At 60.5% G+C, this 54,473-nt stretch carries 48 protein-coding genes, 1 tRNA gene, 2 pseudogenes and 1 riboswitch (1 of these 52 cut by a window edge); of the genes and pseudogenes, 23 read left to right on the top strand and 28 right to left on the bottom strand.

What is annotated here, in order from left to right; all coding sequences use genetic code 11:
* Nucleotides 1-107: 107 nt before the first annotated feature.
* Nucleotides 108-1,124: a DUF4917 family protein gene (locus tag HX875_RS20675; RefSeq protein ID WP_177045145.1), complete on the bottom strand. Its 1,017-nt coding sequence runs from the start codon at nucleotides 1,122-1,124 to the stop codon at nucleotides 108-110.
* Between the two features lie 127 nt (nucleotides 1,125-1,251).
* Here HX875_RS20675 and yiaY point away from each other — a divergent pair, with 127 nt between their 5' ends.
* A complete protein-coding gene (gene yiaY / locus HX875_RS20670) occupies nucleotides 1,252-2,400 on the top strand; it encodes an L-threonine dehydrogenase (RefSeq protein ID WP_177045143.1) in 1,149 nt (382 codons plus the stop codon).
* Here yiaY and HX875_RS20665 read toward each other — a convergent pair.
* On the bottom strand, nucleotides 2,367-3,554 hold the full coding sequence (locus tag HX875_RS20665; protein ID WP_177045141.1) for an MFS transporter: 1,188 nt from the start codon (nucleotides 3,552-3,554) through the stop codon (nucleotides 2,367-2,369). The genes yiaY and HX875_RS20665 overlap by 34 nt on opposite strands.
* Before the next feature lie 115 nt (nucleotides 3,555-3,669).
* Between HX875_RS20665 and HX875_RS20660 the strand changes: the two genes are divergently transcribed.
* The 5 genes from HX875_RS20660 to HX875_RS20640 all read left to right on the top strand — a co-directional run bounded on the left by HX875_RS20660 (nucleotide 3,670) and on the right by HX875_RS20640 (nucleotide 9,011).
* Nucleotides 3,670-4,344: an NAD(P)H-binding protein gene (locus tag HX875_RS20660; RefSeq protein WP_177045139.1), complete on the top strand. Its 675-nt coding sequence runs from the start codon at nucleotides 3,670-3,672 to the stop codon at nucleotides 4,342-4,344.
* Nucleotides 4,345-5,256 carry a LysR substrate-binding domain-containing protein gene (locus HX875_RS20655; RefSeq protein ID WP_177045137.1) on the top strand — a complete coding sequence of 304 codons (912 nt, stop codon included), beginning with the start codon at nucleotides 4,345-4,347 and terminating at the stop codon, nucleotides 5,254-5,256.
* 235 nt (nucleotides 5,257-5,491) lie between these two features.
* Nucleotides 5,492-6,685 carry a CaiB/BaiF CoA transferase family protein gene (locus tag HX875_RS20650; protein WP_177045135.1) on the top strand — a complete coding sequence of 398 codons (1,194 nt, stop codon included), beginning with the start codon at nucleotides 5,492-5,494 and terminating at the stop codon, nucleotides 6,683-6,685.
* Nucleotides 6,682-7,620 (top strand): hydroxymethylglutaryl-CoA lyase, encoded by a 939-nt coding sequence (locus tag HX875_RS20645; RefSeq protein ID WP_177045133.1) that lies wholly within the window; start codon nucleotides 6,682-6,684, stop codon nucleotides 7,618-7,620. Before HX875_RS20650 ends, HX875_RS20645 begins: the two co-directional genes overlap by 4 nt.
* Nucleotides 7,621-7,679: 59 nt before the next feature.
* Nucleotides 7,680-9,011: an MFS transporter gene (locus tag HX875_RS20640; protein WP_177045131.1), complete on the top strand. Its 1,332-nt coding sequence runs from the start codon at nucleotides 7,680-7,682 to the stop codon at nucleotides 9,009-9,011.
* Here the strand turns inward: HX875_RS20640 and HX875_RS20635 are convergent, their stop codons facing one another.
* Entirely contained in the window at nucleotides 9,012-9,500 is a 489-nt protein-coding gene (locus HX875_RS20635) for a DMT family transporter (RefSeq protein WP_177045129.1), read from the bottom strand.
* 77 nt (nucleotides 9,501-9,577) lie between these two features.
* Between HX875_RS20635 and HX875_RS20630 the strand changes: the two genes are divergently transcribed.
* Both HX875_RS20630 and HX875_RS20625 read left to right on the top strand, forming a co-directional pair.
* Nucleotides 9,578-10,504 carry a LysR family transcriptional regulator gene (locus HX875_RS20630; RefSeq protein WP_442757357.1) on the top strand — a complete coding sequence of 309 codons (927 nt, stop codon included), beginning with the start codon at nucleotides 9,578-9,580 and terminating at the stop codon, nucleotides 10,502-10,504.
* Between the two features lie 111 nt (nucleotides 10,505-10,615).
* Nucleotides 10,616-11,143, top strand: coding sequence for a DUF4142 domain-containing protein (locus HX875_RS20625; RefSeq protein ID WP_003212082.1), 528 nt, complete (start codon nucleotides 10,616-10,618; stop codon nucleotides 11,141-11,143).
* 55 nt (nucleotides 11,144-11,198) lie between these two features.
* On the opposite strand, the gene HX875_RS20620 is transcribed toward HX875_RS20625, so the two are convergent.
* Complete coding sequence (locus HX875_RS20620; RefSeq protein ID WP_177045125.1) at nucleotides 11,199-11,612, bottom strand: low affinity iron permease family protein; 414 nt, start codon at nucleotides 11,610-11,612, stop codon at nucleotides 11,199-11,201.
* Between the two features lie 176 nt (nucleotides 11,613-11,788).
* Here HX875_RS20620 and HX875_RS20615 point away from each other — a divergent pair, with 176 nt between their 5' ends.
* Nucleotides 11,789-12,571, top strand: a complete 783-nt coding sequence (locus HX875_RS20615) for a GNAT family N-acetyltransferase (RefSeq protein ID WP_177045123.1) — start codon at nucleotides 11,789-11,791, stop codon at nucleotides 12,569-12,571.
* Here the strand turns inward: HX875_RS20615 and HX875_RS20610 are convergent, their stop codons facing one another.
* From HX875_RS20610 to HX875_RS20600, 3 genes are all read right to left on the bottom strand, one after another.
* Nucleotides 12,572-13,072 (bottom strand): methylated-DNA--[protein]-cysteine S-methyltransferase, encoded by a 501-nt coding sequence (locus HX875_RS20610; protein ID WP_177045121.1) that lies wholly within the window; start codon nucleotides 13,070-13,072, stop codon nucleotides 12,572-12,574.
* A 91-nt stretch (nucleotides 13,073-13,163) separates the two neighbouring features.
* Nucleotides 13,164-13,574 carry a type II toxin-antitoxin system HicB family antitoxin gene (locus HX875_RS20605; RefSeq protein ID WP_177045120.1) on the bottom strand — a complete coding sequence of 137 codons (411 nt, stop codon included), beginning with the start codon at nucleotides 13,572-13,574 and terminating at the stop codon, nucleotides 13,164-13,166.
* 130 nt (nucleotides 13,575-13,704) lie between these two features.
* A complete protein-coding gene (locus tag HX875_RS20600) occupies nucleotides 13,705-14,613 on the bottom strand; it encodes a LysR family transcriptional regulator (protein ID WP_177045118.1) in 909 nt (302 codons plus the stop codon).
* 95 nt (nucleotides 14,614-14,708) lie between these two features.
* Here HX875_RS20600 and HX875_RS20595 point away from each other — a divergent pair, with 95 nt between their 5' ends.
* Both HX875_RS20595 and HX875_RS20590 read left to right on the top strand, forming a co-directional pair.
* The gene (locus HX875_RS20595; protein WP_177045116.1) at nucleotides 14,709-15,872 is read left to right on the top strand and encodes an MFS transporter; all 1,164 of its coding nucleotides are present in this window, start codon (nucleotides 14,709-14,711) and stop codon (nucleotides 15,870-15,872) included.
* Complete coding sequence (locus tag HX875_RS20590) at nucleotides 15,869-17,062, top strand: MFS transporter (protein ID WP_177045114.1); 1,194 nt, start codon at nucleotides 15,869-15,871, stop codon at nucleotides 17,060-17,062. The genes HX875_RS20595 and HX875_RS20590 overlap by 4 nt, the downstream gene beginning before the upstream one ends.
* Before the next feature lie 246 nt (nucleotides 17,063-17,308).
* Here the strand turns inward: HX875_RS20590 and HX875_RS20585 are convergent, their stop codons facing one another.
* The gene (locus HX875_RS20585; RefSeq protein WP_177045112.1) at nucleotides 17,309-18,121 is read right to left on the bottom strand and encodes a helix-turn-helix transcriptional regulator; all 813 of its coding nucleotides are present in this window, start codon (nucleotides 18,119-18,121) and stop codon (nucleotides 17,309-17,311) included.
* A gap of 95 nt (nucleotides 18,122-18,216) precedes the next feature.
* Here HX875_RS20585 and HX875_RS20580 point away from each other — a divergent pair, with 95 nt between their 5' ends.
* Entirely contained in the window at nucleotides 18,217-19,113 is an 897-nt protein-coding gene (locus HX875_RS20580) for an SDR family oxidoreductase (protein ID WP_177045110.1), read from the top strand.
* Between the two features lie 66 nt (nucleotides 19,114-19,179).
* Here HX875_RS20580 and HX875_RS20575 read toward each other — a convergent pair.
* Nucleotides 19,180-19,371, bottom strand: a pseudogene (locus HX875_RS20575) (BrnA antitoxin family protein); the annotation flags it as partial.
* Nucleotides 19,372-19,397: 26 nt separating this feature from the next.
* Nucleotides 19,398-19,550, bottom strand: a pseudogene (locus tag HX875_RS20570) (addiction module antidote protein); the annotation flags it as partial.
* 439 nt (nucleotides 19,551-19,989) lie between these two features.
* Between HX875_RS20570 and HX875_RS20565 the strand changes: the two are divergent.
* Entirely contained in the window at nucleotides 19,990-20,229 is a 240-nt protein-coding gene (locus HX875_RS20565; protein WP_169387304.1) for a DUF6124 family protein, read from the top strand.
* 64 nt (nucleotides 20,230-20,293) lie between these two features.
* Here HX875_RS20565 and HX875_RS20560 read toward each other — a convergent pair whose 3' ends face one another.
* A complete protein-coding gene (locus tag HX875_RS20560; protein ID WP_177045104.1) occupies nucleotides 20,294-21,220 on the bottom strand; it encodes a LysR family transcriptional regulator in 927 nt (308 codons plus the stop codon).
* A gap of 127 nt (nucleotides 21,221-21,347) precedes the next feature.
* Here HX875_RS20560 and lysA point away from each other — a divergent pair, with 127 nt between their 5' ends.
* Both lysA and HX875_RS20550 read left to right on the top strand, forming a co-directional pair.
* Complete coding sequence (gene lysA, locus HX875_RS20555; RefSeq protein ID WP_177045102.1) at nucleotides 21,348-22,586, top strand: diaminopimelate decarboxylase; 1,239 nt, start codon at nucleotides 21,348-21,350, stop codon at nucleotides 22,584-22,586.
* A 19-nt stretch (nucleotides 22,587-22,605) separates the two neighbouring features.
* Nucleotides 22,606-23,412, top strand: a complete 807-nt coding sequence (locus HX875_RS20550; protein WP_177045100.1) for a polysaccharide lyase family 7 protein — start codon at nucleotides 22,606-22,608, stop codon at nucleotides 23,410-23,412.
* Between the two features lie 105 nt (nucleotides 23,413-23,517).
* Here HX875_RS20550 and HX875_RS20545 read toward each other — a convergent pair.
* From HX875_RS20545 to HX875_RS20500, 10 genes are all read right to left on the bottom strand, one after another.
* Nucleotides 23,518-23,591 (bottom strand) — tRNA-Gly (locus HX875_RS20545).
* Between the two features lie 137 nt (nucleotides 23,592-23,728).
* On the bottom strand, nucleotides 23,729-24,613 hold the full coding sequence (locus HX875_RS20540) for an alpha/beta fold hydrolase (protein WP_177045098.1): 885 nt from the start codon (nucleotides 24,611-24,613) through the stop codon (nucleotides 23,729-23,731).
* A gap of 305 nt (nucleotides 24,614-24,918) precedes the next feature.
* Nucleotides 24,919-25,611 (bottom strand): pseudouridine synthase, encoded by a 693-nt coding sequence (locus HX875_RS20535; RefSeq protein ID WP_177045097.1) that lies wholly within the window; start codon nucleotides 25,609-25,611, stop codon nucleotides 24,919-24,921.
* Entirely contained in the window at nucleotides 25,611-25,823 is a 213-nt protein-coding gene (locus tag HX875_RS20530) for a cysteine-rich CWC family protein (RefSeq protein ID WP_063032670.1), read from the bottom strand. The genes HX875_RS20535 and HX875_RS20530 overlap by 1 nt, the downstream gene beginning before the upstream one ends.
* A gap of 73 nt (nucleotides 25,824-25,896) precedes the next feature.
* Entirely contained in the window at nucleotides 25,897-29,517 is a 3,621-nt protein-coding gene (uca, locus tag HX875_RS20525; protein ID WP_177045095.1) for an urea carboxylase, read from the bottom strand.
* A gap of 291 nt (nucleotides 29,518-29,808) precedes the next feature.
* Nucleotides 29,809-30,441, bottom strand: coding sequence for an urea amidolyase associated protein UAAP2 (locus tag HX875_RS20520; protein WP_177045093.1), 633 nt, complete (start codon nucleotides 30,439-30,441; stop codon nucleotides 29,809-29,811).
* 9 nt (nucleotides 30,442-30,450) lie between these two features.
* A complete protein-coding gene (locus HX875_RS20515; RefSeq protein ID WP_177045091.1) occupies nucleotides 30,451-31,176 on the bottom strand; it encodes an urea amidolyase associated protein UAAP1 in 726 nt (241 codons plus the stop codon).
* Nucleotides 31,173-31,937, bottom strand: coding sequence for an ABC transporter ATP-binding protein (locus HX875_RS20510; RefSeq protein ID WP_177045089.1), 765 nt, complete (start codon nucleotides 31,935-31,937; stop codon nucleotides 31,173-31,175). Before HX875_RS20510 ends, HX875_RS20515 begins: the two co-directional genes overlap by 4 nt.
* Entirely contained in the window at nucleotides 31,934-32,749 is an 816-nt protein-coding gene (locus HX875_RS20505) for an ABC transporter permease (RefSeq protein ID WP_177045087.1), read from the bottom strand. Before HX875_RS20505 ends, HX875_RS20510 begins: the two co-directional genes overlap by 4 nt.
* Before the next feature lie 12 nt (nucleotides 32,750-32,761).
* Entirely contained in the window at nucleotides 32,762-33,829 is a 1,068-nt protein-coding gene (locus HX875_RS20500) for a putative urea ABC transporter substrate-binding protein (protein WP_177045085.1), read from the bottom strand.
* A gap of 61 nt (nucleotides 33,830-33,890) precedes the next feature.
* Nucleotides 33,891-33,991: riboswitch (guanidine-I (ykkC/yxkD leader) on the bottom strand.
* Between the two features lie 302 nt (nucleotides 33,992-34,293).
* On the opposite strand from HX875_RS20500, the gene HX875_RS20495 reads away from it, so the two are divergent.
* Together HX875_RS20495 and HX875_RS20490 are read left to right on the top strand one after the other, a co-directional pair.
* Nucleotides 34,294-34,647: a hypothetical protein gene (locus tag HX875_RS20495; protein WP_010176601.1), complete on the top strand. Its 354-nt coding sequence runs from the start codon at nucleotides 34,294-34,296 to the stop codon at nucleotides 34,645-34,647.
* Nucleotides 34,648-34,806: 159 nt separating this feature from the next.
* Nucleotides 34,807-35,241, top strand: coding sequence for a DUF3757 domain-containing protein (locus HX875_RS20490; RefSeq protein WP_177045082.1), 435 nt, complete (start codon nucleotides 34,807-34,809; stop codon nucleotides 35,239-35,241).
* A gap of 11 nt (nucleotides 35,242-35,252) precedes the next feature.
* Here the strand turns inward: HX875_RS20490 and HX875_RS20485 are convergent, their stop codons facing one another.
* Nucleotides 35,253-36,365 (bottom strand): enoyl-CoA hydratase/isomerase family protein, encoded by a 1,113-nt coding sequence (locus tag HX875_RS20485; RefSeq protein WP_177045164.1) that lies wholly within the window; start codon nucleotides 36,363-36,365, stop codon nucleotides 35,253-35,255.
* A gap of 132 nt (nucleotides 36,366-36,497) precedes the next feature.
* On the opposite strand from HX875_RS20485, the gene ung reads away from it, so the two are divergent.
* From ung to HX875_RS20465, 4 genes are all read left to right on the top strand, one after another.
* Nucleotides 36,498-37,190 carry a uracil-DNA glycosylase gene (gene ung, locus HX875_RS20480; protein ID WP_177045080.1) on the top strand — a complete coding sequence of 231 codons (693 nt, stop codon included), beginning with the start codon at nucleotides 36,498-36,500 and terminating at the stop codon, nucleotides 37,188-37,190.
* Nucleotides 37,191-37,435: 245 nt separating this feature from the next.
* Complete coding sequence (locus tag HX875_RS20475) at nucleotides 37,436-39,412, top strand: hypothetical protein (protein WP_177045078.1); 1,977 nt, start codon at nucleotides 37,436-37,438, stop codon at nucleotides 39,410-39,412.
* A 283-nt stretch (nucleotides 39,413-39,695) separates the two neighbouring features.
* Nucleotides 39,696-41,684, top strand: coding sequence for a hypothetical protein (locus HX875_RS20470; protein ID WP_177045076.1), 1,989 nt, complete (start codon nucleotides 39,696-39,698; stop codon nucleotides 41,682-41,684).
* A 353-nt stretch (nucleotides 41,685-42,037) separates the two neighbouring features.
* Nucleotides 42,038-44,221: an autotransporter outer membrane beta-barrel domain-containing protein gene (locus HX875_RS20465; protein WP_177045074.1), complete on the top strand. Its 2,184-nt coding sequence runs from the start codon at nucleotides 42,038-42,040 to the stop codon at nucleotides 44,219-44,221.
* Nucleotides 44,222-44,335: 114 nt separating this feature from the next.
* Here HX875_RS20465 and HX875_RS20460 read toward each other — a convergent pair whose 3' ends face one another.
* The 6 genes from HX875_RS20460 to HX875_RS20435 all read right to left on the bottom strand — a co-directional run bounded on the left by HX875_RS20460 (nucleotide 44,336) and on the right by HX875_RS20435 (nucleotide 53,414).
* Complete coding sequence (locus HX875_RS20460; protein WP_177045072.1) at nucleotides 44,336-47,902, bottom strand: YncE family protein; 3,567 nt, start codon at nucleotides 47,900-47,902, stop codon at nucleotides 44,336-44,338.
* A 160-nt stretch (nucleotides 47,903-48,062) separates the two neighbouring features.
* Entirely contained in the window at nucleotides 48,063-49,091 is a 1,029-nt protein-coding gene (locus HX875_RS20455; RefSeq protein WP_177045070.1) for an AbrB family transcriptional regulator, read from the bottom strand.
* Nucleotides 49,084-50,598 (bottom strand): tripartite tricarboxylate transporter permease, encoded by a 1,515-nt coding sequence (locus HX875_RS20450; RefSeq protein ID WP_063032650.1) that lies wholly within the window; start codon nucleotides 50,596-50,598, stop codon nucleotides 49,084-49,086. Before HX875_RS20450 ends, HX875_RS20455 begins: the two co-directional genes overlap by 8 nt.
* A 1-nt stretch (nucleotide 50,599) precedes the next feature.
* Complete coding sequence (locus HX875_RS20445) at nucleotides 50,600-51,058, bottom strand: tripartite tricarboxylate transporter TctB family protein (protein ID WP_177045068.1); 459 nt, start codon at nucleotides 51,056-51,058, stop codon at nucleotides 50,600-50,602.
* 60 nt (nucleotides 51,059-51,118) lie between these two features.
* On the bottom strand, nucleotides 51,119-52,105 hold the full coding sequence (locus HX875_RS20440; protein ID WP_177045067.1) for a Bug family tripartite tricarboxylate transporter substrate binding protein: 987 nt from the start codon (nucleotides 52,103-52,105) through the stop codon (nucleotides 51,119-51,121).
* A gap of 28 nt (nucleotides 52,106-52,133) precedes the next feature.
* The gene (locus HX875_RS20435) at nucleotides 52,134-53,414 is read right to left on the bottom strand and encodes an OprD family porin (protein ID WP_177045066.1); all 1,281 of its coding nucleotides are present in this window, start codon (nucleotides 53,412-53,414) and stop codon (nucleotides 52,134-52,136) included.
* 236 nt (nucleotides 53,415-53,650) lie between these two features.
* Here HX875_RS20435 and HX875_RS20430 point away from each other — a divergent pair, with 236 nt between their 5' ends.
* A complete protein-coding gene (locus HX875_RS20430) occupies nucleotides 53,651-54,322 on the top strand; it encodes a response regulator (RefSeq protein ID WP_003212008.1) in 672 nt (223 codons plus the stop codon).
* Nucleotides 54,315-54,473: the 5' end (the start) of a sensor histidine kinase gene (locus tag HX875_RS20425; RefSeq protein ID WP_177045064.1), read on the top strand. The gene runs 1,227 nt beyond the window's last position; the window shows 159 of its 1,386 coding nt (coding positions 1-159); its start codon is at nucleotides 54,315-54,317; the stop codon falls past the right edge of the window. Before HX875_RS20430 ends, HX875_RS20425 begins: the two co-directional genes overlap by 8 nt.

Genomic DNA, 54,473 nt, shown 5'->3' with positions numbered 1-54,473 from the left:
GCCGACAGGCGGGGCAGAGCGTTTTGGTTACTTTGCCGCTTTTGCAAAGTGACTCGCTGTAAGAGCGAAACCATAGGCGGCCGTTACCTAAATAACGGATATGCCCATCACCGCTCCACCGGCACCGAAAGCCCCGAATTCCCAAGCGCATGACTACGCGCATCAAAAAACCGCAACTCCACATCCATCCCCTCAAACAGCTCGGCAAAACGCCGCTTCTGCTGCTGGATAAACCCCGCACTACGACCAAACACCGAAATCGCCAAAGTGCTGACTTTCGCCTGCCGAATCGCCTGCACAAGATGCACATCCTGCACGCCGAGGTGATGCCCGAAAATGCAAAGCCCACCCTCATGGCTCAACAGCTGCTCATAACAGAACGACAAATAGTCAGAACTGCGAATGGTCTTGAGCTTCTCCTCAACCTTCCCTTCGCTGACAAACAACGGCACATCATCCAGCGTCTTGATCGTATTGTTGATCGCAAAACTGCTGAGCAACGTGCTGTCTGTGGTCGGCAATTTACGCGCCGTACCATCAAGGTTACGCACCAGATGCAGGCCACCATGCAGGTACAGGATGCGCGTGGTATCGGTCGCTGTATTGCGCAGGTCAAAGCTCGCATCGGCACTGCGAAACAGATCGTCGATCCCAGGCGCATGCAGGATCGCCCAGTAGTTCAGCAGGTCATAATTGCTGGTGAACACCGTGGGGTAACTCGCCAGCTCTTGATGAAGGGTCGCCAACGTCGAAGGCTTCACCAGGCGCCACGGAATGTGCACGCTGTGGATCGTGTTGATCAGCGCTTCCTTGATCGCGTAGTAGCGATTACGCGGCGCCGCCGAGCTCACGGCCAGGGCCTTGTTCACCCGGCTGGTGGTTTTCAGCGCGCCCAGCACCTGCTCGAAACTGCGGGTCTGCATCGCGTCAAACACGCTGAGTTCGGACTGGCTCAGGGGTTTTTCTTCCACGGTGCGGGCGTTTTCAAACAGTGAGTCGTAGGCAAAGTCTTCCCACACTGCGCGGCTGGCGCCGTTGCCGATCAGGATCCCGCTGAAGGCGGTACTGCTGCGCAAGGCGTTCCAGTCTTCAAGGTGGGCATCAAAATCCTGGGAATCCTTCATTGCGGCGGGTCTACTCAAAATCGGCTGGGCGGTGACTTTATCACGAGCGGGCGTTGATCCTGGTCAAGATGCCGCAGGCAATCGAGGTCGATGCTGTAGGCATAACGACTTTCGAGGATTCGCCACCATGAGCAGCACCTTCTTCATTCCCGCCGTCAACATCATGGGCATCGACTGCCTCGACGAAGCCATGATCGCGATTCGCAACTACGGTTTTCGCAAGGCACTGATCGTGACCGACGCCGGGATGGCCAAGGCCGGTGTCGCCAGCATGATCGCCGAGAAACTCGCGATGCAAGACATCGACTCGGTGATCTACGACGGCGCCAAGCCCAACCCGAATGTCGAAAACGTTGAAAAAGGCCTGGCATTGCTGAAACAGAGCGCCTGCGATTTTGTGGTGTCCCTGGGCGGTGGCTCACCCCATGACTGCGCCAAGGGCATTGCCCTGTGTGCGACCAACGGCGGGCACATCGGTGACTACGAAGGCGTCGACCAGTCGGCCAAGCCGCAACTGCCGCTGGTGGCCATCAACACCACCGCCGGCACCGCCAGCGAGATGACGCGCTTCTGCATCATCACCGACGAAACCCGCCACGTGAAAATGGCCATCGTCGACCGCAACGTCACGCCGCTGCTGTCGGTCAACGACCCGGCGTTGATGGTCGGCATGCCCAAGGGCCTGACCGCCGCCACCGGCATGGACGCGCTCACCCACGCCATCGAAGCCTACGTGTCCACTGCGGCCAACCCGATCACCGACGCCTGCGCGATCAAGGCCATCGAACTGATCAGCGCCAATCTGCGGATCGCGGTGCGCGACGGTAAAGACATGGCCGCCCGGGAGAACATGGCGTATGCACAGTTCCTTGCCGGCATGGCCTTCAACAATGCGTCCCTGGGGTTCGTGCACGCCATGGCCCACCAGTTGGGCGGCCTGTACGACTTGCCCCACGGCGTGTGCAATGCGGTGCTGTTGCCCCATGTGCAAAGTTTCAACGCCAGCGTCAGCGCCGAGCGCCTGAGCCATGTGGCCCGGGCGCTAGGTGCAGACATCAAAGGCACGTCGCCGGAAGAGGGCGCCCAGGCCGCCATCGCGGCGATTCGCAGCCTGTCCCAGGATGTGGAAATTCCCGCCGGCCTGCGTGAACTGGGTGCCAAGTTGCAGGACATCCCGCTGCTGGCGAGCAACGCACTGAAGGATGCCTGCGGCCTGACCAACCCACGGCGGGCGGATCAGCGTCAGATTGAGGAGATCTTTCGCAGCGCGTTTTGATCGGCTCTGATCAGGGCGACGCTCAGCAGTGCGCCTCCCGCCAGCACCACGCACAACACCGCCAACGGCCAGGCCTGCTGACTCGCCAGCAGGCTGGCCACACCGCCGATCACCGCCGCCATCAACTGATGCATAAAGCCGCTCAAGGCCATGGCGTAGGAGCCGCTCACCGGCGACTCATCATTGGCCAGTGACAGGCTGATGGGATAACTCATCGACTGCCCGAACACCGCCAGGCAGTAAGGCAACCACAATAGAATCGCCAAGCCGTTGGCAAACAGGCTGCCCAGCAACATCGTTGCGCTGCCGCACATCACCAACGCCACGCCCCAACTCATCATCGACAGGCGCCCAGTGCGGGCGACCAGGCGATTGACCATCAACGCCCCCGCCAGATACGCCCCGCTGATCGGCCAGCCGAGCCAGCCATATTGCGCCGCGCTCCACTGGAAATGGCCCTGCAAGATCAAGGGTGCGCAGGTGTTGAAGGCGATGATCACCCCGTAACCCAAACCGCCCGCCAACGCAGGGCGCAGGAACGCCGGATGGCGCAGGATCGTGCCGTAGATGCGCCAGGCCGAGACGTGCCCGGCGGCTTTTTCCAGTGTCGGAAACACCACCCGTTGCAGCGCAATCATCAAGCCGGCAGCCGCTATCGCCAGCCCATAAAAGATCGCTTCCCAGCCAAACGCCACCTGCAACAGCGAGCCCACAAACTGCCCGATGCCCAACGCGATCACGAACGTCATGCCCAGCCACGACAGCCCCTTGGCCAACAGCGCACCGCTGAAACTGTCGCGAACCAGCACCCGCGCCATCACCGACACACCGCCCGCGCCGAGCCCTTGCACCAGCCGCAGGCCAAGAAAGGATTCGAGGTTGTAGGCGGACGGAATCGCCGCACTCGCCAGTGCATACAGCGCCAACGCCGCCAACAGCACCGGCTTTCTGCCAACCCGCTCACCGAGGCTGCCCCATAGCAGCATCGGCAACGCCATGCCGATCAAATACACCGCCAGGGCCAGCGCCACCTGGTCCTCGGCGGCAGGCAATGCTCGAGCAATCGCCGGTACGGCGGGTAGGTAACTGCTGATGCCAACCTGGGACAGAAAGGCCGCGCTGCAGGCGATGGCGAGGGTGGTGGTGCTTTTCAAGGGGCAAAAGATCCTGTTGAGCAGTAAGCTGCAAGCCGCAAGCTACAAGTTGCTAGTGTGTTTGTCTCTAACTAGCCGCCTGAAGCTAACCGCTTGTCGCTTAGGAACCAACCTTATGAGAGTTCTATTATTCGGCGCCACCGGCATGGTCGGCCAAGGCGTGCTACGCGAGTGCCTGCTGGCCAGTGATGTGCAGGAAGTCGTCGCCGTCGGCCGTACCGCGCTGACCCAGGAACACGGCAAGCTGCACCAGGTGCTGCATGCCGATATGTTGGATTTCCAGCCCCTGGAGCATCTGCTGCAAGGCTTCGATGCCTGCTTCTTTTGCCTGGGCGTGTCCTCGGTGGGCATGGACGAAGTCAAGTACACCCACCTGAGCTACGACCTGACCCTGGTGGCCGCCAGCACCCTGGCCCGGCTTAACCCGCAGATGACCTTTATCTACGTGTCCGGCGCCGGTACCGACAGCAGCGAAACCGGCAAAACCATGTGGGCGCGGATCAAGGGCAAGACCGAGAACGCCTTGCTGCGCCTGCCGTTCAAGGCGGTGTATCTGTTCCGCCCCGGGGTGATCCAGCCGCTGCACGGCGTGCGTTCGAAGACCCCGCTCTACCAATCCCTCTACACCGTGACCGGCCCGTTGTTGTCGTTGCTGCGCCATGTTCGCCCGGCCTGGGTAGTGAGCACGGAAACCGTCGGCCGTGCGATGCTCTCGGCCGTCCGGCATGGTGCACCGCAACCGGTGGTGGAGCAGGCCGACATCAACCGCCTGGCCAACGAGCGCGCCTAGATGCTGCACAAAAGCCTGGTTCGCCGCCTTGACTTGATCACCCTGCAGCTGTTCGTCGCGGTGCATGAAGAAGGCACCCTGACCCGCGCCGCCGCCCGTGAGGCCATCGCGGTCTCGGCAGCGAGCAAGCGTTTGATGGAGCTGGAACAGGTGTTGGGCGTGAGCCTGTTTGTGCGCCAGGCCAAGGGCATGCACCTCACGGCCGCCGGCGAGACCTTGCTGCACCATGCCCGGCAGATGCTGTTCAACGTCGAGAAGATGGGCCTGGAGCTGGGCGAACACAGCCATGGCGTGCGCGGTTATGTGCGGATGCTGGCGAATCTCTCGGCGATCATTCAATTCCTGCCTGAGGATTTGCGTGACTTTTCCGCGCTGCACCCACAGGTGAAAGCCGACCTGGAAGAGCGGCCCAGCAATGGCGTGGTCCAGGGTGTGATCGATGGGGTTGCGGACCTGGGCATCTGCTCCAGTGACACCGATACCAAAGGCCTGCCCGGCGTGACCTATCGCCGGGACAAACTGGTGGTGTTGATGCCGGCGGATCACCCGTTGGCGGCGCGCAAGGCAGTGGCTTTTGTCGAGACGCTGGACAGCGACTACGTGGGGCTGCATTCCGCCAGTTCGATCAACATGCGCACCCACGCTGCGGCACGGGAGGCGGGCAAGGTGCTGCGCCTGCGGATCCATGTGCCGGGTTTTGATGCGATGTGCCGGATGGTCCAGGCCAACATGGGCATCGGCATCCTCCCGCAAAAGGCCTATGAACTGTTTGGCCGGGCGCTGGGGTTGCATGCGGTGCCGCTGACGGATGCCTGGTCGGACCGCAGCCTGATTCTGGTGGTGCGTGATGAGGCGCAGCTGTCGCCGGTGAGTCGGTTGTTGTTCGATTATTTGCGTCGGGAGCCGAGTTAAGCGAAACGCTGCTGGCCTCATCGCGGGCAAGCCCGGCTCCCACAGTTGACCGAGTTGTTTGGGGGAAAATCGATCCCCTGTGGGAGCCGGGCTTGCCCGCGATGGCGATTTAAAGAGCGCCCAAAATCCCCAAGCCTTCGCATTTCGCGAACGCTCGTTGCCAACTGACGGTTGGATTTCTGCTGCCCCTGTCCTCTAGCCTTGGCCCACATTCCAAGAACAAGAGGTACACCCCATGACGGCTCCCCTGAGCGGTATCAAGGTGATCGAGATCGGCACCCTGATTGCCGCGCCGTTCGCCGCCCGGCTGATGGCCGAGTTTGGCGCCGAGGTGATCAAGATCGAAGCCATGGGCCAGGGCGATCCGCTTCGCAAATGGCGAAAGCTGCATGAAGGCACGTCGCTGTGGTGGTACCTGCAATCGCGCAACAAGAAGTCCCTGGCCCTGGACCTCAAGTCCGCCGAAGGCCTGGACCTGGTCAAGCAACTGCTGGGCGACGCCGACGTGCTGATCGAAAACCTGCGCCCCGGCGGCCTGGAAAAACTTGGCCTGGGCTGGGACGTGCTGCACGCCCTCAACCCCAAGCTGACCCTGGTGCGCATCTCCGGCTACGGCCAGACCGGCCCCTACCGCGACCGCCCCGGCTTTGGTGCCATCGGCGAGGCCATGGGCGGGATTCGCTACACCACTGGCAACCCGGATTCGCCACCGGCGCGGGTCGGTGTGAGCCTGGGTGATTCCCTGGCCTCGTTGCACGGCGTGATCGGCGCGCTGATGTCGCTGCTGCGGGTCAAGACCGGCCAGGGCGACGGCCAGATCGTCGACGTGTCCCTGGCCGAAAGTGTGTTCAACCTGATGGAAAGCCTGGTGCCCGAATACGACATGCTCGGCCATGTGCGTGAGCGCAGCGGCGGCGCCTTGCCAGGCATCGCTCCGTCCAACACCTACCTGACCGCCGATGGCGCCTACGTGGTGATCGCCGGCAACAGCGACCCGATCTACAAGCGCCTGATGACCACCATCGGCCGCGCCGACCTGGCCGAAGCCCCCGAGTTCGCCCACAACGACGGCCGCGCCGCCAAGAGCGGCCTGCTCGACGCCGCCATCACTCACTGGACCAGCAGCCAGCCCATCGACCAGGTGCTCAGCGCCCTGGAAGCCGCCGAAGTACCGGCGGGGCGCATCTATTCAGTGGCCGATATCGTCGCCGACCCGCACTACCAGGCCCGGGACATGCTGCTCAGTGCCGACCTGCCCGGCGGCCTCACGGTGAAGATGCCCGGCATCGTGCCCAAACTGTCGGAAACCCCCGGCGCCGTTAATTGGCAGGGCCCGAGCCTGGGCCAGCACACCGACTCGATCCTCGGCGACCTGGGCTTGAGCGGTGCCGATATTCAACGCCTGAAAACTTCAGGAGTGGTGCAATGAAAAACTATTCCGATGCCCTGGTCGTGCAGGAAGTCTCACCCCGGGACGGCCTGCAAATCGAGCCGACCTGGGTCGAGACCGCCGACAAGATCGCCCTGATCGATCAGTTGTCCCTGGCCGGTTTTTCCCGGATCGAAGCGGGTTCGTTCGTGTCGCCCAAGGCCATTCCCGCCTTGCGCGATGGTGAGCAGGTGTTCCAGGGCATCACTCGCCGCCCCGGGATTGTCTACGTGGCCTTGATCCCCAACCTCAAGGGCGCCCAGCGTGCCATTGAATCCCGGGCCGATGAGTTGAACCTGGTGATGTCCGCCAGCCAGACCCACAACCTGGCCAATATGCGCATGCGTTGCGAGGCCTCGTTGGCCGCATTCAGCGATATCGTGAGCTTTGCTGCTGACTTTCCGGTGCGCCTCAACGGCAGCATCGCCACCACCTTCGGTTGCCCGTTCGAAGGCAAGATCGACGAAGACCGCGTGCTGCAATTAGTCGATGCCTACCGCGAGCTGGGCATCCAGGGCATCAGCCTGGCGGACACCACCGGCATGGCCAATCCACGTCAGGTGGAGCGCCTGGTCAAGCGCGTGTTGGAGCACGTTCCGGCCAGCGATTTGACCCTGCATTTCCACAACACCCGCGGCCTGGGTTTGTGCAATGTGCTGGCTGCCTACGAGGCCGGTGCCCGCCGGTTTGATGCGGCATTGGGCGGCCTCGGTGGCTGCCCGTTTGCTCCCGGCGCGTCGGGCAATATCTGCACCGAAGACCTGGTCAACCTGTGCGAGGAGGTCGGGATTCACACCGGTATCGACCTGCCGCACTTGCTGCAGATGTCGCGGCAATTGCCGGCCCTGCTGGGCCATGAACTGCCGGGCCAGGTGGCCAAGGCCGGGCGCAACTGCGACCTGCATCCGCCACCGGCCTACATCGCCACTTTGTAAGCCGTAACCAGACAACAAAAACAATCGGACGCCTGCGAGCAGTCCGCTGGAGAGAAACAATGAGCCTTAATACGTTGGAGGCCGGCGTGCGCCCGGCCGCTGAACACGATGCCGAAAAAGCCCTGGTCAGCAAGGTCGCCTGGCGCCTGATGCCGCTGATCATGGTCTGCTATCTGTTCGCGTTTTTTGACCGCATCAACATCAGCTTCGCCAAGTTCCAGTTGCAGACCGACCTGAGCCTGAGCGACACCGCCTACGGCCTCGGCGCCGGGCTGTTCGTGGTCGGCTATGTGATCTTCGAAGTGCCGAGCAACATGATGCTGTACAAGGTCGGCGCCCGCCGCTGGATCGCGCGCATCATGATGTCGTGGGGGCTGGCGACGGCGGCCATGGTCTTTGTCACGGCCGAATGGCAGTTCTACGCGCTGCGTTTCATCATCGGTGCGATGGAGGCAGGCTTTGCCCCGGGCGTGTTGTATTACCTGACCCTATGGTTCCCGCAGCACTACCGTGGGCGCATCACGTCGATGCTGTTTCTGGCGTCGGCGTTTGCCGGGTTGGTGGGCGCGCCGTTCTCCGGGCTGGTGCTGGAACACCTCGATGGCGTGCTGCAAATGCGCGGCTGGCACTGGTTGTTCTTGCTCGGTGGCTTGCCCTGTGTGGGCCTGGGATTCATGGTGCTCAAGCTGCTCAAGGACCGTATCGAGGACGCCCACTGGCTGACCTCGGCGGAGAAGACCTTGCTGGCCAGCCGCATCGCCGTGCATGAACCCCACAAGAGCGGCGGCTCATTGCTGGCAGCGCTGCGTATTCCCGGGTTCCTGATGCTTGGCTTTATCTACTTCCTGATCCAGGTGGCGTCCTACGGCCTCAACTTCTGGGCGCCGCAACTGATCCGCAGCGCCGGTACCCAGAGCCCGGTGATGATCGGTCTGCTGACGGCGATTCCCTACGTCTGCGGCGCCATCAGCATGGTGGTGATCGGGCGTTTGTCCGACGCTACCGGCGAGCGCCGCAAGTTCGTCAGCGGCTTGGTCGCACTGGGCGCGGTAGGGTTCTTCTGTGCCGGTATTTTTGCTGATCACACCACGTTCCTGATCGTCGCCCTGAGCCTGCTGGGCGCCGGGATCATCGCCTCGATTCCGACCTTCTGGACCTTGCCGCCGAAGTTGTTGGCCGGTGCCGGTGCAGGCGCGGCGGGCGGGATCGCGGTGATCAATACCCTCGGCCAGTTCGGCGGCATTGTCAGCCCGGTGATGGTCGGCCGGATCAAGGACCTGACCGGCAGCACCACGCCGGCGCTGTATGTCATCGGCGTGTGTGCGCTGATTGCGGCGGCGCTGTTGCTGTGGGGCTTGCCGCAAAAATTGCGCACCCTCGACAAGCGCTGATCAGCCCGCAGTCACCAGTGACCGGGTGGGCGTGGCGCTGAGTTGAATCAGTGCCACCCCGCCGATCAACATCAACGCCCCGATCAACCGGGACGCGGTCAATTGCCGTTCCACCAGCCCGAACAGGCCGAAGTGGTCCAGCATCAACGACGCGATGATCTGCCCGGCCATCGCCAGGGCGATAAACCCCGAAGCGCCAAGCTTGGGCATCAGGATCAACGCCAGCGAAATAAAGCACACGCCGAACGCACCGCCGCTCCACATCCACAGCGGCGCCTTGGTGATAAAGCCCAGGTTGGGCAGCGGCAGGCGCAGGGCCAGGATCACCGGCAGTAGCACGATGATGCTCACCAGCAGCGAGGCGAGGGTGGCCCACAGCGGATGGCCGAGGCCGCGCCCCAGGTTGGCGTTGATCGCACTTTGAAACGGCACCACCGCCCCGGCGAACGCCGCCAGCAGCAATAAACCCACCCAATGCAAGGTTGTCATGATTCATCTCCCAGAGGTTTTGCTGGACTCTAGGCTATTCGTCGCGCAAATTTAAATTCCAAGTTCTTATGCAGAACATGCAGCTAATGAATGATCTTCGACGCATCGACCTTAATCTGCTGGTGATCCTCGACGCCTTGCTGACCGAGCAACACGTGACCCGCGCCGCCGAGCGCCTGCACCTGAGCCAGCCGGCGGTGAGCCACGCCCTGGCGCGGCTGCGGGATTTGCTCGGGGACCCGTTGCTGGTGCGCCAGGGCAGTTCGCTGGTGCCCACCACCCGCGCGCTGGAACTGACGATGCCGCTGGCGCAAGCATTGGCCCAGGTACAGGCGCTGCTGGCGCCGAATCGCTTCGATCCGGCCTCGGCCAAACGCACCTTTCGGGTGGCCATGTCGGACTACAGCGCGGCGATTTTCCTGCCGGGGCTGGTGCGCACCTTGCGCCGGGAAGCGCCGGGGATTGATTTGCAGATTATCCAGGCCAGTCGCGAAGGCATGCTGGATGGCGTGCTCAACGGCGACATTGACCTGGCAGCCGGGGTGTTTCCCGACATGCCCGCCGAACTGCGCAGCACGCCGTTATTTGAAGAGCATTACGTGTGCCTGGTGGATCGTGACAGCCTGCCGAAAAGCGGCGTGCTCGACCTGCCGACCTACCTGGCACGGCCCCACGTGTTGCTGGAAATGCGCGGCAGCGGCACCCCGGAAATCGAACGGGCGCTGACGGCGATTCGTGAGCGCCGGCACGTGGCTATCAGCTTGCCCCACTGGGGTGTAGCGCCGCAGTTGATCCAGGGCACGGACCTGATCCTTACCGTGTCGTCGCGCGGGCTGCTCAACATGGATCACGAGCAACTGCTGACGGTGCCGCCGCCGTTTCATATTCCGTCGTTTGCGTTTGTGTTGGCGTGGCATTCGCGTCGGGATGGGGACCCGGCGTTGCAATGGCTGAATGGGCAGGTGCAGGGAGTATTGTCTTACCCGTTTGGAAGCAAGACCTGACTACCGTTCGTCGCACTAACAAGTTTTTTCTAAACCTTTACCGCCTTCAAAATTCAGATTCAGAGCGGGGCTCGTTTCCCTGCACCTGTTTATTACCTGGAGGAACCCATCATGAGCCGCATGGCTATCCGGTTACGCACCGCCAGTTTCGCGATGCTGCTGGGCCTCGGCGCCAGCAATGCTTTCGCCCAGTCGCCTGCCGATTTCATCGAACAGGCTTCGGCCAAGGGCATGGCCGATATCGAGACCAGCCGCATGGCACACGCCAAGACTTCGTCCCAGGAGATCAAGGACTACACCATCGAAGTCATCAATGAACGCACCCTGGCCAATCAGCATCTGGCCGCCATTGCCAAGAAGCTCGATTTGCCGGTGGCCCCTCGGGACAAGATCGTCGACAAGGCCGAGTCGCTGATGCCGGAGCTCAAGGACGGCGACTCCTTTGACGCTGCCTACACCGCCCAGCAGATCAAGGCCAATGAAGACGCGATCGCCTTGTTCAAGCAGGAAGGCGCCGAGTCTGATATCCCGGAAATAAAGGCCCTGGTGGACGAGACCCTGCCGAAGTTGGAAGAACGCCTGGAGAAAGCCCGCGCGCTGGCGTCGACTTACGGAAAAGGTCACCAAGGCGACGGTTGATTGCCTTGAGTACGCTATAAAAAACGGCGACTGGATCACTCCAGTCGCCGTTTTTTTATGCCTGGTTCAGGTCGGTTTTGGGCTGTTCACCTTCAGTCGTCAGCGTGGTGACGGTGATGGTTTCGTTGTCGCCCATGGTCTTGTATTCCTTGCGCAATTTCTCAAGCTGCTTGCGATCCAGGCCGTCCAGGCTCAACACGGCGTTTTGCGCGTCCTTGGTGGCGCGCAGCAGTTCGTCGATCTTGATATGCAAAATGTCGTTGTCGCGGTTTTGGGTGTTCTGGATCAAAAACACCATCAGGAACGTGATGATGGTCGTGGAGGTGTTGATGATCAGCTGCCAGGTGTCGTTGTAGTGGAAATACGGCCCGCTCAAGCTCCATAGGAGGATCAATCCCACGGCCGCGTAGAACGTGCGGGCACTGCCTGCCCAGCGGGACAGGGACTGTGAGATGGCGGAGAATTTCATGACCGTTTTCCTTTTAAGGTGGGTGATGAAAATACTGACCGCAGAGGTGCTCTGAAATTTCTTTTTACAATTGGTTGTTTGAACAAAATTGTACATTTTCTGCAGGGGCTTTCGGAGTGATCCTACGGTGGCCTGACGCGGCGCGGGGAAGACTTGGTTTTTTTCCGGACTTCCCTATGCACCTCACCGCAGCCTGCGACTTGGCCACGCTCTATCACCAGACCGACGAGCATTTTTTTGCGGCGGTCTGTCCGTTGCACCGCCGCTACAGCGCCGGTGTAAATGCCTATTTTATCGATGTGGATCCTGTCCCGTGGAACCTGTTGATTATCCGGGTGGGCAGTGCCGTGTTGGACGAAGCAATGGTGGAACCGCTGGCCTTGATCCGCCGGACCTCGTTGGGTATACGTGTGGTGATTCATGACGATCAGGTCGAAGGCCTCCAGGAGGCGCTGACGGGGCTGAGCTTTGTTGCGCTCGACAGGACCACGGCGATGGTCCTTGATCTGTCGACGTTTACCCCTTCGGTGTCAGGCAGCCACTTGCAGATCAACCTGACACGGCATTTGAGCGACTGGGCCGGCCCGGTAGGCAACGCATTCAGGCTGACAGAGGATGCTATCGCAAACTACCAGGCCCGGCATCAGCGAGCCCTGGACAGCGATGAAAGCCTTTACCACTTCACACTGTCAGTCAACGCCATTGTGGTGTGTTCGTTGACGTTGTCGATGTGCGACGGGTTGGCCAGGCTCAACGATATCGGCACCGATATCGCCGACCGCGGTAAAGGTTATGCCACGCAATTGATTCACACCGCACTGGCTCACGCCCAGGCCCTGGGCGCCCGACGCTGCTTTCTTGAGGCAGCGCCGGAAGGTGTGTCGCTTTATCGCAAGCTGGGGTTCAAAGGGTTGTTCGGGAACCAGGCGTTCGTGCGTGGTCCTGTGGTCCAGGCGTGATCAGAGAGTGACGTTTGCCGCGTCGCCGTTCTCCAGCTCCAACAAATACTGCTTGGCCTCAAGGCCGCCAGCGAACCCGGTCAACCCGCCCGAGGCGCCGATCACCCGATGGCACGGCGCGACAATCGAAATCGGGTTGCGCCCGTTGGCGGCGCCTACCGCACGCACTGCTTTGGGGTTGCCGATCTGTGCAGCGATCTGGCTGTAGCTACGGGTTTCTCCGAACGGAATGGTCAACAACGCCTGCCAGACCTTCTTCTGGAAGTCGGTGCCGGCAAAGTCCAGTTCCAGCTCGAAACGGTTGCGGGTACCGGCGAAGTACTCCTTCAACTGGCGCTCGGTTTCCTGCAATACCGGGCTGTCGTTGGCTTCTTGCAGGGCGCCCAGCCGGACACGGTTGGGACGCTCTTTTTCCCACAGGATGGCAGTGAGTTTTCCGCCACGGGCCACGAGGGTCAACTGGCCGACGGGGGAGGGCATGAGCGTGTATTCACAGGACATGGTCGGGCTCCTTGAGGGGGTATGGCGTTACTGTAAATCCGCCGGTCCATGGTGGAACTACGTTTCTTGCGGTTGAATTCAGGTGCTGAGGTTAGCGGTCCTGTTGCAACACCTTGAGCGCCGCAGAAGCAAGAAACCCCGACCGGCTTTTTTCTTCCGGGTGATGCAGGACGTATTCGTCAATGCGGTTCAGCAGGTAGCCGGGCAACGTGATGTTGAGTTTCTGTGCCTTGCCCAGGTACTTGGTGACGTCAATATCCACCACCGTCCAGGTGCAGCCGGCGTATTGCGGATTGGCTGCGTGGAGGGTGACTTTCTGCGCAGCAGGAATGGGCGCACCGTCTTCTGCGAGGATCTTGAAGTGGCCCTCGATCGCTTCACGGGCCATGGCCATGGCATCGTCGAGGTCGTCTCCGGCCGAGAAGCAACCGGGAATGTCCGGGACTTCTACACCCCAGGCGTGGTCTTCGTCACCGGTTGAAATTGCGATTGGGTACAGCATTTTGGGGCCCTCAAAAGGGTATTCACTATAACTACCAATATTGAGTTATCAACACCGTACCTACCATTTGAGAGAGCCGACTTTTCGCGCTGATGTGTAGGAATTGTACGAGTCACTTCGTGACGGGTTTTTAGGCGTCTTTGCGAGCCTGCAACAACTCATCAATCACTGTCAGGAATGCCGTGACCATCAAGCTGCGCCCATCAGTACGCGTAAGCATAAGCAACTGTGCATACGCATCCGGATCTACCAACGGCCGATACGTCACGCCCTTGTTCATCAAACTCTGGGTGCATGCCGGCACCAGCGCCACACCTTGCCCTGCCGCCACCAACGCAATGATCGAAGTGATCTGCCGTCCCGTTGGCCCGGCACGCAATGGCAACCCATTACGCCGGTAAAGCTGCTCAATGGATTGGTTAAGCCCCGAGCCGTAATCGGCGGGAAACAGAATCAGCGGATACCCACTCAGTTGCGCCAGGCTGACCTCGGCCTGGCTGGCTAACGGGCTGTCGCTGGACACCGCCGCCATCAGCCGCTCCTCGCCCAACGACAACGCCTGCACGTGCGTCTGGCCCTCCTGGGGCAGCAAGCGGCTCAGGCCGATATCCAGGCGGCCATCAGCCACCTGCGCGCCCAGGCTGCCGGAGGCGCACTCCACCAGCGTCAATTGCACATCGGGAAAGCGTTGGGCAAAGGCTTGAATCGCCTGGCTGAACAAGTCCGACAGGGCAATCGAACTGACGTAACCCAGCGCCAGTTGCCCGGCGGCACCTGCTGCGAGTTTGCCGGCGATGACTTCGGCGAGGTCGACCTGCTCCAGCACCGCCCGGGCGTAGGGCAGGAACGAACGACCCTGGGCAGTGAGCGAAACCGTACGGCTGGTGCGGTCGAACAGGCGAAACCCCAGTTCAGCCTCCAGCGCGGAAATCTGCCGGGTCAACGGTGGCTGGGCCAGGTGCAGGCGCAGGGCGGCGCGGCCGAAGTGCAATTCTTCGGCGACGGTCAGAAAGTAACGCAGCTTGCGTAGGTCGAGCATCCTGGCCCCAGGGTATTGATCGGTCCGAAATCGGTATTGGTCTCGGGTGCGCGGGTCATTCTATAAAGGCCTCTGATAATAAAACGAGAGGTTTCATGAAACCGCGTCTGCATTGTGCCCGTCTTGCCCTGTTCCTGTGTGGCTGCGCGGCGTTTCTCAACCTCTACGCCACCCAGAGTATTTTGCAGACCTTCGCTACCAGCTTTCAGGTGAGCGCCAGGGCGGCCGGTTGGAGCATTACCGTCACCACCTTGGCGGTGGCGCTGACCGCGCCCTTTGTCAGCCGCCTGACCGGGCATTTTGAGCAGCGCACGGTGATCTCCGTTGCTGCGCTGTTGCTGGCCGTGCCGGCGCTGATGACTGCCTATGCCAACAGCTTGGCCGAGTTGTTGGTGTGGCGCTTTATCGAAGGGATGCTGATCCCGGTGGTGTTCGCCACCAGCGTGGCCTACATCGGGGATCGCTGGCGCGGCGGCACCGTGACCGAAGTCACCAGCCTCTACGTGGCCGGCACTGTGCTGGGCGGGTTTGCCGGACGCTTCGTCACCGGCGTGATGACCGAGTATGTCGGCTGGCGTGAAGCCTTTGAACTGTTGGCGGTGTTGAGCCTGATGGTGGGCGGGTTTATCCAGTTTCTGCTGCCGGACAATCCACCCCGCGTTGCACGACCTTCAACCACCTGGAGCGATGTGCTCGGCACTCCGCTGTTGGCTGCGTACGCAGTAGGATTTTGCGTGCTGTTCTCCCAAGTGGCGACGTTTACCTACGCCGGCCTATATCTCAGCCAAGCCCCATTCGACTTGGGCCCGGCGGCGCTGGGCACGATCTACATGGTGTTCCTGCTGGCACTGGTGGTGATCCCCGTCGCCGGTCGCCTGAGCAAATCGCGCCCGCAATCCGAATTGCTGACCGCTGCTGCGGCGCTTGGCGTCTGCGGCTCGGCCCTGACCTTATTGCCGTCCCTGTGGTGCATCGTGCTGGGGCTGGCCCTCAGCTCCACCGGCGTATTCCTCGCCCAGGCCGCTGCCAGTGCTTTCACCACCGCCACCGCCCGCCACAACAAAGCCGGAGCCGTGGGCCTGTACCTCACCTGCTATTACCTGGGCGGCAGCTTCGGCGCCATCGTCCCGGCGCTGATCTGGGAGCGTTGGGGTTGGATGGGCTGTGTGGCGCTGATCATTGGTTTCCAGCTACTGTCGCTGCTGATCGCCCTGGCGGGCTGGAAGCCCCTCCAACCTGAACTGAGCAAGACCTCATGACCGACGCCGTTGCCGTGCCCGTACCCGAGACTTCCGCCCGTCGCCGCTCGTTGATCGCCGGCTGCAGCGCCCACGCGATTCATGATGGCCTGACCGATGTGATCTACGTGCTGCTGCCGATCTGGCAAGCGCAATTCGGCATGACCTACGCCCAGATCGGCCTGCTGCGTGGCGCCTACTCCGGGATGATGGCGGTGTTCCAACTGATGGCCAGCCGTGCTGCCAAACGTTGGGGGCGCACGCCGATGCTGGTGGGCGGGACGGCGCTTGCCGGTGTTGCCTATCTGTTGGTGGGGCAGGCGACCGGGTTGGGCATGTTATTGCTGGCGCTGTTGTTGGGCGGGCTGGGCGCGAGCACCCAGCATCCGCTGGCGTCCTCGATGATCACCGACACCTATGAGGGCGGCGGCGGGGTCAAGGAAGCGCTGTCGCAATACAACTTCTCCGGAGACATCGGCAAAACCCTGGTTCCCGGGCTGGTGGGACTGTTGCTGACAGTTATCAGTTGGCGCGCGAGCGTTACGCTGTTGGGCCTGCTGGGATTGGCGGCGGCGGGGTTGCTCTGGTGGCTGATCCCCACGCAGGCCGCGGCATCCACTTCAGGGAAAACCGCCAAGACACTGGTAGGAAGCGGCTCCGTCAGCGGCCTGCGCGCGCTGATCGTCACGGGCACTCTGGACAGTGCTGTACGGATGGGCTTTCTCACGTTTCTGCCGTTTCTGCTGCAAGCCAAAGGCGCCGGCACTGTGGGTATCGGGCTGGCGCTGACCATGCTGTTTATCGGCGGCGCCTTCGGGAAATTGCTCTGCGGCTACCTCGGCGCACGCATCGGCATGATGAAAACCGTATGGCTGACGGAGACCAGCACGGCGGTGTTGATCGTTGCTGCGGTGTACCTGCCGTTGACCGGTTTGATGGTGATGTTGCCGGTGTTGGGGCTGGCGTTGAATGGCACGTCGTCGGTGCTGTACGGCGCGGTGCCGGACCTGGCGGGCGCGGGCAAACGTGAGCAGGCGTTTGCCGTGTTCTACACCGGCACCATCGGCGGTGGCGCGCTGGCGCCGGTGCTGTTTGGCGGGCTGGGGGACTCGATGGGCGTGCCGGTGGCGGTGATGGTGTTGGCGGGGATGTTGCTGCTGACATTGCCGTTGGCGTGGGTGGTGCAGCGGGGAGTGGTGCTCGAGAGATAGCCGTCTTTTCGGATGGTGAACTCAGTTCCCTGTGGGAGCTGTCGAGCCTTGGCGAGGCTGCGATGGGATCGCTACGGTATACCTGGCAGACCGCGCCGCCTGCATCGCGGGCAAGCCCGGCTCCCACAGGACGTGCGTTCCAAATTTTGGAGCGATACTGCTCTAATGTGGGAGCTGTCGAGCTTTAGCGAGGCTGCGATGGGGCCCGCACTGCAAACATTGATGCCAGTTGACCCAACCGAAAACCTATCTCATCAGAGATGCGATCCGCTGCGCATCCTCAGGCGTCGCCGGGTTATACACCACCATATTCAGATCCTTGCGCCCATCGACCGCAAACACCGAATACTCAAATTCAATCGGCCCCAGCACCGAATGGCGTATTCGCTTGATGCCATCACCATGGGCACCCTGTACGTCGTTCTCACTCCACATCGCCTTAAACTCAGGACTGCGCCGACACAGCTCATCTACCATCGGCTGCACCTGCTCTGCCGCACCTGAGCGCGCCGTATCAATCCGGAAGGCGCCCAACACAAACCGCGCCACGCTTTCCCAATCGTATTGAGCCGCGCGGGAATTGGGATCCAGGAACATGAACCGCAGGATATTTCGCTGTTCCGGCGGCAGCGATCCGTAGTCCATCAACATCACCGTCGCCGCCTCGTTCCAGGCCACCACATCCCAGGTCGCCGTGCGCAGGATCGCGGCGCTGGGGTTCAAGGCATCCAGCACCCGTTGCAGGCGTGGCGTTACAGTTTCGTTTTGCTGGTAGCGCACCTCTGGCGGGCGTCCGAAGGCCAGCAGAAACAGATGCTCACGCTCGATATCCGTCAGCATCAACGCCTGGGCAATGCGTTCCAGCACTTCCACCGACGGCGCGCCGCCACGGCCCTGTTCCAGCCAGGTGTACCAGGTGGGGCTGATATTCGCGCGTTGGGCCACCTCTTCACGGCGTAACCCGGGCGTACGGCGGCGTGCCGATGAGAAGCCGAACGCCGCCGGGTCAAGCCGGGTACGTCGGTCTTTCAGATAGTTGCCCAGCAGATTCCCGCTCATAGCCTGTTAGCCTCTATACCCTGATAACTTCACTACTTTACCCGTATAGGGCAAGCGCACAGATTAGTCTCTGAATACACACGGAGATACGGTTCATGCGCATATTTATCACGGGTGCCAGCGGGTTTATCGGGTCGGCGGTCGTCAAGGAGCTGATCTCGGCGGGCCATGAAGTGCTGGGTTTGTGCCGGTCGGACGACAAGGTGGCAGCGCTGGAGGCGGCCGGTGCCCAAGTGCACCGTGGGTCGCTTGAGGACCTGGCAAGCCTCAAGGCCGGGGCCGCCCAAGCGGATGGCGTGATTCACCTGGCGTTCAATCATGACTTCTCGACATTCGTCGCGAACTGCGAGGATGACCGCCGGGTTATCCAGGCGCTGGGAGAGGCGCTTGTCGGGTCGGATCGACCGCTGATCATCACCTCCGGCGTCGGAATCGCGAGCACCGTGCCGGGGCAGTTGGCAACGGAGGATGGTGCGGTGGTGACCTCAGCGCAGATTCCCCGTGCAGCGTCGGAAGAAGCGGCCAACGCTGTAGCCGAGACGGGTGTGAATGTATCGGTAATGCGTTTGCCTCAAGTACACGACACCTTCAGGCAGGGGCTGGTCAGCCCGGTGATCGAGTTGTATCGCGAGAAGGGCGTTTGCGCCTACATCGCAGACGGGAAAAACCGTTGGCCGGCGGCACATATTCTGGATGTGGCGCGGCTCTACAGGCTGGCGATTGAAACGGCTGAGCCGGGCGCGAGGTATCACGCGGTGGCGGAGGAGGGTGTGTCGCAGCGGGAGATAGCCGAGGTGTTGGGGACGCGGCTAGGGTTGCCGGTTAAATCCATTTCGGCGGAAGAGGCTCAAGGTTTTTTTGGGTGGTTGTCGATGTTTACCGCTCACGATATGCCAGCGTCCAGTGTGGTTACTCGCAGGACGTTGGGATGGGAGCCGGTGGGGCCGGGGTTGCTTGCGAATCTTGCGCAGTTGGAGGGAATTGAAGGATGAGTTGCAGTGGATTTAGGACAGGCCATCAGCATGATGGCCCTGCCTGATTATCACGAGAAATCACTGCCCATCCGGAGGAATAAGCGCTTGCCGCAGAAGGGCGTTGATCACCGTTTGATCTCCGGTTCCAGAGCTTTCAGCGCGTTTGCGGATAGCTTCAATCACTGCCTCGTCCAGCATGATTGTTATCTGTTTCTTGCCCGCGTTGCTGGCGATAGCACCACGTTTGCCAGTGCTGAAATCGTATTCGTCTTTCATGGTTCAAACCTGGAAATATGGAAGGCTTCTGTTTTTTTGTAGCCCTCGGTCACATAGCTGACCGCTCTGAGAAATTCCCCTTTGTCACCGTCAGCCAAAACCTGAGAAGCGTACTCGTTGATGGCTTCGTCAGTGCCCAGCAGTGCCGTCATATCAAATGCCGTAAGTGTTTGGTTCATGATCAATCCTTCGGTGCCTGTTTCTTAGCCGGTCGATGCGGTGAGATTCAGGAGAATGATCTGAGTGGGGTGGCGAGTTCAAACGCTCGCGGCTGCTTTCTTGTTGCCAGAGATTGCGGGCTGATTTGGGCGAGCAAGCATTGATGAATCTTGCTGCTTTGCCTACACAACCATCAGAATCGTCCCGGTTGTACGCCTTGGGCGACCTCTTTAAGGTTCGTCAGCCGCTGCCCATCAGCGGTCGGGTTTAGTAGCCCTGTGAAGTTTTGGCGTACGGCTGTTCTGTCGGTCAGGCATCTTATTGCCTGTGCCTAATGGTAGCTGTGCGCAGGGCGTCTTCGGGCGCGCCGGTTCTGAAACTTCCCGGTCTACTAACCTGCGTACAGCTGCCACCCTATTTCTGTAGTACTGGGTGGTGGTCCTTCTTGAGGATCAACAGATGTGTACTGACTCGTATAATTCACCCGTAAGAATATTCAGCGTACGTCCCGAAATCGGCACCGATGCATTACTCGCCAACGCCTACGAAACCATTGCCGGCGCTGGCGCCATGACCAACGAATTTGCAGATAACCTGCCAGACGAGCATCGCTGTCTGGCCTTGGCGATTCAGCAAACCATCGAGTTGGGCCTGATGCTGGTGGAGGCGGCACAAGACCGCGTGGACTCAGTCGCCTAGGCATCCTGTAACAGGCTTGCCTTCCCAGGCCGCCCATACCAAGGGGAAGGAAGCCAAATTTCTGTTAGCTCGAACGTTCCCGCCTCAAATCCAAACGGTCTGCGAGACTCGCTGCCTCTTCAATCAGCGCGTCACAGAACGCGTCGACGAAGAGAGAGGACGGTCGATAATCGGGCCTGATCAGCATGACCCGATACGGAATCGATACGCTGATCGGCCGAATGGCCAGCCCGTCACCGGCCTCCGCCACCGCCGTCAACGGGTTGATAATTGCCACTCCCAGTTGTTGCCTGACCATGGCACACACCGACGCAGCGTTGGTTGTTTCGACGACAATATGCCGGTCGACACCGGCCCGGCGGAAATGCTCATCAAGGGTTTGACGATAGATATCCAGGCCCGACAGGTTGATGAAATTCACCCCCTGAAAGTCTTCCAGTGTCAGCAACGGTTTAGCCAACAAAGGATCACCGTCCGGCAGTACGCACACCATGTCGGAACAAAAGAGTAATTTCCCTTGAGTGCCCTGAGGCGCATGTTCACCTTCGGTCAATCCGAGGTCGTAACGCTGGGCGCTGAGTGATTCTTCCAGCAGGGGCGTTTCCTGTGCCGCAATGCTCAAGCCGATACCGCCATGCTGTTGCTGAAAGCGCTTGTAGACCTTGGGCAAAAGCGTCTGGGAAAACAGCGGAAGACATGTGACGCTCAGTTGGCCATGTTCGAAGCGACGAATTGACTGTGCAACGCTGTTGATTCGTTCCAGGCCGATGTAGGAACGCTCAACCTCCTCGAACAGCATGATCGCCTGGGCTGTCGGTGCCAGCCTCCCACCCGCGCGATCAAAGAGTCGCAGGCCAGAGAGTTTTTCCAGTCGCGCCAGCTCACGGCTGACCGTCGGTTGGGAAGTAAATAGCAACTGCGCCGCTCCCGTGACGCTGCCGGCCTGCATGATGGCCCGGAACACCTCGATATGCCGTATGGAGACTTCCATCCCTGACCTCTACCCAATTAGCCAAAACCATATCAAAACTGAATCGAGCGGCAAAGAATAGGTATTTTATTGAATGACGGGCGCCGGGCATGCTGGTTTCTCTACTTATTTAAGAAAGAAAAACGCCATGCCCAACACCTCCGTTTTCCAGTCATTGACCGAGTCTGCAAGACAGCACGGTACCCCGCTCTGGTGTTATGAGGCCGAGACCATCAGGGCCCGCATCAATCAACTGCAGGGTTTCGACGTCATTCGATACGCTCAGAAAGCCTGTTCCAACCTGCATATTCTTCGGTTGATTCGCGAACAAGGCGTGCGGATCGATGCGGTATCGCTGGGGGAAATCGAGCGGGCCCTGCTGGCTGGATTCAGCCCTGACGGTGACCCGGCGGGCATTGTTTTTACCTGTGATTTATTCGATGAAGCGACGTTGCGCCGTGTGGTGGAACTGCAGCTGGAAGTGAACACCGGCTCGATTGATATGCTGCGACAACTGGGTCAGCGGTCGCCCGGTCACCGGGTTTGGCTGCGGATCAATCCGGGGTTTGGTCACGGTCACAGCCGCAAGACCAACACCGGTGGTGAAAACAGCAAGCACGGAATCTGGCACGAGCAGGTCCAGGACGCGCTCAACGTGATCCGGCAATTTGGCCTGAAGCTGGTGGGCGTGCACATGCATATCGGCTCCGGCGTGGATTACGCGCACCTTGAGCAAGTGGGCTGTGCGATGGTCTCGGTGGTGAAAGCACTGGACCACGATATCGAGGCATTTTCCATCGGCGGGGGGCTTGCCACGCCTTATCGTGCGCAAGATGAACCGGTGGATATCCAGAGTTACGCGAGCACATGGCGTCAGGCCAAACAGGAGATTGAGGCCTGGCTCGGTCATCCGGTACGCATGGAAATCGAGCCGGGCCGCTTCCTGGTCGCGGAGTCGGGCTATCTGGTCACCGAAGTTCGCGCGGTAAAAAAAGTCGGCAGCAGGAACTTCATCCTGGTGGACGCCGGCTTCAACGACCTGATGCGGCCCGCCCTCTATGGTGCCTATCACCACATGACATTGCTGGACGCCCAAGGTGTGCCGGTCAGCCGGCCGGAGCACCTGTGCGTAGTGGGCGGCCCGTTATGCGAGGCCGGCGATATTTTCACGCAGGATGAACAGGGCATCACGCCCCGCATGTTGCCGCAAGCGCGGGTGGGCGATTTGTTGGTGATACACGATACCGGCGCGTATGGCGCCGCCATGTCGTCCAATTACAATAGCCGCCCGCTGCTGCCGGAAGTGTTGATCGAGCACGGGCAGGGGAAATTGATTCGACGCCCGCAACCGCTGTCGGATTTGCTGGCGCTGGAGTTGGGGCTTTGACGAATAATCGGTGACGGTGATGCACGAATTTAAAGTGTTTGGCGCTAGATTCATCGCGGTGTCGGTATTGGCCATTGGAGCGATTTTTGACGGTGCAAATGCCTTTGCCCTGGATGCCACAAAATCCCCAGGCAGCAACCTGCCAAACCTGAGCCGTGCGTACGTGCTTCAGGACTTCAATGCACAAGGTACGCCTGAAGAAATAGCGATCGGCGAAAATCTTCAGAACGCCTATTTCTACACAAACTGTTATCGCTCATTGGGATGCCATCAAGGCGTGCCGGAAGGAGCGGTGGTATTCAACACACCCTCGGGCCTTAACGCGACGCCCAACAGTCACTATCCCCGGGTTGAGCTGCGGGCAAAAAGAGAGTTCACCGCAGGCGAGGTGTTTGATAACGCCCAGTCCGGCGAGCTTTATGTGGTGCAAAACCCAAGCACCCAATCCATCATTTTTGCCCAGATACATGGCGACAAGGCGGGAGGATCGGAACTGCTGAAGCTTCGCTGGGAGGATGGCTCAATCGTCGCCGGGACCAAGACACGCTATGGGCATAAGGAGCAAAGGACGGTCTTGCTGACGGGGCTGAAGCTTAACGACAAGCTCAATTACAAGATTGAAGTAAAGGGCTCCGAGGTCGGCATGGTCCTGGTGGTTTCGGCTGCGGCGAATGGCAGGCAATCCAGCCGGGAGTTTGATATTCCGCCATCGGGTTGGCAGGGCATTAATCTGTATTTCAAGGCCGGGAATTACAACCAGACCGCTGACCCTGACGGAGGGGCCGCGATTATTGCGTACAGCGTCCTTAACGTCAGCTATCAGTAGGTAGCAGCGGACTTAAACGTCACCCATAAAAAAACCGGCCACCAAGAGCCGGTTTTTTTACACATCTCCCGTCAAAACCATCCTGACGTGAGACCAAAATCTGAGTGGAGCGGGTAGAGGGAATCGAACCCTCATCTAAAGCTTGGGAAGCTTTCGTTCTACCACTAAACTATACCCGCTCAGAACGGCTGACTTTGTACCAGATGTGCTCGCGGATTTGAAGTTTTTCTTCGAAAAATCTGTGTTTTACGTGCCAACGGTCGGTCGTGGGCAGGCGAATCCCCAGGGGAATCCAGCCCACCCACAACCCCGTCGCTCATACGGCAAAGGCATGCTGTGGCTGCGACGCGTGGTATCGCAACCGGCTTGGTTGCTGCTCCGGCCTCAAAAAGCCCATCAATGCCTCCCGGCTATCCCGGCATGCAGCCTTGTGCTCCATGTCCAAAAAGTGCCCGGTCGCCTGGATCGTCCCGAAGCTGCTTTTCGCAATATGTTGCCCAAACAGCTTCGCATCCTGGGCGCTGGTGTACTCGTCCCATTCGCCGTTCAAGAACAGCACCGGTATATCAATCTGCTTCGCCGCCTTGAGGTAGCACAGCCGGTCGCTGTTCAGCACGTGGCTGATGTGAAAGTGCATCTGCCCATACTCATGCTCGGCCAGGCCGCTCACGTGTTTGTAGTTGTAGCGCTTGAACAGCGACGGCAGGTGTTTGCCGATGGTGCTGTTGACCAGGTGGCCCACGCGGTCGCGGTCGAGGTTGCCGAGGTAGTCGACGCCGCGCTCCAGGTAGTCGCGCATGGGGGCGTTGATCACCGGGGAGAACGAGCTGATCACGGCCTTTTCCACACGGCGCGGCCGGTGGGCGAGGGCGACGAGGGTCGCAGCGCCGCCCCAGGAAAAGGACAGCACGTGTTCGGCGGCGAAGTGGTCGATGAGTTCCAGAAGAATCTGGCCTTCGACTTCTTTCGTCAGCATATGCTCGTGGCGGTTGTGGATTTTTGAGCGACCGGCGTAGGGCTGGTCGTACAAAACCACGTTGAACGTTGGGTGCAGGCTTTTCACGGTCTGAGCGAAAGACGCGGTGGTGGCCATTGAGCCGTTGACCAGGATGATGGTCTTGGCGGCTGCGTCCGCGCGATAGAACTCCGTGTAAACCCGATACTGACCCTGTATATCCAGCACAGCGATTTCTGGCCTCATGTCATAAGACTCCTGGCAAGCGGGTAATGCGCGCAGATCACTCTGCACGAGCTTTGTGACAGGTAGGCATACGCCTGGAAGTGAGGGCCCATGTCGATCCGAAACTGGCTGGCCGACGGGTGTTGTTATGGCGGGCAATTTGCCGTTAGAGGCCCGCAGATCAAGCGTGCGGACGGGCAAAGTGTTTCTTGTAGGTAGGGGTGACTCGCCAGTCAGATTGCGGCTGGCTGGGTTGATTCAAGCATCAGGGATGCCAGTTCGCCAGTCACAGGCGTGGTTTTTTGCCATCATCGGCTGAACGGTCATCAGACCTGTTGGGTTTCAGCGGCCGTCAGCGCCCGGTACTGCCCTGGGGCGAGGGCCGGGTCCAATTCCAGCGGCCCCATGCGCTCGCGGTGCAGGCGCGTCACTTTGTTGTCGAAGTGCCCGAACATGCGCTTCACCTGGTGATAACGCCCTTCAATGATGCTCAGGCGCGCCGTTCTGGGGCCCAATAGCTCCAACTCCGCCGGCTGGGTGGTGAGGTCTTCGAAGGCGAAGTACAGGCCGGCGGCGAAGGTGGCCGCGTATTGCGGCCCAATCTCCTGCTCGGTCTCGACGTAGTAAACCTTGGGCAATTTGGTTTGCGGCTGGGTCAGGCGGCGCGACCATTGGCCGTCGTTGGTGATCAGCAGCAGACCGGTGGTGTTGAAATCCAGACGACCGGCGATGTGCAGTTCGTGCTTGTCCGGTTCATCCAACAGGTCGAGCACGGTGGGGTGCTGTGGGTCTGATGTGGCGCTCACGCAGCCCTGGGGTTTGTGCAGCATGAAGTAGCGCGCGGGTTTGCCGGCTTGCAGCACCTCGTCATCCAGCAACACACGGCTGAACTCGCTCACCGGGTGATGAGGATCGCTGACGGCCCGGCCGTCGACGGTGATCCGTCGTTCCACCAGCAACAGGCGAACCTGCTTGCGGTTGAAACGGGGCAGGTTGCTGAGGAAGCGGTCTACGCGCATTAAGACCGCTCGTTCCCGCGCAGTTGCTCGTCCACCTGGGCACAGCGCGGGCACAGGCAGGCTTTGTTGCGCAGCTCCGGCGGCAAGGCTTCAAGCACCGCGGGGTCGATGCTGACGGAGTAGCACCAGCAGGCCTGGTCGGCCGTGCGCGGGTCGGCCAGGGCGCAGTCGTTGCGGGCGCCGCAGGCGGGGCAGAGGGTTGGCGTGGTCATCGGTCGGTTCAGGCTGTATCGGACAAGGTCCCGGTGAAACCCGGTGTGCCTTGCACGATACAGCCCCGCCGCGTTATTGCAAATCACGCTCCAGTACGACCACCCGTTGCCCGGCGCCAATGCCGCTGCCAGGCTGCACGGGAATTTCGCGCACGGTGCCGGCGAACGGCGCGAGCACCGGGATTTCCATTTTCATCGACTCCAGGATCACCAGCACATCGCCTGCCGCGACGGGTTCGCCGACGGCCACCTGAACCTGCCAGAGATTACCGGCGATGTGGCTGTCGATGCTGTATTCGTTGGCCTGCAACGGCGTGTCTTCGCCCAATGCCGGGGCGAGTTCCTCACTGTCGAAATGCGCCTGGCCGCTGGCGATCCAGCGTTCGCGTTCGGCGTTGAACGCGCGCTGTTGTTGCCCGCGAAATGCGCCGATGCTCTCGGCTTCCCGGGTGAGAAAGGCCTGGTAATCCGTCAGGTTCAGTTGGCTGTGTTCGATGCTCAACTCAAAGCGCCCGAGGGGGAAATCCCGGCGAATCTGCACTAGCTCGTCCGCGCTTACCGGGTAAAAGCGGATCTGGTCGAAGAAGCGCAGCAACCACGGTTTGCCATCGAACGCGGCCACTTCCCGATAGCGGTTCCACATCTGCAAGGTACGCCCGACGAACTGATAGCCGCCGGGGCCTTCCATGCCGTACACGCACAGGTAAGCGCCGCCGATGCCCACGGAGTTTTCAGCGGTCCAGGTGCGTGCCGGGTTGTACTTGGTGGTGACCAGGCGGTGGCGCGGGTCCAGCGGCGTGGCCACCGGTGCGCCGAGGTAGACGTCGCCCAGGCCCATCACCAGGTAGCTGGCATCGAACACGGTGTGGCGCACTTCGTCGAGGTTGGCCAGGTCGTTGATGCGGCGGATGAACTCCAGGTTGCTCGGGCACCAGGGGGCGTCCTTGCGCACGGTGGTCATGTATTTTTCGATGGCCAGTTGGCAGGCCGGGTCGTCCCAGGAGAGTGGCAGGTGGACGATGCGCGAGGGCACCTGCAGGTTTTGGCTGGCGCAGACGGTGTGCCATTCGGTAGTGATCAACGCCAGGAGATCGGCGAGTGGCAGTTGTTCGGGCTGGTAGTGGATTTGCAGGGAACGGATGCCGGGAGTCAGGTCGATGACGCCATGCAGGGCCTGTGCTTCGAGGGCTTGCATCAGGGCGTGGGCACGGAAGCGCAGCACCAGGTCGAGTTCCGGAGCGCCGATTTCCAGGAGCAGGTGGGTGTCGCCGGCGAGGCGGGCGACCAGGCGGGTGTCCTGTGTGCCGATATCCAGAACCACAGGTGAATTGTAGGAGCCCGGCTTGCCGGCGATGGTATCAATGCGGTGTTCCGGATGTACCGAGGTGCCTGCATCGCGAGCAAGCTTGCTCCTACAGTGATCCCATTTCAGGGCGAGGTCGCGGGCGGTCTTAATGTCGACCGGGGTGAAGCAGATTTTGTCACCGGCCTTGAGCTGGCCCAACTGCCACAAGTCCGCCTCGATCACCGTCACCGGGCACACAAACCCACCCAGGCTCGGGCCGTCGGGGCCGAGGATCACCGGCATGTCTCCGGTAAAATCCACCGCACCAATGGCATAGGGATTGTCATGGATATTCGACGGATGCAGCCCCGCCTCGCCACCATCGGTACGCGCCCACAATGGCTTCGGCCCGATCAGCCGCACACCCGTGCGGCTGGAGTTGAAATGCACTTCCCACTGGGTCGCGAAGAAGGTGTCGATGTACTCGGGCTTGAAGTATTCCGGTGCGCCGTGGGGGCCGTAGATCACCCGCAGTGTTCGCACCTCGGCAAGGGGCTCGGGTACCAGTTGTTGGCCCGCGCTAACGTCCGAAAGCGGCAGCAGATGCAACACATCCCCCGCTCGCAAAGCCCGCCCGCCATGCCCACCAAACTGGCCCAGGGTGAAGGTACTTTTGCTGCCCAGATAATCCGGAACCTGCAACCCGCCGCGCACGCACAGGTAGCTGCGCGCACCGGCCCCGGCGATGGTGCCCAGGCTCAAGGTCGCGCCCGCCGGGATCAGCAGTGCGGTGTTCATCGGCACCGTTTCATCATTCAACCGCAGCGCAATGTCCGCGCCGGTCACCGCTACCACCGCCGCACAATTGAAGCGCAACAACGGCCCGCTCATGGTGATCTCAAGCGCCGCAGCACCCTCGGCATTGCCCAGCAGGCGATTGCCCAACCGCAGCGCGCGGCTGTCCATCGGCCCCGACGGCGGTACGCCCACGGCCCAGTAACCGAGGCGCCCCGGGTAATCCTGAACACTGGTTTGCGTGCCGGCGCTCAGCACTTCAAACGTATCGGCGCGGTACACCAGATCTTCCAGGCAGCGGGTCCATGGCTGGCCGCTGGCGAACGGTGCGGCCAGCAGAATCTGGCGCAGGTAATCCCGGTTGGTTTCCACGCCATACAACTGACTGTTGCTCAATGCTTGATGCAGGTCCAGGCGTGCCTGTTCGCGAGTCGGTGCCCAGGTGATGAGCTTGGCGATCATCGGGTCGAAGTACGGCGGGATCTCGCAACCGGCCTCCACCCACGTGTCGATGCGCAGGCCTTCAGCGGCGGGGAAATCCACACAGGTCAACAACCCCGGGCTCGGCTGAAAATCCCGGCCCGGGTCTTCGGCATACAGGCGTGCTTGAATCGCGTGGCCGTGGGGCTTCAACTCCAGCTCCCGCAGCGGCGGCAATTCCCCGGCGGCCAACTGCACCATCCAGCGCACCAGGTCCACGTTCCATACCTGCTCGGTGACGCCATGCTCCACCTGCAACCGGGTGTTCACTTCCAGAAAATAGAAGCGGCCATCGGCGCTATCAAAGATAAATTCCACGGTGCCGGCACTGCGGTAGTTCACCGCTTTGGCCAAGGTGATTGCTGCTCGGCAAAGCTCATCGGCCATCCCTTCGGGCAGGTTCGGTGCCGGGGTTTCTTCCAGCACTTTCTGGTTGCGCCGCTGTACCGAACAGTCACGCACGCCGAGGGCGATCACCTCGCCGCGCCCATCGCCAAACACCTGCACTTCCAGATGCCGGGCGTGCTGGATGTACTTCTCGATAAACACACCTGCGTCGCTGAAATTGTTCTGGCCCAGGCGTTTGACCGCCTCGAAACAGTCGCGCAATTCATCGGCGCTGTTGCACACGCGCATGCCGATACCGCCACCGCCTGCGGTGCTTTTGAGCATGATGGGATAGCCCACGGTTTCCCCGGCCAGCAGGGCTGCGTCGAGGCTGTTGAGCAACTCGGTGCCTTCCAGCAAGGGGATGTTGTGCTGCTTGGCCAGCGCGCGGGCGGTGTGCTTGAGACCGAACACTCGCAGCTGTTCCGGTGTAGGGCCGACGAAGGCGATGCCGGCTGTTTCGCAGGCTTCGGCAAAGGCGGCGTTTTCCGAGAGAAAGCCGTAGCCGGGATGAATCGCCGTGGCGCCACAGGCCTTGGCCGTGGCGAGGATTTTCTCTACCGACAGATACGTGCCGGCCGCCGCGCCTTCGCCCAGGCTGTAGGCCTCATCCGCCTGCTGGATATGCAGGCTGGCGGCATCGGCCTCGGAATACACCGCAACGCCCCTGACCGAAAGCTCGCGCAAGGTGCGCAGGATGCGGCAGGCGATGGCGCCACGGTTGGCGATCAACAGTTTTTCGAACATGGCAAAACCCCGCAGGCCGATGTGTGTTCGGCCTTGTCCTGGGATGCGGGCCGTCCCGCAAATGTGGATGGCGCTGCGGTCGTCCGAAGCGCAAATTTCAACACCAATGCAGATCAACTGTGGGAGCCGGGCTTGCCCGCGATGGCGGTGGGTCAGTCACCCCATGTGTTGGCTGATCCACCGCTATCGCAGGCAAGCCAGCTCCTACAATTGATCTTCAGTGTTTTTGGAGGCACTGCCCGGCCCGGGATTGGCAGAGGGCGAACAACCACTGACGTAACCGCTTGATTTTCAGTTCCATACCAGTAACTCCGCAGGGGTCGGGTTGTAGCCGTTGCACGGGTTGTTCAGTTGCGGGCAGTTGGAGATCAATACGATCACGTCCATCTCGGCCCGCAGGTCGACGTACTTGCCCGGGGCGGAAATGCCGTCTTCAAACGTCAGCCCGCCATCGGCCGTCACCGGCACATTCATGAAGAAATTGATGTTCGGCCCGATGTCGCCTTTACCCAGCCGGCCATCGTGGGCGCAGGCCCGCAGGTAATTGTCGCGGCAGCTGTGCATGTAGCGTTTTTCCAGGGCGTAGCGCACGGTGTTGCTCTCCTGGGCGCAGGCGCCGCCAAGGGTGTCGTGGCGCCCGCAGGTGTCGTCGACGATGGTCAGCATCGGCTGCCCGAGGTTGGAATACAGCACACTGCCGGTGCCCAGGTACACGCTGTTTTGCCGGCGCAAGGTGCGCTGCACGTCGTAGCGTTCCCTGGGGTTTTTCAGGCTGTAGAACAGCGTGTCGACGGCCTGGTTGCCCTCAAGGTCGAGGATGCGCAGCGTCTGGCCGGCCTTGACTTCCATCAGCCAGGGTTCGCCGGCGGGAATGGTCGCGCGGTACACGGCCGCGTCCGGTTGTTTGGCGAGTGCGATAGACATGGCAGGTCCTCAGGCGAACAGACGGTCGGTGTTGATAAAGCCGCGCTCGTTCTCCGGGCGCGAGGTGCGGCAGTGTTCGGCGACGCTTTTGTCGGCGTTCATCCAGCTGAGTTTCAGCGGTTGCGGCGCGTATTCGGGGTTGGGGTCCATGGGATGTTGCAAGGCGGTGAGCACCACCAGCGTGTCCATCGGTGCATAGAGTTCGATGTAGTCGCCGGCCTTGGAATGACCGGCCGCAAAGTGCAGGCCGCCGGCGTCATCCACCGTGACTTTGCTGAACAGGTTGAGGGTCATCAGCAGATCGGAAAGCCCCAGGCCCCACTTGCCCAGTTCCACCAGCAGGTTGTCGGTGCCGTTGCGGTAGAAGCCGTTGCGCAGCTCTTGATAGCGGCCCTTGCCATATTTTTCGGCGACCTCGGAGGCGCATAACACACCGCCGATGCTGTCGCTCCAGCCGCAGGTGTCGGCGGTGATCGCGGCCAGCACGCGGCCCATGTCCGAGTACAGGCAATGGCCACTGGTGAGCTTGGCGGTGTGTTGGCACTTGAGGCTGTCGGGCAGGTTCAGGCGCTCGGTTTTTTCATTGGCATTGAGCAGGGTCAGGCTGACGTTGGCGCCGCCGCGAATGTCGGTGAGGCGCAGCAGTTGGCCGCGCTTGAGCACGAAGGAACGGTGGCCGCCGCCGGGGAGCATTTCCTCGGCGAAGGGTGGGAACAATTGGGTTGAGTCGGTCATTTGGAAGTGGCTCCAAGTTCGGCGGCGATCGCCTTGCGGCGCTCGCTGTTCAAAGGGATGTCGTAGGTGATGCGGGCGCCATACGCGCCCGGGGCGTGCGGGTCGAGGCGCACCTTGTCGAACACCAGCAAGCGGGTGCCAAGGCTGAAGCCTTCGCTCAGGTCGTGGGTGACCATGAACACCGTCAGCCTGGTTTCGCGCCACAGCTCCAGCAACAGCAGGTGCATGTCTTTGCGAATGCCCGGGTCGAGGGCGCCGAAGGGTTCGTCCAGCAGCAATATGCGCGGCTTCATGATCAGCGCCTGGGCGATGGCCAGGCGCTGTTGCATGCCGCCGGAGAGCTGCGCCGGGTACTTGTCCAGGGCGTGGCCCAAACCGACTTTATGCAGCAGCGCCGCTGCCTGTTCCCGCGCCTGTTTTTTCGCGTTGCCGAACAGCCGGCCGAGCAAGGGTGAGCGCGGCAATTCAAGGCCCAGCGCAACGTTGTCCAGCACCGTCAGGTGCGGGAACACCGAGTAGCGCTGGAACACCACGCCACGGCTGGCGTCGGGCTCGGCGGCCAATGGTTTACCGTCCAGCAGGATCTCGCCGTGGCTGGCGGTTTCCTGGCCCAGCAGCAGGCGCAGGAAGGTCGATTTACCGCAGCCGGAAGTCCCGACCAGGGTGCAGAACTCGCCTTCGGCCACGTGCAGGTTCAGGCGCTCCAGCACCACCTGGTCGCCATAGCGCTGCCACACATTGTTGACGCTGATAAAACTCATGCCCGCGCTCCTTCGTACCAGGGGAACGCACGCCGGGTCAGGGCCTTGAGGCCCCAGTCCATCAGCCAGGCCAGCAGGGTGATCCACACCACGTAGGGCAGGATCACGTCCATCGCCAGGTAGCGGCGCACCAGGAATATCCGGTAACCCAAACCGTCAGTGGAGGCGATGGCTTCTGCCGCAATCAGGAACAGCCACGCCGAGCCCAGCATCAAGCGCAGGGAGATCAGCAGGCGCGGCAGCAATTGCGGCAACACCACCCGCAGCATCAGGGTCCAGGTGGAGGCGCCGAGGGTCTGCGCCTTCACCAGCAACTCCACGGGAATTTCCCGCGCTCGCTGTTCCAGGTCCCGCGCCAGGGCCGGGGTGATGCCGATCACGATCAACATCACTTTCGACAATTCCCCAAGCCCGAACACGATGAACAGGATCGGCAGGATCGCCAGCGGCGGCACCATCGACAGCACCGTCAGCAATGGCGACAACGGTGCGCCGAACAGCGGCAAGGTACCGGCGGCGATGCCCAGGCACAGGCCGGCGAGGGCGCTGATGCCCAGGCCAATCGCCAGGCGGCGCAAGCTCGATGCGCTGTCTTGCCACAGTACGTATTCGCCGGTGCGAGCGTCTGCGCTGAAGGCCAGGCGTTTCACCGCGTCGCCCATTTGCACGGCGCTGGGCAGCAGCTTGTCGTTGGGGTTGTCTGCCAGGCGTTCGGCCGAGCCCACGAAGTAGGCGAACAGCAGCAACGCGAAGGGCAGCAGCACCAACAACAGGCGGCTGGAGCGTTCCGGGTGACGGTTGATCAGGCGCATGGCCGGGTCCTCTTACAGCGTGCCGTCGGCGGCCATCTGTACGTAGCTGGGGTCGAAATGCAGCTTGAGGTTGGCGGTGTCGCCGCGGGTCACGCCATTGGCGAAGCTCATGCCCACGGCGTTGGTGTCCTTGGCACCTTCACCCAGCAGGCCGTGTTTAAACGAGAACTCGGCGACTTTGCCCATGGTGGCCGGCAACTGCGCGCTGGTGGCGAAGGCCAGGGCTTCCTTGGGCGTGGCGAACAGCCTGGTGGTGTCCAGTTGCGACTGGAAGCCCTTGAGGTCGGTGCCGGAAGCCTTGGCCATGTGTTCCAGGGCGTCGGTGCTGGCGGCGTTTTTCGCGTTCATCAGCGCGACCACTTCAAACCAGGCGCCGGTCAGGGCCTTGCCCAGCTTGGGGTTGTCTTTGAGGGTCTGGGTGTTGACCACCATCATGTCCATGATTTCGCCGGGCACTTTGCTGGAGTCGAACACTTCGGTGACGCCGGGCTTGGCCTTGATCTCCGACAGCATCGGGTTCCAGGTGGTGACGGCCTTGACCTGATCGGTGTTGAAGGCGGCGGCGATGTCGGCGTCGGAGGTGTTGACCACTTTCAGGTCTTTTTCGGTGAGGCCGGCCGACTCCAGTGCGCGAGCCAGCAGGTAGTGGGACACGGAGAGTTCCACCAGGTTGACGTTCATGCCCTTGAGGTCGGCGACGGTCTTGCCTTCGCCCTTGATGACCACACCGTCGTTGCCGTTGGAGAAGTCGCTGACCACCAGCGCGGTGCTGTCCACGCCACCGGCGGCGGGGATGGTCAGGGCGTCCATGTTGGTCATGGTGCAGCCGTCGAACTGGCCGGCGGTGTACTGGTTGATGGACTCGACGTAGTCATTGAGCTGCACCATGTCGATCTTGATGCCGTACTTCTTGGCCCACTTGTCGAGGATGCCTTGGCTGCCGGCGTACTCCCACGGCATCCAGCCGGCATAAATCGTCCAGCACACGCTGAAATGGTCTTTGGGGGCGGCCTGGGCGGAAAAGCTCACCACGGCGGCGAAGGCGGCGGCGAGCAGGGCGGGTAAACGTATCGAGGGCATGGATGCTTCTCCAGTTGATCAAGGGCGAGCAGGAGCAACGCGGCACCGTGAACGGTGGCTTGTCTCCCGGGCTTTTATCCCGCCGTGTAACCTCAACTGGAGGTCGCCGACTCTCGGACCAGCCACTCGCCTTAGCGAGCCGGAACCCTAGTCAGCCATTGCAAATTGTGGTGCCGCGAACCTGTGATGACTCCTGCACGGGAGAGGTAAAGCGAGAGTCGTGCCAAGTGGCACCGGCGCAGCAACGGCGCGGGTTGGCGCGAGGAGGAGGGCGCAGGGCTCGTAGAATGTGCGTTGTGCTGGTGCGGGGTTGCACTGCAATGAGGCGACGATCAGATGTATCAATCTATGTCGAAATCGCACCAGATTCAGATTTTGATGTCAGATATTTCGTCAATCAGTGAAAGCTGTTTGCCGCCCCCCAGCGTCGCTGGGTGTGCTCTTCCGCGGTCCAGGAGGCCGCCATGTATCGTCGACTGCTTCTCATCGCTTTGCTCGGCTTGACCCTTTCTGCGTGTGCGCCCTATTACGGTGGCGGGCAGGCCTACTACGGTACCGAGGTCTACACGGCGCCTGCGCCGGCGTATTACTACGGTGGCGGGCCTTACTACCATTATCGCCAGGGTTACTATCCGCCACCGCAGCGTTACTACCCGTCGCCGCGGTATTACCAGCCCGCACCTCGTTACTACCCTGCCGGGCCGCGAGCCGGTTACCGGCCTTACCCCAACCAGGGTTGGGGGAGCCACTGGGGTAATGGCGGTGGCCGTGGCCAGGGCGGCGGCAATCAGGGCGGAGGCCGTGGCGGGCATCGCTGATCGTATTTGTTGGAAAAGCGGCGCTCAGGCGCCGTTTTTTATACCGCTGGTCGGTACTGTCATATTTGACAGCTAGACTAGGGGGCACGGCTGTTGTTAGTTGGAGGCGGTCGTCTATTTGACGTGTCGTTTTCAACATCGATTGACGGAGCCCATGGGATGAGAGCCAGTACGCTCTATTTGTTATTTTTTGGTTTTTTCGGCATTAACACGTTAGCAGCAGCGCAAGCCTGCCCGTATCCGAGTGCCATCCGGTACGTTGATGGGCACTTTCAGGGAACTGCCAAAGACTCCCCATGGGTAAGCCCGCCAATGGACGGCCAGGACTTCGTGGAAACATTCGTGGGGGCGATTTTTATTCCAAGGGAGCCGGGTGAACGCAAGAATGGCTATCTGGAAAAGTGCCTTTATAAAACGGCAAGGGAGAATATGGTCGCCTTGAGGTACGGCTCGGTCCGCAGCGCAGGGACGATGTCGCTGGCAGATACCACGCACTGGCGACCCGGCACTGACGTTTTCGGGCAACAGATATTTCAGTGCGACGACCGTCAGCCCGATAATTGCGCCTTCACGCTGGAAGGCTCAACGCGCTGACGAGCGCTTACTTAATAGTCAGACAAATCCGCCAGCGGATGCCGCCCCTCCCACACCTTGTGGAAGTGCGCCTGCACCACCGCCTCGGGGATCAAGTTGATATCCGGCCAGTGCCAGTGAGGCTGTTGATCCTTGTCAATCAGCCGCGCCCGCACCCCTTCGCTGAATTCCGGGTGGCGGCAGCAGTTCAGGCTCAGGGTGTATTCCATCTGGAACACCTGGGCCAGGGACAGATGCCGCGCCCGCTGGATCTGCTCCCACACCAGGTGCGCGGTCAGCGGGCAGCCTTCGCTCAGGGTCTTGCCGGCGCGGTTGAACAGCGGGTCTGCGTGGTCGCGCAATTGGCTCAAGGCGCGCCACGCACAGCGCACATCTCCCACATCCAGCCATTCGTCGATCTGCGCCCGGCGCGGCAGCCATTGGGCTTCGGGCAACTGGCCGGTGGCTTCCTGGGCCAGGGCCTTGAGCAGGCTGTTGAGTTGCATCTCGGTCTGTTCCTGCCAGTTCAACTGCAGCAGGCCTTCGAGCAGTTCGTCCTGTTGTTCATCCAGCAGGAAACGGTCGGCCAGGCCCAGGTCCAGGGCGTCGCGGCCGTTCATGTGAGCGCCGGTGAGGCCCAGGAACAAACCCAGCTTGCCGGGCAGGCGTGACAGGAACCAACTGGCGCCCACATCCGGGTACAGGCCGATGCTGATTTCCGGCATGGCCAGGCGGCTGCTCGGGGTGACGATGCGCACCGCGGCGCTTTGCAGCAAGCCCATGCCGCCGCCCAGCACATAGCCGTGGCCCCAGCAGATCAGTGGTTTGGGGTAGGTGTGCAGGCGGTAGTCGAGACGGTATTCCGCGGCGAAAAACTGCGCGGCCAGCGCCGGAACTTCACCGGGATGTTCACGGCAGGCCTGGGCCAGGCTGCGCACTTCACCGCCGGCGCAAAAGGACTTGGGGCCATTGCCCCGCAACAACACGCAGACGATGTGCGGGTCTTTGGCCCAGGCATCCAGGCGTTCGGCCAGGGCCAGGATCATCGGCAGGGACAGGGCGTTGAGGGATTTCTCAGCGTCCAGACTGGCGACGCCGACGCGGGCGCCGCCCGTGCCAATCAGCTCTTCGAAGTGCAGGTTCATCATGACCTCAATCGAGAAAGTGAAGGTTCAGTATGATCGCTTCGCGGGAAAGTGCCGGTTCTGCGTCAGATCAATTGACAAGCAGGGTGGGCTTTCCTAGGGTTCGCACCATTGTTTTTTCTGGATACAACCATGACCACCGACGACCGTATCAAACTCGAACCCAGCTGGAAACACGCCCTGCGTGACGAGTTCGACCAGCCGTACATGGCCCAGTTGCGCGAATTCCTGCGCCAAGAGCACGCCGCTGGCAAGGAGATCTACCCGCCGGGCCCGATGATCTTCAACGCACTCAACTCAACGCCCCTGGACAAGGTCAAGGTGGTGATCCTCGGCCAGGACCCATACCACGGCCCGGGCCAGGCCCATGGCCTGTGCTTCTCGGTGCAACCGGGCGTGCCGGCGCCGCCGTCGCTGGTCAATATCTATAAAGAACTCAAGCGCGACTTGAACATCGACATCCCCAACCACGGCTACCTGCAAAGCTGGGCCGACCAGGGCGTGCTGATGCTCAACACCACCATGACGGTGGAGCGCGCGAATGCCAACGCCCACGCGGGCAAGGGCTGGCAGTTTTTTACCGATCGGATTATCGAGCTGGTGAGCGAGCATCAGCCGCATCTGGTGTTCCTGCTGTGGGGCGCCCACGCGCAGGGCAAGCAGAAGCTGATCGACGCCACCAAGCACCTGGTGCTGACGTCGGTGCATCCGTCGCCGTTGTCGGCGTATAGAGGGTTTATTGGCTGCGGGCACTTCAGTCGCGCCAACAAGTTTCTTGAGCAGAACGGTGAAGCGCCGATTAATTGGCTGTTACCGCCGGTCTGAATAAAGTGGGGGCAGCGCAATGCTGCCCAGCACCCTGCATTCCTAGGTGTACCTGATTTCGTTCGACATTTTCAGGCTTTTCATACCCTTGAGCACAGCTTGAAACTCACGGCTACCTGTTATTTCCGACAGTATCCGGCGCTTTTTTTTGGGCATTTAATCATCTCCCTGACCTTGTCGGTCTGGCCAGCGCCAGGGCGGTATTCAACGGTCGATTATCGATAGATTGCTCAAGGAGAGTGACCATGTCTCATTCGAACTTGCCCTCAGATCCGCTGCCTATTGACCCGGAGCAATCGGCTGCCCAGCCGGCACGTCGCCCACGGGGTGATGGGCCATCAATTCTGACTCTGGATAACCCGATCCCTACCCAGGCACTGCCTCTCTTGTGGGATGAAGCGGCCTACACCCTTCCGCTGGCTCTGCAAGACCAGCCGTTGCAGGTGACGATTGAGCGCGTGTGGCCGGTCAATTTCGCTGACAATCCCCTGCAAGTCACACGTGTGGAGTACTTCTGGCAGGGGGTAAGCGAGCATGTACGCGAAATTGTCGGACCGTACGACCCTGATCTGGTTTTTCCTCTGATCGAAGAGCTGCCAGCGAGGATCTTGTCCACGGGTGGCATTCGTAGGTTGACTTATGAGGTCAGCTCGGTTTTTTTGCCATTGACCCAGTCGTTCCCAACCTTTGTCAATGTCGACAAGACTGCTCCCAATTTTGGCAACCCCGGCCCGCAACTGGTATTTGATGAGCAGGTCCAGCGCGATGGTGTGACCGAGGACTACCTGAATACGCATGGCGGGGTCAGGGCGGAGCTCGTTCGTTGGCCGGACATTAAAACGGAAGATACGGTGACGTTTTACTGGGGAGATATTCCCAATGTCGACGAAGTGGACACCGTGGTTATTGAACGGGCACAGGTCGAAGGTGCGCCCATTTTTGTATTCTTTCCGGCAGCTGTTGTGCGGGCCTCCGGTGAAGGCCCAAGGTTTGCCTCCTATACCCTTACCGACCGGGCAGGCGTCGTCGGACCCTTCTCGGCTTCGGTGTCGGTCGAGGTGTCCTTGGTGAGCTTGCCCGACCTGCCGCGCCCTCAGGTGCCATTGGCCGAGGCTGATGGCCTGATAAACCTGGACGATGCGCGCCAAACGGTGACGGTGTCACTGCCTCAGATTTTCGACGCGGACCCTGGCGACAGGATCTTCACCTTTTGGAATGGCCAGGCCCTGGCGCCCGTTACGATAGGTGCGGTCCAAAACTGGCCGATTCCGGTGACGGTGCCTTGGCCCGTTCTCACGGTCGGCGGCTTCGATACTCGTTACCCCGTGCGCGTGCACTATGTGTTCCAGCGTGGCGCTGCGACGAAAGACTCGCCCAATAGCTTTTATGAGGTCGATTTGACGGTTGCTGGTCCCGATCCGATTGGGCCGGACCCCATCAATCCAGGTTTGGCGAGGGTCGTGGTCAAAGGCGCCACCGGTGATGACGTAGTGACCAATGTGGACTTTCCCGGGCCGGTCGCCGTTGAAGTGCCACTGTATATCAATCCTGTTCCAGGAGAGTCGTTGGAGTTGTATTGGGGCTCGGACGCGGTTTTTGCCGATGACTATCAAGTTCTACCGGGCGATGTCGCCGGTCAGACAGTGACGTTCCAGGTGCATTGGTCAGTGATTTCGATTGGTTCAAGCCTGGCCTTGCCGGTTTATTACTGGACCGATAACGGCGTCAATCGCCAGCGCAGCCCTTTCACTCCGGTACGGGTGGAGTTCGACACGCTGACCGGTCTACAAGCGCCCCGGTTGTTGAACGACAGCCCACGTGACTTTATTGCCTGCGATACCCAGCCTGAGCCCTGGACCGGGGTGTTCATGGGCATCGATTGGAACACGGTGCATTTCGAGGTAGGTGATACCGTTCGGCTGTATTGGAAGAGCTACCCGTCGAAAAACGGCAGTGGTGCACACTTTGATGGAACCGACGTATGGTTTGATCAGGTGCTCACGACAGACCATCGTGATATCGGGCAGGTGCCCATTGCAATCTTGCCATTCAATCCGTTGATTACGCGCCCGGGGCTGGTTGAAACGTGGGGGTCAGCCGTCGTTTCTTACCGGTTATTCAAGGCCACGGGGCCGACCGGGGTATCGTCGCGCAAGTTGGTCTATGTCGATTTGAAAAGACCCGGCGGGGGCACCTGTCTTGGGCCGATAGCGGTCGAGTAGCGTGGCATTCAGATAGAGGCTGGATCAAGAGGGCGTAAGCCCTCTTTTTTTATATAAAAACTTCAGGACCAACGGCACAGTGGGTGTTTTTAATTCATCAGAGTTTAGACCGAGTGGTGTTAACAAGTTTATTTATAGGTCGTCAGGCTATTAAAACACCGCTAATTGCTTGTTGTTGGTTTGGAGCACATTTTTACTTCCGATGCAGCTGTGAAATTTGACAGGCTGTGCATCTCGGAGAAAGTCGATCTAATTAGCCTGTCCTTGTTCCAGTGATGTGGTGATGAGCGAGAACAGTCTTAATCCTTCAGAGTGCATGACAATGACGAACTCCAACAAAAGTAATAACGCCACACCCCAATCCACAGATATTTTAACGACTCGGCGACCACGGGGATATTCACCCGGAGGGCCTCTTGTTCTTGATCAATTGAATGCCGTGAATGCGTTGCCCGATGTCGCTGGTGGCCAGCCTAACTTGATGGATATCCGTACGCTCTATACACAGGGTGTCATGTGTACCATTCCTGAATGGGGCGATCTTGCACCATTTCCCGGCGTTTTAGACGACGAATTGCAGATTTATATCAATAATGTCCCTTATGGGGATCGTGTGGCGTTCAGCCATCCCTTGAGTGCGCTTACATGGCCGTATTCCTTTGCGGTGCCTGAGCAGGATATTGGTGAGCATGGGGTGAAAAACATTAGCTATGAAGTGTTTTTCTTCGGTGGCACTATTGGGAGTGACCGTCCTTCTACACCCACACCGGTCACCATCGATCGTCTCGACCCCAATGCCAGGCTGTTGAATGATCCCGCGGAGTTGGAGGCATGGGTCGGTGAAACCTTGACGCTGGAAGGCCTGGCGAGTAATGGGAATCAGTTGATAGTCACCATTCCCGGCCGTATCGACCCGCAGGTCGGCGACAGACTGCTGGTGTACTGGAACATGCTGGACGCCGTTCCTATTTTCATGATGGACAACTTGCCCCGATCCAATGCACCTGTCCCTTTTACCTTGACCACCGCGCAAATTGTGGCGCAAGGCGGAGGGATGAAATACATCGCCTACCGATATACGGATCGCGCAGGCAACAATACCACTTGGCCCGGGGACGTCAGAAGAGTGATCGTTATTACTTCGCCTTCGCCGGCCGGGCTGTTGCCCCCACGTGTTCCTGAAGCCCCTATTGACCTGACTGACGCGCAGTTGCGCCGGGCTGAAGTGTTCATTGATGCATACACCAATCCGGCCATAGGCGATGATATTCTGGTTGAATTTAACGGTATTTTTCTCATCCATACCATTACCTCTCTCACATGGCCACAGAGAGTGGAAATCACCTGGGATGTATTGAGAGCGGGCGGGTTGGACGCGCCGTATACGGCTGATGTCAGCTATAGAGTCGTCCGCGACGGGAGCTCCTTCGGACCATCGGCCACGATCCCCGTCGACGTGGACCTGCGCTCGGCAGGTGGGCGGCCAGAGGATCCGGGCCCTGTAAATCCGCTTCTGGATACGATCGAAGTGGAGTCTGCCGAAGGGTTGATAGACGAGATCGGGCCTGGCGACACGGGTGATGCCATCGCCCGTTTTGATGTCTACACAGGGGCTACGGCGGGGCATAGAATTCAAATCTATTGGAAAGGCCTTCCGGCCCTGGCACCTCCTTACACAGTCACGGTCGCTGATGAAACAGCCGCTCAGTTCGAACTTATCATTCCGGCCAGCGTGATCGCAGCGGGGCAAAATGGTCTTGTTCCGGTCTGGTATGAACTCAATAACGGCATCAACACTAACGTTATCTCGTCGTTGGAAACACCGGTTCAGGTGAACGCTGCGGTAGTGGAAAACCTGACGCTCATTGAGTTGCTTGATGCGCGTTCAATCGGTGCGGGCATCTTCATTATTACCTGCGACCAAGGCATACCGAATGGCATCAGAACCAGGATTCTTGATCCAGACAACCTTCGTACCGGTGACAGGATCACGATGCATTGGGTTGTCTATGGTCCCGACAGTCTGACGTCCACAACGGTTGTTGTAGACGAGGTATTGCCTGAAGTCACTGTGACAGGTGATCACAATGTTCCAGGCCACCCGGGGGAGTTGTTCACGGTGCCCTTCCCTGTCTTTATCCAGCCGGTTACCACCGGTCGTATCGAGGCGTATTACACAGTACTCAAGGCGGATGGCGTAACGACGGGTGAGTCCGATCCCAATTTTGTCTATATGAATCGCCGCAGGGCGGACAACTCAGTCTGTGGGTAATCACCTCTAGACCCGTAGTTGAATCAAGCACGGACCGCCGGCGGTAAAACGTCGACGGTTCGTGCTTTTTTGTTCTGGCATTTGTTGGTACTGAATCAACTGGATCGTTGTCAATGGATATCCGCCTGGTAGGGCGAAATGCAGCTTTGCGGAGCCGACTTTCTTCCTCTTGGGATAAGTCCTACATGAAACTCCCTCATGGGTACGTACTCTCTGCGCCTCTGAAAGCCTGAGTCGATGAGTCCTGTAATCGCTTGGCTTGTTCAGTCACCCGACTAGAGGAATTACCCGTGACTAAAGAAACCAGCTTCACCCCTTCCCGGTTATCCGTTGCAATTAAAATGCTCGCGCTCATGCCGTTTTCTGTCGCAGTGACAGAAGCGCTGGCGCTTGATGTTCACCCGGGCCAACACGTTATCTTAGATGCCGATTCACGCGTTGATCGTTACAAAGTGACGGGAGCAACACTGACGTCCAATGGCGCCAATATTGTAGGTGTACAGGCTTATCATTCGACCGTTAATTTGAACGGAGGCAGGATATTTGGCACAGCACCCGGTGAAATTGGCGTTGCGCTGTATGGCAGCCAAGGCACAATCAATGATGCGTACATTCACAGCGGCGCGGCTAATGGACTGGTCGTCGGCTTCGAGGGCACCCAGGGTTCCTCCGCTGTGGTCAGCAACAGCCTGATCGAAGGCGTCAACGGTGTATCGCTGGCCGGCGACAGCTCGCTGACGTTGATCGGCACTCAGGTGCAGGGCGTCGAGGCCGGCCTGATTTCGTTCGATGGCCAACTGAGCGCCAACAACAGCCGTATCAGCGGCGGCACTAATGGCATGGTGATTTACCGTTTGCCGACCCAGGATAACCCGTCGGTATTTACCCTCGACCAAACCGAGGTGGTGGGTGAAACCGGTGCGGCGATCCTGGTGGGTGCCCCGGGTGGCACTCAAATCAACGTCAACAATGGCTCTACCCTCGTAGGTGGCAACGGCAACATGCTGGAGCTGACCAATGGCGGCTCGGCCGACATGCGCGTCAGCAACACGGCGCTGGCCGGTAATATCCAGGTGGGCGCAGCCAGCGTGCTGGACCTGAGCCTGGACGGTGCGTCGATGACCGGCGATGTGATCAATTCCGGTGGCACCGCCAATGTGGGCTTGAACAATGGTTCGGTGCTGACCGGGCGCCTGGAAAACGTCGACGCGCTGGCGATCAACAGCGACGCCACCTGGGTCATGGTCGACAACCAGCAGGTGGGTGATCTGTCCCTGAACAACGGCAACATCAAGTTCGGCGAGCCAGGTACCTTCTATCAGTTGGACGTGGCGAACCTGTCGGGCAACGGCACCTTTATCATGACCGCTGATTTCGCGACCCTGACGGGGGACTTCCTGAATGTCACCGGGACGTCGTCAGGCGACCACAAGCTGTTGATCGCCAGCAGCGGTGCCGACCCGTTGTCCGATGATCGTTTGCATGTCGTGCATACCGAAGACGGCGGCGCTCAGTTCAGCCTGGTCAATGATCGCGTTGACGTAGGTACCTACTCCTACAGCCTGATTAACGAAAATGACCAAAAGGACTGGTTGCTGGACCCAAGCAGCAAGGTCATCAGCCCAAGCACCCACTCGGTGCTGGCCCTGGCCAACGCCGCACCCAGCGTGCTGTACGGCGAGATGACAAACCTGCGTACGCGCATGGGCGAACTGCGCCTCAGCGACGGCAAGTCGTCGGGCCTGTGGAGCCGTGCCTATGGCAACAAGTACGAAGTGTCCAACAAGAACAAGGGCATTGATTACAACCAGACCCAACGTGGTTTTACCCTGGGTGCCGACGTGCCACTTTCCGGCGGCGACGGCCAGTGGCTGGCCGGTTTCATGGCCGGTCACAGCACCTCGGACCTGGACTTGAAGCGTGGCAGCAGCGCGACGATCAACAGCTACTACGTCGGTGGTTATGCCACCTGGCTGGATGCCGAGAGCGGCTTCTACTTCGATGGCGTGATGAAGTTCAACCGGTTGCACAACGAGTCCAAGGTGGCCATGAGTGACGGTAAGAAGGCCAAGGGCGACTTCACTCAAAACGCGGTGAGTGCCTCTGCTGAGTTTGGTCGTCATATCAAGTTGGATGACGGTTACTTCGTAGAGCCTTACGGGCAGTTGGCGACGGCATTCATCCAGCGTCAAAGCTACGACCTGGACAACGGCCTGCATGCCAAGGGCGACCGTACCGCTTCTGTAGTGGGCAAGGCCGGTGTGACCGCCGGGCGTAATATCCAACTCGACAGTGGCAGCATCCTGCAACCCTACTTGCGCACCGCCGTGGCCCATGAGTTCAACCAGAGCAACAAGGTGTTCGTGAACGACAACAAGTTCAACAACGACCTGTCGGGCACACGCATCGAAGTCGGGGCCGGGGTGGCGATGTCGGTGTCGAAGAACTTCAAGGTGCATGCGGACGTGGAGCGCAGCCAGGGCCGTAGCATCGACCAGCCTTGGGGCGTTAACGTGGGTGTGCGTTACGACTTCTAAGGGTGGGATGAGCAGTACGTTGTGCTAAGCGATGAATTGAACCCCAGGACTTTTGCATAACGACAAATGCCCCGTATCGAAGGATACGGGGCATTTTTTTGACCTCGCTGTTGCTTATGTGCTGACCACCGCAATGGTGTTGGTGCCGTTATTGGCAACGTAGAGCGTGTTGTTATGCGGGTTGCAGACAATGGCGGTGGGGTGGTCGAAGCCTGGAATACTGCCCATGGGCTCCTCGGTTTGTGTATCGATGATTCTCACGGAATTAGCGGTGCTCTCCGTGACGAAGGCGCGATAGATCGCCGTGTTGGCGTTGATGGCCAAGTTTGTTGGTGAGATATTGGTCAATATCTTGGCTACGTCATTAGTGGTTGTATCAATAATTACGATACTGGCATTTGAAGTTGAATACAGTCTGGCCGTATTTGGGGTTAACGCGAGTTTGGTTAAACCAAAGGGGGGAGTTGTCTCCAGATCTTTTATCAAGACCCCGTTACTGGCATAAATAGCTACGCCATAAGTATTTGAAACGTACATGCGAGTGCCGTCTCGGCTTATAAGGTTGTCGTTGACGTATCTGTTGGTAGCGTTAAAAATGAAGCGTGGAGATACTTCGTTTAACGTGACGGTGTCAATGGATAGGACATAGTTTCCTGCGTTGTAGGATGCATACAATCTTGAGCCGTTTGAATTGAGACTGAGCGCGCTGCCGTAATATCCGTTGTAGCTCTCTCTTTTAATCGTATAGAAGGTTGTTTCGACTTCATATATTTTATACGGTGATGAAAGCGTTCCCACATACAAGAGTGAACTGTCCGAACTCACAACCATTGCGGTTGCTCTCACCGGCATCGTGATGATATGTACAACGGTGTTGGTCCCTGTATCGATTACGTGGATCATGTTGCTCGTGTTGTTGGCCACATAGAGTTTCTGGTTATTCGGACTGAGGGCCAGGATCGAAGGCGTATTGCCCACCGTAATGGTTTCCACGATCCCCGCAGACCTTCTGACGTCATAACGAACTACCTCAAACGCCTGGGCTGTAGCCTGGTTGCCACTGCCATCCAGCGACACATTGGCTTCTACCCTCAGGGTGCTGTCCGCTGCCAGTGTCCGCAGATAGTCCGCCGGGATAGGCGCAGTGACACGCCCGGCGGTCACTTCAGCAGCGGTCACCGGCCTGCTGAACAGCAGGGTATCGGTGGTGCCCCGCAGGAATACGGTCAACAGTTGCCCGGCCACCATGAACGGCCAGGCATCAATCCGGACGGTGTAGGCACCGCTGGTTTCAATCACCCCGCCTGTGGCCTCAGGAATACTCACCAGGTCCCATTCCTGCGATGCCAGGGCTTCCACCTCCAGGGTCAGGGTCTTGGACTGAGTACTCGCCCCGCCCCGAATGACTTCGTAATACACCTGGCAGCTCTCGCCCAGGTAAGCCGCGACGAATGCACTGGAAACCGTGAAGTCGACAAAGTCGCTACCAGAATTGGGAATGCCGGGTTTCGCCGGAATATCCGGTGTGCCCACGTCCGGTTTGCCGATGATGTGCACCTTGATGTCATCCGTTGGCAACATCGGCGCGTAGCGCACACGAATCGTCACCACTTCCGGGCGCGGCGGCAGCACGTGCAGCGGGTTAAGGCGGGTCAGGGTCGGGTTGATCACCGTGCCTTCCAGCACTTCGGGCACCGGCAGGTTCAGCGCCGAGCCGACCCGGATGACCAACGCCTCGGACGTCAGGGTGGGCTGCCCCGGCCTGACCACGGTGTAGTACAGGGTCAGGGAACCGTTCAGGTTGGCGGTCACAAAGCCGCGAGGCACGGTGAAGGGCAGGGCGGCACCGACCCAGTTGACGTCGATCGGGAAAGCATCCGGTGGGGCGCTGCCGCCGGGGGAACTGCCGTCGGCGTGCAGGAACACCGTGGCGCCGAGGGTAAAGGCCGGGCTCGCCGGCACGGTGACATTCAAGTTGCCGCGGTTGATTTCCGGGTCGAAGACATAATCAGGCGGCACCGCTTCGCGGGTGGTGGGCGGCCGCAGGATCGCCCTTATTGCGCCGATCGTCAGGCTCAGGGTGCGCGATGGCGGCCGGTCGCGGGAATCATTGACGGTGTAGTAGAGCCGCAACGAACCGCCTTCCAGTTGGGCGATCTCGCCGTCGGGCCCGTTGGCCAGGTCGAAGAGAATATCGCCGCTGCCGGCGCGGGTGCTGTACTCGGCGTAATAGGAACGGCCATTGGCATAGGTGCCTTCCAGTACCAGCGTGATGCGGTCGTTGCTGTTCTGGCCGGTATAGGACGGGATCACCACGAATACAGGGTTGGTGGTGGGTGGCAGTGAGCCGCCCACCGCGTCGGGTACTTGCGGTGCTGCCAGGCTGGTGTCGACAGGAGTGCCGATGATATTGACAAGCGAGCCTTCCGAGTCGCGTGCCGGTACGCCGATGCGAATACGTTGGTAGGTCAGCAGCAGGCGCCCGTTGACCAGGCTCAGTACATCGGCGTTTGGCCAGTCGATGTACTGGACGCGGGTGGTCGAGGTGATGGTGTGGTTGTAGGTGTAGGTCACGCGTACCCCGTCCACCGTCAGCCCGACGACGGTTGCCCGAATGACGTCCCCCAGCACGTATCCCTGGCCGGCGACATCGACCACGAGGGTGGCGTTTTCGCCATTAAGCGCATCGGCATCGAGCAGTTGCGTGCCGTCCGGCAGGTCGACGGATTCAAGGACGTAGGGTGCCGGCAACAGCGGTTCGGTGCCCGTGCCGATCCGCACGGTCAGCAGTTGCGCCGGCGAGAAACCATCGGAGCGGTTACCCACCTCGTCGACCACATCGTATTCACACACGCGTACACCGCTGCCCACCTCGGCCCAGGTGCCGGCGTAGACCGTGATGATGATGGGGTCGCGGCCCGCCGCTTCAAACTCGGTGACGGTATGCTGGATGATCACCCCGCCGATGCTCAGGCGAATCACATCGCGCGTCTTGCGGTGATTCACGGCGGGCAGGCTGGTGTCGACCGGGTAGTAGCCGATGGTCACCGGCACGCCTCGGTTGGCATCGTCCTGGCTGACACCAAAGTCGATAATGTTTTGGGGAAATAGCGGCTTGGGCAGGTTTTCGTTTTCCGAGGTGCTGGCCACCGGATTGCGGCCCCCGGGCAGCACGTCATCGACATAGATATTGAACAACTGGGTCTGATCGGTACCGCCGCTGATACGGGTGATAAAAGCTTGCACGGTATTGCCGGCCTCGCGAATAAAACGCGAGCTTTCCACATACAAGACGATTTGCGTGCCGTTAAGAGCCTCGTCGGCGGTGACGGTATGGAACGCAACCCTGAACCCGTTGAGCTGTAGCTCGATGAAGTCACCGTCGGCCTGGTCAAGGTAGGGCAGCAGGATGAATAACACGCCGGCCGGGCTGACGTTCAGCGCGGCCCTGTTCAGGCCGCCGCTGTAGCCGACGACCGGGGTGGTCAGGGTCGGAATGTACAGGGGCAGGTTGCTGAAGGGCTCGTTGCTGAAGGACTGGGCGGTCAGCACGCTATCGGGCGGTTGCGGCAGGGTAAAGCCGCCCGGGCGCAAGGGTGCGGACTCAACCGTGGTGTCGCTTGGCAGCAGTGGTAATGAAGGGACGGAGTCATCGTGCGGGGTGTCGAGATCTTGAGTCATGATCACAATCCTGTCTGCTCGTTGAGGGTACGCTCAGGCCAGGAAGGGGTGAGCGTCGCTGTAGCGATTGAGCGCTTCAGACAGAAAGGGGGATAGCTGTGAGAAGTGACAGTGGCGACGAATGGTAGTGACCCAGGGCGGGTCACTCCGGGAGTGCAGATTACGGCTGCCGGTTCCAGTGCCGGAACAATGGCTCCGCCAGAAACAACACAAACAACAAACGCATCACCTGCATTGCGGTCACCAGCGGCACTGACAATTGCAGGGTTTCCGCCGTCAGGCTCATTTCGGCAATGCCACCGGGCATCATGCCCAGCGTCAACGAGCGCAGATCCAGATGTGTCAGGGCACTCAAGCCTACCGCCGCCAGCGTCGCGATCAACATGGTCAACGCCGTACCGATCAAAGTGCGGCCCATGAACAACGGCGCACGCCGGAAGAATTGCCGGTTGAAGTGGCAACCCAAGCCGCTGCCGATCAGCCACTGGCCTATCTGGCTGCCACCGTCGGGCAGGCCGATGTGCAGGTCCCAGGTGATACTCACGATGGCGCTGACCAGCAGCGGCCCGAACAGCCAAGGGTTCGGCTGACGCAAACGCTGCCATCCCCAGGCCACTAATGCGCCGATGGGGAAGAGCACCGCCAGCCAGGTCCAGTCGACGGTCGCCGGATGAAACTGCGGCGCACCTTCCCCCAGCAAATACTTGAACGCTGCCGGCACACACAGCACCACCACCAGCACCCGCAGACTTTGGCCCGCCGCGACACGGCTGAGCACCGCGCCATTGCGCGCGCCGAGGTTAACCATCTCGCCGGAACCGCCCGGCATGCTGGAGAAAAACGCCGTGGCGCGGTCTTCACCGCTGCGGCGCATCAACCACACCCCCACAATGCTGGAGAGGCTGGTGACCAGCGCACCGAAGAAGATCAGGCCGAAGTGGCTCATCACCTGCTCGATCACCACCGGGGTGAAGTGCAGGCCGATGCCGATGCCCACCACCCATTGGCCGCATTTGCGGCCGCCGGGGATTTCTGCCAGCTGCCAGGGGGTGAGGCAGCGCACGAGGATGATCGCCAGCAACGAGCCGACCATGTACGGCAGTGGCCAGCCGATCTGGCTGGCGAGGTACCCGCCCAGCAGACCGACCAGCGGTGTCGCCCACCAGTTTCTGAACGTGGCCTCAGACATCGGCCACAGCACGACGCTGCAGGGAACGCTTGCGCCAGATGCGCACCAGCGGGAACAGCAGCATCAACGCGGTCAGCACCCACACACCGAAGGTGATCGGGCTGGACCAGAGGATCTGCAATTCACCGTTGGAAATCGACAGCGCCCGGCGCAGGTTCTGCTCCATCAAGCCGCCGAGGATAAAGCCCAGCAGCACGGGCGACAGCGGGAAGTCCAGCTTGCGCAGGATGTAGCCGAAGATGCCGATGCCCACCATCAGGAACAGGTCGAAGGTGGTGGCGTGAACCGCGTACACACCGATCGCGGTGATGATGGCGATCACCGGCACCAGCGCCCAGTTCGGTACGGCGAGGATGCGGGTGAAGATGCGGATCATCGGGATGTTGAGGATCACCAGCATGATGTTGGCGATGAACAACGAGGCGATCAGGCCCCAGACGATGTCCGGTTGCTGTTGGAACAGCAGCGGGCCGGGTGTGATGTTGTACAGCGACAGGGCGCCAATCATCACGGCCGTGGTGCCCGAGCCGGGTACGCCGAGGGTGAGCATTGGCACCAGGGCGCCGCAGGCGGAAGCGCCGATCGCGGTTTCCGGAGCGGCCAGGCCGCGCATGTCGCCCTGGCCGAATTTACCGCTGGCACCGGCCAGGCGTTTTTCGGTCATGTAGGCCACGGCAGAGGCCAGTGTGGCACCCGCGCCGGGCAGTACGCCCATGATGAAGCCCAACAGGCCGCAGCGAATATTCACCACGAATACGGCGGAAGCTTCCTTCAGGTTGAACATCATCCGTCCGGTGGCTTTTACCGCTTCCTGGCCACGGTGGGTTTTTTCCAGCAGCAACAGGATCTCGCTGATGGAGAACAGGCCCAGCACCAGCACCACAAATTGGATGCCGTCAGTCAGGTGGATGTTATCGCCGGTGAAACGGTACACGCCGCTGTTGGCGTCGATACCCACCGCTGACAGAAACAGGCCGATCAGTGCGGCGACAAAGGTCTTCAGCGGTTTGTCACCGGCCATGCCGCCCAGGCAGACGATGGCAAACACCATCAGTACGAAATATTCCGCCGGGCCGAAGGCAATCGCCCATTTGGCCAGCAGCGGGGCAAACAGCACCATGCCGCAGGTGGCGATAAACGCGCCGATGAACGAACTCCATGCCGACAGCGACAACGCCACGCCCGCCAGGCCTTTACGGGCCATCGGGTAGCCGTCGAGGGTGGTCATCACGGTGGACGCTTCGCCCGGGATGTTCAACAGGATCGAGCTGATACGCCCGCCGTATTCGCAACCCAGGTACACGGCGGCCAGCAGGATCAGCGCCGACTCAGGCGGCAGCCCGAGGGCGAACGCGATGGGGATCAACAGCGCCACGCCGTTGATCGGGCCCAGGCCTGGCAGAAGGCCCACCACGGTGCCGATCAAGGTGCCGCACAGCGCGGTGATCAGGTTGTAAGGGGTCAGTGCAACGCCGAAGCCCTGGCCCAAATAGCTGAACGTATCCATATCAGTTCTCCAGAACTTCAAGCAGGCCGAGCGGCAGCGGTACATCCATGGCCTTATCGAACAACAGATAAAGACCGATGCTCATCAAGGTCACGATCACCGCGCTGGGCAGCCAGCGGCCGCCATACAGGCGCGCCATCGGAATGCCGATCAGGATGCTGCTGAGGATGAAACCCAGGGGTTCGAAGGTGCCGGCGAAGATGATCAACAGCGTGACGCAGACAGCGATCTTGACCAGGGTTTCGCGGTCCAGCGCCGGTTCTTCCTCGGTGTGCCTGGTGGGCTGCGGGCGAAACAGCATGTAGATCAGGCCCAGGCTCATCAGCCCGAGCATCAGCAGCGGGTAGGCGCGAGGTCCTACCGGCTCATAGGAAAACGATGCCTGATACGGCCAGGCCATCAGTGCCAGGGCGGCGCAGACCAGCAACATGAACGAGGCAAAAATGCGTTGTAAGAGCATGCAAAACTCCTGGGCCACACCCCTGATGCGCAAGGGCGTGGCCGCGCGAACAAGGGGCGATTACTGGATCAGGCCGAACTCTTTGGCCAGCACTTTGTAGTCAGCCACCTGTTTCTTCACGTAGGTGTCCAGCTCCGGGCCGGTCATGGCGAACGGGAACAACTCGCGCTGGTCACGCAGCTTGGCGAACTCTTCGGAGGCCAGCAGTTTGTCGAACGCGTCTTTCCACCAGGCGTAGTCTTCGTCGCTGACTTTTGGCCCGAGGTAGAAGCCACGTACCACTGGCCAGACGATGTCGTAGCCTTGTTCCTTGGCGGTGGGAATGTTCTTCATTTCCGGCTCGTCCAGGCGCTCGTCGGAGAACACGGCCAGCAGGCGCATGTCACCGCTGAGGATGTGCGGCATGGAGTCGGAGATGTCGGTACTGCCCACCTGAATGTGCCCGCCGAGCAGCGCGGTGGCGATTTCACCGCCGCCTTCCAGTGCCACGTAACGCAGGTCGCGGGGGTTGATCCCGGCGGCCTTGGCGATCAGTGCGGTTTGCATCCAGTCCTGGCTGCCGACGGTGCCACCGGAACCGATCACCACGCTGCCCGGATCTTTCTTCAGGGCCTTGACCAGATCGTCGAGGTTTTTGTAGGGCGAATCGCTTTTCACCGCGATGGCACCGTAGCTGGTGCCGACCGCGGCGAGCCAGCGCACAGCGCTTTCATCGAAGCGGCCAAATTTGCCCTGGGCCAGGTTCAGCAGCGAGCCGCTGGACCACGCCACCAGCGTGCCGGCGTCTGCCGGGCGCTGGGCCACGACGGCGTTGTAGGCCACCGCGCCCACGCCGCCGGGCATGTAGGTCACGCGCATCGGCTTGCTCAACAGCTTCTGGTTGACCAGCGCGCTCTGCGCCAGTTTGCAGGTCAGGTCAAAACCACCGCCCGGGGACGCCGGGGCGATGCATTCCGGGCGCTTGGGTTCGGCGGCCAGCAGTTGGCTGGCGAACAGCATGCAGCTGGCCGTCAGGGCAAATTTACGCAGTGAAAGGGTCATGTTCATCTCCATCATTGTTGTTATGAGGTTGCTACTACCAAAGGGCGACGCTGTAGCTCACCAGCAGGCGCACTTCATCCGCATCACGGGCCGAATAGTTGGAGCGGTAGGTGGCATTGCGCAGGCGCACGGCCACATCCTTGAAGGTGCCGCTTTGCACCACGTAGCGGATCTCGCTGTTGCGTTCCCACTCCTTGCCGGTCTCGCCGTTCTTGAGCTTGATGTTGTCACCCGACAGGTAACGGCTCATGAAGCTCAGTCCGGGAATCCCCAGCTTGGCGAAGTCGTAGTCGTAGCGGGCTTGCCAGGAGCGTTCTTCGGCGCCGGCAAAGTCGTTGATCTGCACGAAGTTGACAAGGTAAGGATCGCTGCCATCCACATAGGGAAAGGCGCTGTCGCCCGACATGTGCTGGTAGCCGGCGCTGAGCTTATGGCCATTGAGGGCATAGCTGAAGAGGCCGTTGAGTGACGTGTTGTCGATCTTGCCGCCACGGGCTGCACCGGTGTCGTCACTGACGGCCAGGCGCAGGTCGGCGCCGAAGGTGCCGGGGCCCATCGGGCGCGAGGCTACCAGGCCGAGGAAGTGCTGGCGGTATACGTCGTCGAGTTGGGCGAAGTGGTAGCTGCCGGTGATCTTGTCGGCGAACTTGTAGTCCACGCCACCGAAGTCGAAATGCTTGCCGGTGGCGCCGCTGAGGAAGCGGCTGTTCTTGTTGTTGAGGCCGATGTCTTCGTAGTTGGTGTCGTCGCGGTCCTTGGCCTTGTTCAGGCGCCCGCCGGTGAACACCAGGTTCTTGAACTCCTTGGAACTCAACAGGCCACCTTCAAACGTCTGCGGCAGGATGCGCCCGTCGTTGGGCTTGAGGATCGGCAGCTCGGGGATCAACGCGCCGATTTTCAGTTCGGTGGCAGATATCTTCACTTTGCCGGTCAGGCCGAGCTTGGAGTATTCATTGGCGGCGCGGCCGTCATCGTGGGTCGGCAGCAGGCCGGTGCCGGTGCGGTCGGGGCTGGAGTCGAGCTTGACCCCAAGCATGCCCAGCGCATCCACGCCAAAGCCGACGGTGCCGTCGGTGTAGCCCGATTGCAGGTTGAGCATGAAGCCCTGGGCCCATTCGTCGCGCTTGGATTGCTGTGCACTGGTACCGTCGCGAAAGTCGCGATTGAAGTACATGTTGCGGGTTTCGAGGGTGGCGGTGCTGTCCTCGATAAAGGCGGCTTGGCCTACGGGCGAAAAGCCGGCAATGGCGGCGGCACTGGCGAGGGCGGTCTGGGTGATACGAGAAGAACGAGCAGGCGGCTGTGTGCGCAGCATCGTGGGTGTACTCCGTTATTGTTCTTATTTTGACGAAAACGCTTCGAGGCGTTTTTCGGGCGCTACAGGTGAAATAGCTCGGCAGGCGAAACCCACCGTGGCTGGATGCTAAAGGGCGAAGCTTTCACTAACCTTTCAGTCGCCTTTCAATGTTTTCGGGCTTCACAGCAAAGGTGGCGCCTGTAAACTCCCCGGCAAAGCGTGGCGCCGACCACCCCCGAACGAGGTAAAAACCCATGCGTGTCCTTCTGGTCGAAGACCATTTGCAGCTAGCCGAAAGTGTCGCCCAGGCGCTCAAGAGCACGGGTTTGACCGTCGATGTGCTGCACGATGGCGTGGCGGCGGACCTGGCCTTGAGCAGCGAGGAATACGCGGTGGCGATCCTCGATGTGGGCCTGCCGCGCATGGACGGTTTCGAGGTGTTGGCACGCTTGCGGGCCCGTGGGAAAAATCTGCCTGTGTTGATGTTGACTGCCCGCAGCGACGTGAAAGACCGCGTGCATGGCCTCAACCTCGGCGCAGATGACTACCTGGCCAAGCCGTTTGAACTGACGGAGCTGGAAGCACGGGTCAAGGCCCTGCTGCGCCGCAGCGTGCTGGGTGGTGAGCGGCAGCAGGCGTGTGGCGTGCTGATTTACGACCTGGATACACGACGCTTCACCCTGGGCGGCGAACTGCTGACCCTGACCTCCCGCGAGCAGGCGGTGCTTGAGGCGCTGATTGCACGTCCCGGCCGCGTGATGAGCAAGGAGCAGTTGGCCTCCCAGGTGTTCGGCCTGGATGAAGAAGCCAGCCCCGATGCCATCGAAATCTACGTGCACCGCCTGCGCAAGAAGCTCGATGGGCAGCCTGTTGCAATTGTTACCTTCCGTGGCCTGGGGTACCTGCTGGAAGCCCGCGATGCATAAGCCCAGCAGCCTGCGCTGGCGCCTGCTGTGGAACCTGGCGGTGTTGCTGGTGGTGTTGATGATCGCCAGCGGCTTGAGCGCTTACTGGAACGGACGCGAGGCGGCGGACACGGCTTACGACCGCACGCTGCTGGCCTCGGCGCGGACCATT

The sequence above is a fragment of the Pseudomonas yamanorum genome, assembly GCF_013386765.1.
In the GTDB taxonomy this organism is placed as follows: domain Bacteria; phylum Pseudomonadota; class Gammaproteobacteria; order Pseudomonadales; family Pseudomonadaceae; genus Aquipseudomonas; species Aquipseudomonas yamanorum_A.
The sequence above is the reverse complement of the archived record's forward strand: the minus strand, read 5'-3'. Positions and strand labels throughout refer to the sequence as shown.

Bases quoted from the DNA above. Each gene is read 5' to 3' on its own strand.
- HX875_RS20675 (WP_177045145.1), bottom strand. From the start codon at position 1,124: ATGAAGGATTCCCAGGATTTTGATGCCCACCTTGAAGACTGGAACGCC.
- yiaY (WP_177045143.1), top strand. From the start codon at position 1,252: ATGAGCAGCACCTTCTTCATTCCCGCCGTCAACATCATGGGCATCGAC.
- HX875_RS20660 (WP_177045139.1), top strand. From the start codon at position 3,670: ATGAGAGTTCTATTATTCGGCGCCACCGGCATGGTCGGCCAAGGCGTG.
- HX875_RS20655 (WP_177045137.1), top strand. From the start codon at position 4,345: ATGCTGCACAAAAGCCTGGTTCGCCGCCTTGACTTGATCACCCTGCAG.
- HX875_RS20650 (WP_177045135.1), top strand. From the start codon at position 5,492: ATGACGGCTCCCCTGAGCGGTATCAAGGTGATCGAGATCGGCACCCTG.
- HX875_RS20645 (WP_177045133.1), top strand. From the start codon at position 6,682: ATGAAAAACTATTCCGATGCCCTGGTCGTGCAGGAAGTCTCACCCCGG.
- HX875_RS20640 (WP_177045131.1), top strand. From the start codon at position 7,680: ATGAGCCTTAATACGTTGGAGGCCGGCGTGCGCCCGGCCGCTGAACAC.
- HX875_RS20635 (WP_177045129.1), bottom strand. From the start codon at position 9,500: ATGACAACCTTGCATTGGGTGGGTTTATTGCTGCTGGCGGCGTTCGCC.
- HX875_RS20630 (WP_442757357.1), top strand. From the start codon at position 9,578: ATGCAGCTAATGAATGATCTTCGACGCATCGACCTTAATCTGCTGGTG.
- HX875_RS20625 (WP_003212082.1), top strand. From the start codon at position 10,616: ATGAGCCGCATGGCTATCCGGTTACGCACCGCCAGTTTCGCGATGCTG.
- HX875_RS20620 (WP_177045125.1), bottom strand. From the start codon at position 11,612: ATGAAATTCTCCGCCATCTCACAGTCCCTGTCCCGCTGGGCAGGCAGT.
- HX875_RS20615 (WP_177045123.1), top strand. From the start codon at position 11,789: ATGCACCTCACCGCAGCCTGCGACTTGGCCACGCTCTATCACCAGACC.
- HX875_RS20610 (WP_177045121.1), bottom strand. From the start codon at position 13,072: ATGTCCTGTGAATACACGCTCATGCCCTCCCCCGTCGGCCAGTTGACC.
- HX875_RS20605 (WP_177045120.1), bottom strand. From the start codon at position 13,574: ATGCTGTACCCAATCGCAATTTCAACCGGTGACGAAGACCACGCCTGG.
- HX875_RS20600 (WP_177045118.1), bottom strand. From the start codon at position 14,613: ATGCTCGACCTACGCAAGCTGCGTTACTTTCTGACCGTCGCCGAAGAA.
- HX875_RS20595 (WP_177045116.1), top strand. From the start codon at position 14,709: ATGAAACCGCGTCTGCATTGTGCCCGTCTTGCCCTGTTCCTGTGTGGC.
- HX875_RS20590 (WP_177045114.1), top strand. From the start codon at position 15,869: ATGACCGACGCCGTTGCCGTGCCCGTACCCGAGACTTCCGCCCGTCGC.
- HX875_RS20585 (WP_177045112.1), bottom strand. From the start codon at position 18,121: ATGAGCGGGAATCTGCTGGGCAACTATCTGAAAGACCGACGTACCCGG.
- HX875_RS20580 (WP_177045110.1), top strand. From the start codon at position 18,217: ATGCGCATATTTATCACGGGTGCCAGCGGGTTTATCGGGTCGGCGGTC.
- HX875_RS20565 (WP_169387304.1), top strand. From the start codon at position 19,990: ATGTGTACTGACTCGTATAATTCACCCGTAAGAATATTCAGCGTACGT.
- HX875_RS20560 (WP_177045104.1), bottom strand. From the start codon at position 21,220: ATGGAAGTCTCCATACGGCATATCGAGGTGTTCCGGGCCATCATGCAG.
- lysA (WP_177045102.1), top strand. From the start codon at position 21,348: ATGCCCAACACCTCCGTTTTCCAGTCATTGACCGAGTCTGCAAGACAG.
- HX875_RS20550 (WP_177045100.1), top strand. From the start codon at position 22,606: ATGCACGAATTTAAAGTGTTTGGCGCTAGATTCATCGCGGTGTCGGTA.
- HX875_RS20540 (WP_177045098.1), bottom strand. From the start codon at position 24,613: ATGAGGCCAGAAATCGCTGTGCTGGATATACAGGGTCAGTATCGGGTT.
- HX875_RS20535 (WP_177045097.1), bottom strand. From the start codon at position 25,611: ATGCGCGTAGACCGCTTCCTCAGCAACCTGCCCCGTTTCAACCGCAAG.
- HX875_RS20530 (WP_063032670.1), bottom strand. From the start codon at position 25,823: ATGACCACGCCAACCCTCTGCCCCGCCTGCGGCGCCCGCAACGACTGC.
- uca (WP_177045095.1), bottom strand. From the start codon at position 29,517: ATGTTCGAAAAACTGTTGATCGCCAACCGTGGCGCCATCGCCTGCCGC.
- HX875_RS20520 (WP_177045093.1), bottom strand. From the start codon at position 30,441: ATGTCTATCGCACTCGCCAAACAACCGGACGCGGCCGTGTACCGCGCG.
- HX875_RS20515 (WP_177045091.1), bottom strand. From the start codon at position 31,176: ATGACCGACTCAACCCAATTGTTCCCACCCTTCGCCGAGGAAATGCTC.
- HX875_RS20510 (WP_177045089.1), bottom strand. From the start codon at position 31,937: ATGAGTTTTATCAGCGTCAACAATGTGTGGCAGCGCTATGGCGACCAG.
- HX875_RS20505 (WP_177045087.1), bottom strand. From the start codon at position 32,749: ATGCGCCTGATCAACCGTCACCCGGAACGCTCCAGCCGCCTGTTGTTG.
- HX875_RS20500 (WP_177045085.1), bottom strand. From the start codon at position 33,829: ATGCCCTCGATACGTTTACCCGCCCTGCTCGCCGCCGCCTTCGCCGCC.
- HX875_RS20495 (WP_010176601.1), top strand. From the start codon at position 34,294: ATGTATCGTCGACTGCTTCTCATCGCTTTGCTCGGCTTGACCCTTTCT.
- HX875_RS20490 (WP_177045082.1), top strand. From the start codon at position 34,807: ATGAGAGCCAGTACGCTCTATTTGTTATTTTTTGGTTTTTTCGGCATT.
- HX875_RS20485 (WP_177045164.1), bottom strand. From the start codon at position 36,365: ATGAACCTGCACTTCGAAGAGCTGATTGGCACGGGCGGCGCCCGCGTC.
- ung (WP_177045080.1), top strand. From the start codon at position 36,498: ATGACCACCGACGACCGTATCAAACTCGAACCCAGCTGGAAACACGCC.
- HX875_RS20475 (WP_177045078.1), top strand. From the start codon at position 37,436: ATGTCTCATTCGAACTTGCCCTCAGATCCGCTGCCTATTGACCCGGAG.
- HX875_RS20470 (WP_177045076.1), top strand. From the start codon at position 39,696: ATGAGCGAGAACAGTCTTAATCCTTCAGAGTGCATGACAATGACGAAC.
- HX875_RS20465 (WP_177045074.1), top strand. From the start codon at position 42,038: ATGCCGTTTTCTGTCGCAGTGACAGAAGCGCTGGCGCTTGATGTTCAC.
- HX875_RS20460 (WP_177045072.1), bottom strand. From the start codon at position 47,902: ATGACTCAAGATCTCGACACCCCGCACGATGACTCCGTCCCTTCATTA.
- HX875_RS20455 (WP_177045070.1), bottom strand. From the start codon at position 49,091: ATGTCTGAGGCCACGTTCAGAAACTGGTGGGCGACACCGCTGGTCGGT.
- HX875_RS20450 (WP_063032650.1), bottom strand. From the start codon at position 50,598: ATGGATACGTTCAGCTATTTGGGCCAGGGCTTCGGCGTTGCACTGACC.
- HX875_RS20445 (WP_177045068.1), bottom strand. From the start codon at position 51,058: ATGCTCTTACAACGCATTTTTGCCTCGTTCATGTTGCTGGTCTGCGCC.
- HX875_RS20440 (WP_177045067.1), bottom strand. From the start codon at position 52,105: ATGAACATGACCCTTTCACTGCGTAAATTTGCCCTGACGGCCAGCTGC.
- HX875_RS20435 (WP_177045066.1), bottom strand. From the start codon at position 53,414: ATGCTGCGCACACAGCCGCCTGCTCGTTCTTCTCGTATCACCCAGACC.
- HX875_RS20430 (WP_003212008.1), top strand. From the start codon at position 53,651: ATGCGTGTCCTTCTGGTCGAAGACCATTTGCAGCTAGCCGAAAGTGTC.